Genomic DNA, 57,415 nt, shown 5'->3' with positions numbered 1-57,415 from the left:
TTCACTCCGGCGCAGGTGGCCGCGTTCGAGGACATGATGGTGCAGCAGAACGACCCGGGGGCCACCACGACGATCCACGGTCTGGGATACCCGTACCTCGACGGCAAGCTCGCCGACTCCGCCCTCTTCGACAGCACCTCCGCAACGGGGCTGTGGCTGGCGGGCGACTACGCCGGGATCTGGCCGGCCGCGCGCATCCCGTGTGTCAACGACGTGGACACGGCCCAGGGCACCACCGCGCGGCAGCTCGTCAGACTGCTGACGCTCCTGGCGGACGACAAACTCGTCGGGCCGACGAGCAGCCAGGGCATGAAGGCACTCATGGCCCGGGCGGGCACGTTCTTCGCGTCCACCAGCCCACCGATCTGGCCCCCCGGCGGACAGTTCGTCGCCACCCACGGCAAGGTCGGCATCGGCTCGTTGAAGACCGGCCAGACCGTGCTGTCCGAGGGGATCCTCGTCAGCGACACCGTGCGGGGCAGGAGCTTCGCCGTCGTGTACCAGAACGTGATCCAGGACGGCCTGACACAACGCCAGGCACTCGTACCGGTGGCGACACTGATCGAAGCCGCCCTGAACGCCTTCTGACACCGGCACCGGGGCACGCCCAGGCCCGGCGCCCGACCAGCTCGATCAGGGAGCTGCCATGCCCGACATCGAGATCGACACCTCGCGGCTGACCGTACCGCGGTTCACCGTCCCGGAGGCCGGCGCCGCCGTGCTGGACGGCTCCACCGCGCCGCCGCCGACGGTCACCCTGCCGGTCGGTGAGGGCTTCCACCTGCAGCAGGGCGGGCTACCGCCCGCCGACCTGGTGTTCGCGGTGCGGGCCGACGCGACCGTGGACTTCGATCCGGCCCTGGACACCTTCCTGAGCGGGCGCGGCACACGACGGCTGACCGTCCTCGGCCTGCCCGTCACGCTGGACAGCACCGCGCTCGGCCACGCCCTGGTCCTGGACCCCGGCGGCGCGGTGCTGGCCGCCGGGGCGAGTCCGCTGGTGCTGCTCCCGGCCGCCGACTACCGCCTCCTGGTGCCCTCCGTCTCCGCCTCGCTCAGCTTCGGCGTCGCCCGCAACGGGGCCGTCGGCATCGACGCGGCCACCGCGCGCTTCGCCACCGCGACCGGCCCCTCCCTCGCCGTCCAGGGCTTCACCGTCACCGTCGACGGCCGGGACCTCGCGCACGACCTCTACCCGACGCACTCCGGCACCGGCCTGCCCAACGACGCCCCGCACCGGCTGCAGCTGATCCCGGGAACGGGCTACGGTTTCCAGGCCGGTCCGTCCGGGCCGGTCAGCGGCTTCCGGTACGACGTGGGGCCCGACGGTGCCATCACGCTGAGCGGCGGCGCCGCCCGGCTCGACGCGCGGACGAACGGCTTCGCGTCCGTGGTCGGCGCCACCCTCACGGTCCACGGGTACGACGTCACCGTCGACGGCCGTGCACTCTCCCACGACCTGCTGTCCCTCCAGCCGCAACTGCTCCTCCCGCGCGATGTCACCCACCGCCTGCGGGTGATCCCCGCCGACGGCTACGGCTTCCAGGCCGGAACCTCCCTGACGGGGTGCCGCTACGACCTCCGGCTCGACGGCACCGTCGACTACCCGGCGGACTGCGACGGCTTCCAGGCCGGTCGTGGCACCGACAGCCTGGTCGTCCTCGGCTACCCGCTGGTCGTCGACGCCGAGCAGGCGGACAGCGACCTGGTCGACCTCGCCCCCGTCGGGGTCCGCGCCCAGTCCCCGCGCCGCCTCTTCGCCGTGGTCGCACCGGCCCCCGGCTACCTGCCGCGCACCGCGAACGGCCCGTTCACCACGCCGTTCACCGTCGGCCAGGACGGCACGGTCAGCTTCCCCACCACGCCGACCGACCCGGCCCCGGCCGGCTTCTACGCCACGCCACCGGACCCCGCCCCGCCCGGCCAGGAGGTCACCCTCGAGGTCGCGGTCCTGCCCGACGACCCGGCCGCGGGCAGCCCGCAGGCCACGGTCACCTTCACCGAGGCGGGCGTCGTGCTCGGCGCCGCCCGGCCGGACGCCACCGGGGTCGCGAGCCTGGGCACCACGGCCCTGTCGATCGGTGACCACCAGGTCACCGCGGTCTTCCCGGGCGACGACCGCCTCGCGCCGAGCACCACCGTCCTGCACCACCGGATCGAGGCCGCCGCGGGCACCCCCGACCCCCTGACCGCCGCGAGCGCCCTGCTCGCGACCGCCGACCAGCAGGCCTCCCAGGGCCTGACGGAGGCGGCCGTCACCTCCGCCGCCGCCGCGGTGGACACCCTGGACGCCTTCGTTCCCCCGACGGACCAGGCCGGCCCCCGCCTCGCCCTGTACGCCCGCGCGCTGACCGGCCTCGCGGACCGGCTGGTCGCCGCGGGCCGCCCCGTCGAGGCGGAGCAGCCCGCCGAGGACGCCGTCCAGGCCCTGGACCGGCTGGCCGTGCTCGCCCCGGCCCTGGTCGACCCGACGGTCAACGCCCACGCCCGGCAGCTGGCGGCCACCCTCACCCAGGACCAGACCGATCCGGGCGGCCCACCGGTCCCGGACCGGCCGCTGCCCGCCCCGCTCGACTGGTCCGCGCTGCCCCTCCTGGCCCAGATGGCCGACCCGCACCTGGTGGACGGCGCCGCCAAGCTGGCCCAGGCCCTCCTGAACGCGGCCGGCACCACCCCCGCGCTGACCGTGGACGGCAACGTCGGGCCGCTGACCCGGGCCGCCCTGGAGAGCTTCCAGAAGGGCCGCAGGCTCCCGGTGACGGGCACGACGGACACCCGGACCTGGTACGAGCTGGCGCTGGTCGGACAGCTGCCGCTGCTGGAGGCCGGGCCCCGGACGCCGGAGATGGCCGGCCCACCGGTAGCGGTGGTGCAGGACCTGCTCAACCAGGCCGGGGCGACGCCGCAGCTCACCGTCGACGGCCGCTTCACGGCGGACACCGACGCCGCCGTCCTGGCCTTCCAGACCCGGCGGGGCCTGCCGGCGACCAACCCGGGCAAGGTCTCGCCCGCGGTGTGGGCCGCGCTGGCCGCCGTGCCGATCGCCGGGGCCGCCACCGCCACGATGCGGCTGACCTTCGCCTGCGATCCGGCCGCGCAGGGGCAGACGCCCCGGATCCGGTTCGTCTCCCGCGAGGACCTCGCCATGACCTGCCCGCTGGGCGCCGACCCGCCGCCCGCCACGGACGGCCTGGCGGGCTTCTGGTTCGAGCTGCGGGGCGACCAGGACCAGGTGCTCTACCGCCGCAGCCGTCACCAGCCGGTCCCCGTCCTGGCCGAGGTGCCCGGTGACGGTGACGACGGCTCGCTGCGGTCACCCGCCGTGGACAGCCCCCAGGGCGGTTTCGAACTGCTGGCCCCGGTCCTGCCCGGGGCACGGAAGCTGGTGGTGTTCAGCAGCCCGCTGCGTGCCGACGCCCTCGACCAGCCCGCCACTGAGGTCCTCACCGTCCCGCTGACCGGAGGCCGGTCATGAGTTCCCACGACTACGTCGTGGGCCACCCGGACGGGGTGGCCTCGGGCTGGACCGTCGCGATCGTGTCCGAGGGGTACACCCGGGCCGAGTTGGACGCCGGCCTCTTCGACAAGGACGCGGCCGCGGTCGCTGTCCGGCTGCTGAACACCCCGCCGTTCAGCCACCGGGACCTGCGCCGGCAACTGGTGGTCGTGAAGGCCCCGATCGCCTCCGCCAACACCGGGAACACGATCGTCCCGAAGGACCCGGTGCCCGCGGTGTCGCCGTTCGGCACCGCGTTCGGCGCGATGTTCAACCGCAGCCGCGGCAGCGACGGACACGTGATCGAGCGGGCGGTCCACGGGGACAACACGGCGGTGAAGGCCTTCGTGCGCTCCCGGCCCGGCCTCGCCGCGGTGACGCACTTCCTGGTCATCGTGAACAACAGCCTGACCGACGGCGGCCTGATGTCCGAGGGGGTGGGCTGGTTCACCAAAGTCGGTTCCCTGTGGCCCGCGATCGCCGTCCACGAGCTCGCCCACGAGGCGTTCGACCTGGCGGACGAGTACCAGTACCAGAACGACGAGGACTCCGACCCGCTCACGACCTTCCGACCCCGGCCGGCCGATCTCGACGTCCCCAACGCCACCACGGCGACCGCCATCCCCGAGATCAAGTGGAGCGAGTTCATCACCCTGCCGCAGAACCTCGTCCCGACGACGGTGACCGGCGGGCCCTGCGTCCGCCGCCACCCGGCCATCGTGACGCCGGCCGGCACCGTCGGCGCCTACGAGGGAACGGCCCACTTCGACTGTGGAATATTCCGCCCGTCGCTGACGTGCCTGATGCGCCGGTCGACGGCCCCGTTCTGCGGGGTGTGCGAGAACACCGGCCGCGCCGTGCTCGGGCACTACGTGCTGAAGCAGGGCGGCGGCATCAGCACGACGGCAGGACTGTGGACGCACGTGCAGACCTTCCCCGACGACCCAGGCACGGGCGTGCTGTCCTACCACGTCGGCGCCGGCACCTACGCGGTGACGTTCACGAACATGTACCTGCTGTCCGACCGCCGCCCCGACGGTTCACCGCCGATCGACGTCCTCAACCCCTCGCAGGGCGCCGGGTCCATCGGCCCCGGCTGGACGTGGCTGTCGCCGTTCCAACTCAACGGCGTCCCGCACTTCCTCGGTCACCAGGGCGACACGGGGCGCCAGGCCGTCTTCCGGCTCAAGCTGCCCGGCAACTTCCTCCAGAAAGCGGTCGAGACGCCGCCGGGCCAGGCCTCGCACACCCACGTCGTCACACTGGACATCGGCGGCGCCCCGCACTACCTCGGCTACAACAGCTTCACCGGTGACGCCCAGCTGTTCCGGCTCGTCGCCGCCGACGCCGCGCCATCCCCGGTGGTGACGATGCAGTGGGGCGCCGGCCACAACGTGGTGACGGCGGTCCCGCTGGACGGCATTCCGCTCGTCCTGACCTACCGGATCGACACCGGGGAAGTGGCCCTGCGCGCGATCACCCCGTCCGGGTTCACCATGGCGTTCAGCCGCGGACCGAACTTCTGGACCAGGGACATCACCCACGCGGCGGCCTTCGTCCTCGCCGGCCGCTGCTACGTCCTGCGCTACTCGGCGCTCACCGGCCGGGCCTCGATCCACTACGTGCACCGCCAGGGGGACGGGATCGACCCCGTCTGCGCGGTCCTCCCGGCACCGGGGCCGGGCGGCCACTCGATCCAGGGGGTCGGGATGCCGATGATGGGGCCGTTCCCGATCGCCGGGCTGACGCGCGACTACGACAACCTGTACTTCTACAGCACGCAGAACCGGACACTCCGCGCCGTCGTGCTCACCCCCGGGTGACCGGCCACGGCCGGCCCGCACGATCCACGCCGCCCCACGGCCCCCGCCGGCCGCCCTCAGAACGGCGTGCGCCCGTGGATCTCCACCCGGGACACCCCGACCGTCCGCGTCCCCGCCCGCGCCGGGGCGGGCGGCAGACCGGTCTGTCGATCCCAGCGCCGTACCGACCCGTCGAAGCCGCCGGTGACGATCTCGGTGCCGTCCGGACTGAGCGCCAGTGCCCACACGCTCCCCACGTGCCCCACGAACGGCGCCGCGAGCCCGTTTCCGGAGAGCCGGTCCCAGCGGCGCACGGTGCCGTCGCTGCCCGCCGAGACGATCTCGGCGCCGTCCCGGGTCAGCGCCACCCCGTGGACCGGCTTGCCGTGCCCGGTCATCGGCGCGCCCACCGGGGCACCGGTGAGGCGCTCGAAGCGCCGTACCGACCCGTCGAAGCCGCCGGTCACCACCTCGGCGCCGTCCGGCGTCACCGCCAGGGCGAGGACGGTCCCCGAGCCGGCGTCCAGCGGGGCGCCCAGCGGGGCGCTGGAGGACCGGTCCCAGCGGCGGACCGTGCCGTCCTCGCCCGCGGTGACGATCTCCTGGTCATCCGCCACCAGCACCAGCGCCCGGACCGCGCCCCGGTGGCCGGTCAGCGGCGGACCCGCCGAGGTGCCCTGGGCCAGGTTCCAGCGGCCCACCACCCCGGTCTGGGTGGCCGTGACGGCCTCCGCCCCGTCGGCGGTCAGGGCCAGCGCGCGGACCCAGTCGGCGAGCGGGTCGCCGACGACCTCGAACGGCTCCGCGGCCGGCGTGTTGTCCGCCCGGCGGGTGCGGCGGACGGTGCCGTCGCTGCCGGTGGTGACGAACTCCCGGCCGTCCGGCGTGACGGCGGCCGCCCAGATGGTGCGGTCGTGCACCGGGAGCCAGTCGGAGAGCGGTGTGCCACTGGCCCGGTCCCAGTGCCGCAACCGGCCGGCCGTGTCCGCGGCGAGGACTTCCGCGCCGTCCGGGGTGCAGCCCACCACTGTGAACGACTGGGACTCGGAGGCCAGGAAGCCGGCCGGCAGCGGCGCGGTCACGAGGCGCCCCCGCCGGGCGCCGACGCCGCGTCGAAGGCGAGCCCGCTGGACAGCTCGCCCAGGCCCGGCCTGACCCTGCGCCCGGTCCAGTGCAGGACGGATCCGTCCGGGCCGCGGGCCGCGACCGGGGCCCGGGAGACGGTCAGCCCGGAGCGCGGGACCTCCTCGTCCCGGACGTACCAGGGCTTCCGTTCCGGTTCCAGGAGCCGGCCGACGGCGGCGACCTGGGGCCGTGGCCGGCCGTCCGCGGTGAAGCGCGGCACCTGGCCGCGCCGGAAGCGGATCGCCGTCGAGCCCTCGCGCAGCGGGACGGGCAGCAGCGGGATCCAGTGCGGGGGCACCGAGGTGATCAGCCGGTAGGCGAGCGTGCCGGCGCCGGGGTCCGGCGGCGGCGGATCCTCGTCCGGGGTCTCGTCGCCGCGCGGCCGGGCCCGTCCGGTGGCGCCGCGCACGGTCCGTTCGACCGCCCAGCCGACGTTGGCGAGCTCGTCCCGGGCGAACACGACCTCCTCGACCGCGGCGCCCTCCACCGGGTCGGCGACGGTCGCGAGCAGGGGCAGCAACGGCGGTCCGGGCCGGCCGGTGGTGAGGTCGGCGGGACGGAACACCGACCAGCCGCCGTCCTCGGCGGCGCCGACGGGCACGGACTCGCCGAAGGTGTCGGCCACGGTGAAGCCGGTGACCTGGTGCACCCGGCCGACCGGCAGGTCGATCGGGACGATCCAGTGGTCGCTGCCGTAGACGTTGGCGTACTCGACCACCAGCAGGCGGGCGAGGTCGGGCGGTCCGGCGTCGACGGCGGGCAGGTTGACGGTGGTGTCCTCGAACTCCCACCAGCGGTCGGCGGGCATCCCGGGGTAGGTGGCCCTGGTCGGCAGGGTCGTCACGGTGACCGGCGGGTCGGTCGACGCCGGGGCGGCGAGCGACTGGCCGGGGCGGGTGTCGAGGTCGAGGTGGTAGGGCTCGATCCGGCCGCCCGGGTACTCGGGCGCGGTGAGGACGAGCTGTGTGCCGCCCAGCTGCGCGCCCACGCCGAAGCGGTGCTCCAGGCGCTCGGCGACCCAGCTGGACGGCGCCGGCGCGGTGTGCTCGGCGGTGAACCAGCTCCGCCAGCGGGCGGCGGCGGCGTCGAAGGCGGCGCTCTGGTCGGCGGTCAGCCCGTCGGGGTGCCAGCCGGCGGCCAGGCCCTCGGCCAGGGCGCCGCCGTGCGGGGCCCGGACGGCGAGGGCGGCGGCCAGCGCCCGCCCGGCCGGGTCCGGATCGCGCACTCCCTCGACGGCGGGCGGGGTGCCGAGCGGGAAGCGCGCCACGGCGGCCCGGGCGGTCCGCGCGCGGACGTCGGCGGGCAGCTTGCCGAGGCCGTCCAGGAACCGCAGGCCGGCCCTGGCCGCGTCACGCAGCGTCAGCTCCGGTGCGGTCCCGCCGGCCTCCACCAGGTACTCCAGCGGCACGCCGTCGTCGAGCGGCTGCGGCGTGCCGTCGTCACCGGGCCGGAAGCGGTTGACCACGGCGCCGGTGACCTCCAGACGGGCGCTCACCGGCGAGCCGTCGTCCTCCCCGGCGAACTCGGCCAGCTGCCACTGCCGGGCCAGCAGGAAGAGCGGGTCGGCCACGCCCGCTTCCAGTGCCTGGTCCAGCTGCCCGCCGGACCCGGCGGCCCGCACCACCGGCTCCAGCCGGTGGTAGTGGGCGAAGGTCAGCTTGTCCACCACGGCTAGGACTCCTCCTTGAACAGCTTGTCGAAGACCCCCAGTCGGACGGCCTCGGCCATCAGGTCCTTGAACAGGACGCCGGGTGCGGTACCGAGGGCGGTGTCCGGCAGGTAGGCGGCCGGCAGGTACCGGCCCAGCCAGGCGAGCGCTTGCAGGTCGACCAGCCGCAGCTTGGCGAGGTCCAGCGCCTCGCCGAGGACCGCGGCCAGGGTGGCCACGGTCCACGGGGCGCCGGGGACCGGCGGCACCGCGAGCAGCAGCGACTGCGGCGGGCGGGCCCCGGGCGCGTCGAAGTGGAAGGCGGCGGCCGCGGTCCTGGTGCGGCCGGGGACGACCTCGCTCCACTCGTCGACCACCGCGACCGCCAGCTTCGCGCTCGCGTCGAGGTCCGCGGGCGCGTGCAGGACGAGGCCGGTCGCCGGGGGAGCGCCGGCGTCCCGACCGGGGGCGGCCACCCAGTGGTCGCCCGGGCCGAACGGGGTCTGGCCGACTTTCAGGGCCACTGCGGCGCCGGTGCCGGTGGCGCCGGCGTGCAGCAGCAGGTCGGCGAGCCGCCCGGCGCCGGGGCGGACCGCGCCCATCCGCTCCAGCCAGTCCCGTGGTGCCTGCTCGTCGTCGCCGCGGACCAGCCCGGCGCCGAGCGAGTCGCCGAGCTCCCGCGGGTCGGGGGCGGCGATCAGGTCGACGGCCCGGAAGCCGGGGCCGAACACGGCCTCCAGCGCGGCGGCCGGGCCCGGCGCGCCCGGGGCGGGTGACAGGGCGGCGTCGGCGCGGGCCAGCCGGGCGCTCGCCTCCCGCCGGGCGGCGGCGAGGACGGTGGCGGGCTCGTCGCCGGGAAGGCGCAGCGGGACGACGCCGTACTGGGCCATGGCGTCGAGGTCGCCGACGGTCTGGGCGGTGCGCAGGCCGTCCCTGGCGAGCACGGCCCGGTTGCGCAGGTCGCCCTCGGCGGGCGGCGGCACGGCCGCGGTGGCGGTGCGCAGATGGGCCGGGGTGCCGGGGACGGCCCCGGCGAGGACGGCGGCCACCGCCTTGGCCAGGGCCTCGGCCTCGGGCAGGGCCACCACGTCGTGGTCCCACTCCGGGGCCCGGTCGTCGAGCGGGACGGGTACCGCGTCGGCCGGGACGCCGGCCGGGCGGACCAGTGCGGCGGCGAGCACCGCCCGCAGCACGCCGGCGCCGGCCAGCGCGGCGACGTCGAGCGCGCAGTGGTCGGTCAGCGGCCAGGGGTGTTCGGCGACGGTCGCCGACGCCGGATCCTGGCCGAGGCGCTGCCAGGCGGCCCGCAGCCTGATCCGGTCGGGCGGGGCGAGCAGCCTGCTCGCCCAGGCGTCGAACCGGGGCTCCGCCTGGGCCCTGGCCCTGGCGGTCTGCGCGGCCGTGTCCCAGCCGGCGGCCCGGGCCGTGCCGTCCGGTACGACGACCATCAGCCGGTGCGTCACCGGCGTGCCCTGACGGGGGAGGTCGAGGACCTCCGGCCGGGGCGGGGGCTGCCCGCCCGCGGCCAGGGTGGCCAGGGTGGCCGCCGCCCGCTCGGGGTTGCGGCCGGTCAGCTGGTGCACGCTCTCGGCGAGCAGCAGGTCGGCGAGGGCGTCGACGTCGTCGTGCAGCGCGGTCAGGGCGGCGGTGACGGCGGGCACTTCGGCGGCCGGATCGAGCGGGGGCGTCACCTTCGCGCGAAGGGCCGTCAGGACCTGGTCGGTGGTCTGTTCGGCGATCCTGCGGCCGTCGACCACGTCGTGGGCGGTGACCACCTCCGGGGTGTCGGCGCTCCCGGTGCCGGGGACGGGCTGCAGCGGGGCGAGGGCGCGCAGCGGGGCGATGACCCGGTCGAGTTCGAGCGGCCGCAGGTCGTCCGTCCTGGCCTCGTGCAGCCTGCGCTCCAGGCGGTAGCCGAGCAGGGCGCCGAGCGGCTGGCCCTGGCGGACGCCGTCCAGGATCGTCATGGCGGTGCGCATCCGCCGGGAGGAGAGGTCGACGGCGAAGGCGCCGGGGTCGCCCGCGTGGGAGAGGTATCCGCTGCGCAGCACGGCGGCGGTGGTCGCCTGGGGTACCGAGGGGGCGAGGACGTATCCGGAGCTGCGGGGGTGGCCCGCCTCGCGCGGTGAGAGGTCCTCCACCCAGCCGTAGGCGCCGAGTTGGAGCCCGGCCGGGCGGGCGGTGGGCGCGCGCATGGCGGCCAGGCGGGCGGTGGCGAGGGAGGTGATCCAGGCGTCAAGGCGGTGCGATACGAGGTCCAGGCACTCGCCGAGCAGCCCTTCGACCAGGGTGAACGGGTCCCGGCCGGCGCGCCCCCAGTCGCGGACCCGCCTGGCCAGGTACTGGAGAGCGGCGTCCATCTCGGCGAGCGTGCGGCTCCACGGCCTCTCCTGCCCGGTCGGCGCGAAGACACCGTTGCCGCGCGCGGCGGAGGCGACGGACGGGCCGAGGAGGGCGCGGTCGGCCCGCAGCACCTGTTCGATCGGCAGCGCGGGGGCGGTGCCCGTCCCGGGAATGGTGAGGGCGAACAGGGTGGGGATGCTGAACGGGCGCAGCGCCACTCCGGCCGCGCTGGTGACAGCGGGGGCGGACTGCGGGGCCAGGCCGAGTTCGGCGAAGGCGAACCGGGGCCTGTCGACGAGCTGGTGCTGGTGGCCCAGGGCGGCGGCCGCGTGGGCGTACTCCAGGTTGGCGGACTGCTGCAACAGGGCCTCCAGCAGGGTTCTGGCCTGCTGCGGGCCGGCCACCACCAGCACCGACTGGAAGCGGTCGACCGTGTTCTCCAGGAACGTCGCCAGTTCCTCGACCGGGTCGCTTCCCGGGGGCAGGGCGAGTAGGCGCGCCTGCGGGATCCACAGCCGGGTGGCCTGCGCCTCGTTCTGGTTCTGGGTGATCTTCGGCTGGTAGTCGAGGCCGAGCGCGTGGTCGAGCGCCCGGGAGAGCAGCTTCTCCATGGGCACGGCACTCACCTCCAGCGCGCTCAGCAGCAGGCGGTGCAGATCGGCGTTCACCGCCCCGCGGACGGCGCGCACGGTGGTGGCGGCGGACACCGGCGCCATCCCCAGGGCGCGCAGCACGTCGCGCTCCGGCTTGGGCACCCCCTGGTCCCCGAGCGGCTCCCCGGGCTGGTCCGGCCCGCCGACCCTGGGCAGGCCGGGGACGCCGGCCTCCCAGAAGGGGCGCATGGTGGCGAGCGTGCGGTGCAGGCCGGTGAGCCCGGCAGGTTCGGTGTCCGCGGCCGGGTGCCACTGGGCCGTCGCGGTGACCGGCAGGACCCCGTACGGCTGACGGCCCAGGCGCAGCACCGGTAGCGGGCCGCGGGCGCGCACCCGGTCGACGTGGTGGGCGCGCAGCCAGTCCCGGTCGACCGGCGCCTGCTCGCCGCCTTCGCCGGCCAGCAGCTGCTCGACGAAGAAGTCCCCGGTGGCGCTCCACACGGCGAGCTGGAGCGAGCGGGCATCGGCCTGCTCGGTGTCGGCGGCGCCCGGCAGCCCGGCCAGTGCGGCCGGCGGCACGCCGAGTGCGGCGGCCAGGACGGCGGAGTTGGCGAGCGGGTCGGCCGTGGCCCGATGCCCGGCGGCCTCGGCCAGCATGGCCTCGACGTCGGGGGCGTCGGCCGGGGTGGCCCGGAGGGCGGCGGTGTTGTTGGTCGGGGTGCCCTGGGCGACGAACGCCGCGTCACCGTGGTCGGCACGGGCGGAGAGCACCGCGGCAAGCCGGTCGGCGCCGGCCTGCGGGTCCATCGAGGTGGTGACGCCCAGGACCAGCACCCGGCTGAGCAGCGGCCGACGGTGCGGGTCGTACTCGGGGTGGTCGGACAGTTTGACGGTGATCGCCAGTCCGTTCCGACGGGCGGTCTCGAAGTCCACCAGCCAGCGCAGTCCCGGGTCCAGCGGCATCCCGTCCGCGGGTGCCGGGGCCGCTGCGGGCGTGCCGTCGTCGCCCGGCACGGCGTCCGGGTCCGGCCCGACCTGGACGGTGTCCGGGACCACCTCACCGGGGGCGCTGCCGACCAGCACGTCCCCCTGGAAGGCGAGTGCCACGAACCGGTCGGGCAGGGTGGACGCGGCGGCCGGGCGGACCCAGCCGCGGCCGCGCTGGGGTACCGCCCGCAGGGTCGGCACCGGGCCCTCGGGGCCGTCGGGCAGCGGCTGCGGCGGGCGGTCGTCGACCTGCGGCGCCAGCACCCGTGCGACGAACCGGGCCCGGGCCGCGCCGAGCGTGCCCACCAGCTGGTCCCAGGCGGCGAGCCGGATCCTGGCGCCGTTCTGCCGGTCGTCGTCGGCCCGCCCGGCGCGCCACACCGCCGTCCAGTACCGCAGGCCCTGCTGCCGTTCACCGTCGGTCAGTTCGGGGTCGTGGGACTCGATGTGGACGTCGTCGGGGAAGATCCGCACCCGCAGGGTGTCGGGCGCCCCGCCGTCCGGGCCCAGCCGGGTCTCCAGGCGCACCGGGGTGAGCAGCAGGGGGACGGCCGGGTCGAGGCGGGCGAGCAGCTCGTCGTCGGTGGCCCCGCCGACGAAGTCCCGCACCGCGGCGTCGAGCGCGGCGCGGGCGGCGGTCAGGGCGTCGAGCGCCGCCCGGCGCTGTGCGGGGGTCGAATCCGCGGGCAGGGCGGCCCGGGCGGCGTCGGCGTCGGCCACGGCCTGGCGCAGGGCGCCGAGATCGCTCATCCGGGTACTCCCGTGGGGGGTGTCGGCGGTGTGGGGGGCGTCAGCAGCGCGGCGGCGGGCAGTACCACCCGGACGGGCTGGCGGAAGGTCTGCCGGGCGGTTCCGGCGGCGTCGGCGCCCCAGACCAGGTCGCCCAGGGCGACGGCCGGCCGGCGGGCGCCGGGCGCGTAGTCGGCGGCGTCGAGGTCCTCCGGCCGGTCGAACAGGTAGCTCCAGCTGAGGTTGTTCCAGTCGCCCGCGTCGGTGGGCGGGTCCGGCGTGGGCGGTGGCTGGTAGGACTGCCCGAAGGCCAGAGGGACGTCCTCCAGGCCGAAGCGCGGCTCGCTGGGCTGCTCGGCGATGACGAAGCACCAGGGTGAGGCCAGCAGGTCGTCCTTGGAGATGTCGAACCCCAGGAAGGTCGTGTCGGGGTCCACCGCGCCGCGGAAGACCGGGCGCCGGGCCCGGGTGTCGTCGGGCTCGCCCCGGACGAACGGCGCCGCGTACACGATCGCGCCCGGGTAGCGCCGCAGCAGGGCGCTGCGCAGTACCAGCACGGCCCGTTCGGGCTGCCCGGGCCGGTGCCCGCCGATCGGCAGGGCCGGGTCCCAGGTGGGGATCGCCGGGATGTCCGCCCCGGCGCCCCAGAAGGTGGCGAAGTAGGTGCCGCGCTGGTCGGTGGGGTACTCGCGCCAGCGCAGCTCGCGGCCGAACTCGTGGTTGAGGCCGATCAGGTAGGCCTCGACGAAGGCGGGGTTGGTGACGGCCAGGGTGGCCGTGTCGGGCGCGAGGTCGGCGAGCCCGGCCAGCAGCCACTCGGTGGACTGCGCGGCCAGCGGCCGCCACATCGGGTCGGGGAAGGTCGGCGCCCAGGTGATCGGGGCGTCGCCGGTCCCGTCGGCCTGCGCCGGGCGGGTGATCCGCGCGCCGACCACGGCCGCGACGGTCTGCGCGGGCTGGAGGGCGGCGGCCACCTGCTGGTGGGCGTCGGCCACCGCGAGCGGCGGCGGGGGCGGCAGCGCCGGCGCGTCGGCGGCGCGGACGATCCGCTGGTGGGCGGTGACGACCGCGGCCTGGACGTCCCCGGGGCCGAGGGCGAGGACGGCGGGCGCGGCGAGCCCGTCCGCATGGTCCACCAGGTAGCCGACGTCGACGATCCGGTCGAGCGGCAGGCCGGCGGCGGGCTGCCAGCCGGCGAGGACGTCCTTGAGCTTGTCCGGGGTCCAGGGCGGGATGTCGGGCGGCGGGCCGGCGTCGACCGCGCACTGGACGCTGCCCGCGCAGCGCGCCTGCCAGATCCCGCCGTTGCCGAGGATCGCCCCGTTCCCGGCGCCGTGCCCGTCCCAGGTGCCCGGGGCGCTTCCGTGCCAGCTGCCGTGCCGGGCGGTGGGGGCGGCGGAGGCGGTGGAGCGCCAGGTGCCGCTGAAGGTGGCGTCCGACAGGATCTCGTAGGCGCTCCAGGTACCGGTGCAGACGCCCTGCCAGGTGCCGTTGTCCTGGTCGCAGGACCAGGTGCCGGTGCAGACCGCCCGCCAGGTGCCCGGCACGCTCTCCGGGTCGTCGACGGTCATGTCGAAGGCCCAGGTAGCGGCGAAGGTGCCGGCCCACTGGCCGTTGGTCAGGCCCGGGGCGCTCCAGCTGCCGGCGCAGTCGCCGCTCCAGGGTCCTCCGTTGTCATCCTCGTCGGTGTCCCAGGGGCCCTTCCACAGGCCCGTGTACGTCCCGTCGACGGCGGCGGGCCCGGTCAGCGGGGACAGTCCGCCGGGTGCGGTACGGCCGGACGGGAAGGTCAGCTCGCCCGTGGGCGCCAGCGTGGAGCCGTGGAAGAAGGCCGCCGGGACGGCGACCTCGGGCAGGGCGCGCAGTCGCACGGTCGAGCCGAGCAGCGGTTCGGCGACGGCGGGAGCCCGGGCCAACTGGTCGCTCGTCACATCGCGGGCGGCGGCCCGGGCCAGGGCCTGCGCCGCCAGGTCGTCCCAGGCCTGCGGCCCTCGGCCGGTCAGGCCCAGCACGTCGAGCACGCCCGGCAGCCGCTCCGCCGAGACCAGCCCCTCCGGCGGGAGGGCGAAGGCCACCGCGCCGTCCGGCTCGAACCGGGGGGCCGCCAGGCCGACCGGGGACAGTGCGACGGTGCTGATCACCGTGGCGAACGGCAGCGCCGGTTCCGCGCCGCCGGGGCCCGCCGCCCGGGCGACCCGCCGGCTGAGCAGGCCCAGCGGCCGGGTCGCCCGGCGGAAGGCCGCGGACGCCAGCGCGGCGGGCAGGGCGCTGTCCCGGATCCGGCTCTCCAGGGTCGCGTCGCCGAACAGCGTCCGGCTGCGCAGCGGGGCGGTGAGGTGGAGGAACGCGTCGGCGGAGAGCGCGGCGACGTGCCGCAGGTGCAGCCGGACGCCGACCAGCCGGGCCAGGCCGGCCAGGTCGAGGAAGCGGTTGGCCTCCCGCGCGTCCGCCAACTGGCTCCAGGCGGAGGCCATCAGGGCCTCCTGCTCGCCCTGTACGGCGCGGGTGCCGAGCCCTGCGGCGACCCGCCACCTTGGGTCCAGATTCAGCGCGTCGAACCAGCCGGTGGCGGTCGGCTCGACGCTGCCCCGCAGGGCGTGGAAGCCGCCGTACAGGGGCGGCAGGATGCTCGGGTCCTCGGTGCCGTCGTCGTGCGCGGCGCTGTCGAGCGCGGTGGCGAGGTCCTGCCGCCAGGCGGTGCTCGCGGCATCGACCGGCCACCCGGTACGCGGCGGTACGTCCGGGCTCTGCAGGGCGCTCTCGGCCTGCTGGACGAGTGCGCCGGGCGAGCCGGACAGCAGCCCCGGCCGGCTCACGTCCAGCGGCCGCAGGCCCGCGGTCGGCGGCAGCGGTCGGGCGCGCAGCCGGGTGGCCAGCGTCTCGAAGTCCCCGGCGTCGCCGGTGGCGAAGGACCAGGAGAAGTAGACCGGCAGGGTGGCCGGGGCGCCGCGGGTCCAGGCCGGGGCGAGGTCGCCGCCGCTGCTGCCCGTCCCGGCCCGGCGGCCGGCCTCGAAGGCGGGCACCAGGCAGGCGACGTAGTCGGTGTGCGGCTGGAGCCGGCGCGGCGCCAGCAGCCGGGACACGGAGCGGCGCGGGTCGCTCGCGTCGCCGCTGACCAGCTGGGTGTGCGCCCACAGGTGCAGGAAGGCCGGGTCGGGCAGTTCGGTCGCGGTGTCGGTGGAGCCCAGCTGGAGCACCGGCAGCGGCAGGCCCGGCTGCCGCACCGGGCGCAGGCCGGCGCGCACGCAGACCAGCGCGAGCCACGGGCGAAGCACCCCGCCCGGTCCGGCGGTGAGCGGGGTGAACATCCAGGGCAGGTCGGTGCGGTCGAACTCGACCAGCGGGAAGCGGGTGGTCTCGGCGTCCGGCGTCCCGGGGCGCGGGTAGAGCCGGACGATCTGGCGCGGGTCGAACGCCGTGACGTCCCCGGGCCCGTACACCTCCATCGTGAGGGTGCTCGGTGCGCCGCCGTTGACCGCGACGGTCGGCTGCAGCTGCCCTCGGACGGGAGCGGTGCGGGCCAGGTCGTCGGGGTCGCCGAGGGAGGCGGCGGCGCCGGCCCGCTCCCAGGCGGCGAAGGTGTAGCTGTTCACTTGCGTCACCTCAAGGCCTCTCGTCACGGGTGCAGCTCGTAGGCGGCGACCACCTGGAAGGCGGTGCCCGGCTTGGACACCCCGCGCAGTGACACCAGCGCCTCGGTGAAGGTGGCGCTTCGGGCCGCGCCCGCGGCCTCGGCGAGGGTGGCCCGGTCCGCGATCGCGTACCGGGGCGCGTTGAGCGCCGGGGCCAGGCCCGGCGCCGTGTACCGGGTGCGCTCGGCGTACAGCGCGCTGAGCGCCACCGCGCCGTGGCCGAGGGCCGCCGTCAGCGCGGGTTCCTCGATCCGCCAGCCGTTGGGGGTGACGGCCGGGTCCCCGCCCACCACGATGGTCTGATAGACCATGTCCACCGACCGTCGCGGGGCGGCGCCGGTGCCGGCGGGCGGAGCCAGCTCCGCGCCGGAGCAGAGCGGTTCGAAGGCCGGCTGGGTGAGCTTCTCGTCGTCGGTGAGGTCGAAGAAGTCCGCCCGGGCGAACTGCTCGGTGACCGGTACCGACGTCCCGCTGCCGGAGGCGAAGGCCACGGCCACGGTGAAGGTCGGCGGCGGGGCGGGCAGGCGCCCCGGGCCGAAGCGGGTGATCGGGACCCCCAGCGGGACGACGCGCTGGCTCAGCCGCAGCAGTCCCACCGGGTGCAGCAGCGCGGCACCCTGGGCGTCCGGCTGCACGGTGGGCAGCGCGCCCGCGTCCGGCGGTGGCACCGGAGCCCAGCTGCGCGGGTCGGTGACGGCCTGGAGCAGCCGCCCGGCGACGTCCGGGGGCGGCGGCGCCGTGGCGGTGCCGGTGCAGCCCCAGTGCTCGTCGAAGGGGAAGCTCACGTCGAACAGGAACAGCGAGACGCTCGCCCGGCCGGCGACGTGCCAGCACGGGGTCGGCCCCTCGACCAGCACCTTGAGGTCGACCGAGCAGAGGCTGGCGCCGGCGAAGCGCAGGTGGAACGAGCCGTACAGGTCGAGGACCAGGCCGAAGCTCGGCTCCCAGCGCACCAGCGCGTCGAAGCCGAGCCGCCCGGACACCCCGGTGTCCTCGGTGCCGATGACGGCCGTCAGGGACGCGCCCGCCTGCACGGTGGCCGGGGTGACGGCGAAGTACCCGGTGAACACGATCTTGACGAAGGCGCTGTCGGCGATGGCGATCGACAGCCGCCTGGGCACCGGGAAGCCGGGCGGGGCGGTGAAGCGCGGGTGGAAGCCCCCGGCGGACAGGATGAAGGTGGCGTCGTCGCCGGACTTCACCCGCAGCGCGAGTCCGCCCTCGATCGGGGCGAGCAGCAGCCGCGAGCCGCCCAGATCGGCCGTCAGCTCCACCAGGCCGTGGGCGGCGTCGACGATGCCCACGATCGCGGCCCGCAGGTCGATCACCGGCGCCTGCGGCGCGGGCAGTGCCACCCGCAGCCGCCCGAGCAGGGCGATCACCGCGCTCGGCAGTTCCAGCACCAGCCCGATGTCGGCCGTCAGGAACGACACCGGCCGCCCCCAGCCCAGCCGGAACATCGGCCCCACCACGATGCTGCCCGGGCGCGGGCGGAACACCGAGTCCAGGGTGGTGAGGATCTGCGGGGCGGCGGCCACCGGGTCGGCGGGGAAGAGCACCCGGTCCAGCTGCCCGCCCTGCACGGCGGCCGCGAGCCCGTCCCGGTCGATCGCGTAGCCGACGCCCACGATGCCGCCGACCGCGTTCAGGGTGAACGCCAGCCCCAGCTCGATCGGCGGGTCGAACCCGGCGCTGAGCACCGCGAGCAGCGCGAACGGCGAGGTGTGCAGCACGCCGAAGGCCTTGACGTCCACCACGCCGAGGCCCAGGGCCAGCGCTCCTGCGTACCGGTCGCCGTCGTGCCTGAGGTACCCGGCGCCCTTGGCCGGGCCGAGCGCCAGCCGCACGCCGAGGCCGTCGGCCGCCACCGGCGTCACGGTGACGGCGCCGTCGGCCACCGCGACCTCGGCGCCCACGCCCTCCACGGTCGCCTCGGCCAGGCCCGCCACGGACGCACCGAAGGAGAGCGTCAGCCGGACCGCGTCTGCCCGGGGCGCGAGGTAGAGGGAGGGGGCCTTCAACAGCGGCGGGACGCTCTTCAGCGGCAGCGCGACACCGCTGCGCCCGCCGCCGTCGAAGCTGACGCCGCCGGCGTCGGCCCGAGCGGTGACGTCGCCCTCGAAGAGCGGGCCGCCGGCGGGCAGGAGCAGGGCGAGCAGCGCGTCGCCGGGCGGCGAGAGGCTCAGCCCGCCGATCCTGACGACCAGTCCCGCCCCGGTCGCGTCGGCAGGGGCGGTGAGGGTGAGGGTGATCCCGTCGCGCACCTCGACGCCGGGGGCGATCCGGAAAGCGCCGACGCTGAGCGCGAACACGAGGTCGGCGGGCAGGGCCGGGGCCAGCAGTCCGACCTGGGAGGCGTCGACCCTGAGGGCGCCGGGGACGTCGAGGTGCCATGTCGGGGCCGTCTGCCCGATCGCCTGGGCGAGGACCGTGACCAGGGCCGGGAGGAGCCGGCCGCCCTGGTCGGCGCCGAGTGCGGTCAGCCGCCCGAGAAGGGCTCCGGGGGTCAGTTCCCCGAGTGCGGTCCTGAGGGCCTGCCGTCGCTGCTCGTCGGAGCCGAGGCCGGCCAGGGTGCCGAAAACGCCCGTCAGGGCCTGCCGCAGCCCGGTGGCCAGCTCGGCCACGGAGTCGGTCACGGGCGGTACCCCCTCGGGCGGCGTCGGCAGCGCGGGTCTCGTTGCCCGCCGGGTCGTTCACGGCGCTCCGCTGCCGGGCGCGGTGGCGCCGGGCCCCGGGAACGCATCGCCCACCGCATCGCCCGCGCCGCCGACATGCCGATCCGACACACCGTCGGATCACCCCGTCGGCGGATCCACCCCCGCCGTTCGGCCCACTCGGCGGGGCGTGGCGGCGGTGGATGCACTGGGGCATCCGGGCAACCGGCGTACGAACGGTGGGGACCGCCCCCGGCCGGTGCCGGGGCGCGGTGTGACCCGTCCGGCGCAGCGTGGCGCGCGGGGAGGGCGGGAGGCTGCGATCTTCGGAGGGACCCGGCGGTGCCCGACTGCCGGGTCCCGTTGTTCCGAGACCGTGGAGGCCCGGATGTGGCAGGCTCCCCCCGCCCCCGTCAGCCGTGAGTGGCTTCCCGTCCTGGACATGCCGGCGCCCGCCGCGCAGAACCGCTGGACGGTGCTGCTGCGCCTGCTGCTGCTGATCCCTCAGTTCGTGGTGCTGTGGGTGCTGTCCCTGGTGGCTTTCGTGGTCACCGTGATCGGCTGGTTCGGTGCGCTGGTCCTCGGGCGGCTGCCCGGCTTCGTCGCCGACTACCTCACCGCGTTCGTCCCGTACGAGGCGAGGGTCACCGCGTATCTGATGCTCACCGTGGACCGTTACCCGCCGTTCCGGTTCAGCGCCCCCGAGTACCCGGTGCAGGTCGAGCTGCGGCCCGGTGAACTGAACCGGCTGGCCGTACTCTTCCGGATCATCCTGGTCATCCCCGCCTCGATCGTGCAGGGCCTGCTGCACGCGGGCTGGTGGATGGTCTCGTTCATCAGCTGGCTGGTGGTGCTGATCCTCGGCCGGATGCCGCAGCCGCTGTACGAGGCCACGACCGCGATCCTGCGCTACCAACTGCGGTACACCGCCTACCTGGTGATGCTCACCTCCGCCTACCCCAAGCGGCTGTTCGGCGAGGAGCCGAACAGCGAGCCCGAGCGGGTGTCGGCCACCCGTCCGCTGGTGCTGAGCGGCGGCGGGCGCGGGCTGGTGGTCCTCTTTCTGATCCTCGGCCTGGTCTCCTGGGTGACCAGCTCGGTCACCACCTCGGTGAACACCGACGACAACGACGAGGACAACGGCGTCAACCCGACCCAGCACGTCATCGCCCCGCTCGTGCCCGGCCCGCACTGACGGCGGGCGGCCGGGCGGCCGGGGGTCAGGGCCGGTGGACCGGGGCGGCCTCCTGCGCGGCCTGCTTGACGGCGGCGATCAGCTGGTGGCGGCGGGCGCGCAGCTCCTCGGGGCGGACGGCGACGGAGACGCTGCCGATCACGGCGCCGTCCGTACCGAGCACGGGGGCCGCCAGGCAGGCCAGACCGGTCCGGGCCTCCTCGACGTCCAGGGCGACGCCGGTGCGGCGGATCCGCCGCAGCTCCTCGTCGAGCCGTTCGACGGAGGCGATCGTGTGCGGGGTGAAGCGGCGCAGGCCGGGCTGCTCCAGGTAGCGGCGGCGGGCGGCCGGGCCGGCGGCGGCCAGGGCGATCTTGCCGTGGGCGTAGGCGTGGGAGCGCGGGTCGACGCCGACGGTGAGGTCGGGCCGCTGGTCGCCGTTGGCGGCGAGGGTGCGCACGTCGGCGATCACCAGGCCGTCGCCCTGGTAGGCGACGTAGTTCGCCGAGGCGCGGGTGGCGTGCCGCATCCGGGCCAGCACGCCGTCGATGCCGTCGGTGAGGCCCATCTGCCGCTGGAACGCGCGGTGGAGGGCGGAGACCTGGTAGCCGAGGGTGTAGCCGCCGTCGGTGCGCACCAGGTAGCCGCGCTCGGTGAGCGGGGCGAGGAGGGTGTAGGCCGTCGACAGGGCGCAGCCGAGGCTGCGGGCGAGGGCCTTGGCCGGGACGGGCGAGGGTGACCCGGCGACGAGTTCCAGCACCTCCAGGGTGCGGTCGGCGGCGCGCGGCCCGGTCTGCCCGGCCATGACGGGGTGCTCCTCCTGCTGATGCGGCGTGACCCGTCCAGTCTGCCGGGGGCCGGACCGGGGGAGGCCACCGGCCCCCGGTCCGGCCCCGCTCGGCGTCCGGGTCGGGCCGCGCCTGGCTGGGACGTGCCCTGCTGGGCTCAGGCCTCGCGCGGGGTGATCTCGCCCATGAGGTCCCAGCCCTCGCGGTCGGGGAGGTCGACGCTGATGATCCGGGGCTTGGCGGCGACCGCGCCGGACAGCGTCTCAATGGCCTGCCGGAAGTGCGCCGACTCGACGTGCGCCCGCCCGGCCTCGCCGTCCCGGAACCCCTCCACGAGCACGTACTCGTTCGGGTCGTCCACGCTGCGGGACCAGTCGAAGAACAGGTTCCCCGGCTCGGCGCGGGTGGCCTCGGTGAACTCGGCGACGATGTCGAGCCACTGCGCGCTGTGCTCGGGGCGGACGGGGAACTTCACGGTGATGAAGATCATGGCGCTCTCTCGGGTCGGGGAGACGGTCGAACCCCCACCCTGCCCGACCACCGCCCGGCCGGGGGAACGCACGGCACCGCGATTCCACCCATGCCGGAAACCGTCCCTGCCGGGAGCCCCGTGGCGCCGCTACGGCAGGAGGCGGTCGGGGGAGGGGAGGCGCGTGATCGGCTCGTCGGCCCAGGAGTAGACCTCCAGGTAGGACAGCCGGCCCTCGGTGACGAAGACCATGACGCCGCCGATCGGGGTGCCGTCGGCGTCGACCACGGTGGCCTCGGCGGCGGGAGTGTCGGTGACGGGTGCGGCGGGTGCGGCGGTCGGGTCGGCCAGGGCCAGGTCCAGGCTGGGGCAGGGGCACTTGCAGCCGCCGGTGACCCGCAGGTGGGGGATCTGGGCGCGCAGGGCGCGGAAGGCGGGGGTGTCCGCCGCGAGCAGCGACTCCAGGAGGGCGACCGCCTCGGCGGGGAGGTGGTCGTCGGGCTTGCGGTCGTCGGGCTTGCGGTCGTCGGGCTTGCGGTCGTCCATGGGGAGGAGCCGATCATCCGTCCGGAGGGGACGTCAACCGGGTTGGGCGGGCACCGGCGCCGGCCGGTGCCCGCCCGGCGGGACAGGTGCGGCGCGCCTGGCGGTCAGGCCAGGACGGCCGGCTTGAGCACCTCCTCGCACCACTGGCGGAAGCTCGTCGGGCTCGCGCTCTGCGGGGTCCGCTCGACCCCGGCGTCGAGTCCGTCGTCCTTGGCCCGCATCATGGCGAGGTAGCCGTCCGCCAGCGCCTCGCTGTAGCCCTGTCCGGCGAGCGAGGCGCGGAAGTCGTCCAGCGACTGGCGCTCGTAGCGGACCGGGCGGCCGAGGACCTCGGACATGACGCGCGCCATGTCGTTCGCGGAGAGGTCCTCGGGGCCCAGCACCGGGACTTCGCCGGTCCCCGTCCAGGAGCGGTCGAGCAGCAGGTCGGCGGCGGCCGCGGCGATGTCCCGGGTGGCCGCCAGCGGCGCCGGTCGGTCGGCGGCGACGGTGGAGGTGTACACGCCGCGGTCCCGGATCGAGGCGGACTGCCACAGCAGGTTGTCCATGAAGGAGGGGTTGGCGAGCGCCCGGTAGGCCGCGCCGGTGCCCGCGAGGAGGTCGTCCATGGCCAGGGAGGCCGTCACGTGCCCGGCGCGGTCGGCGACCGGGGTGCCGCGGCCGAGTGCGGAGACGCCGACGACGTGCGGGACGCCGTGGGCGGTGAGGGCCTCGGCGGCGGCCCGGGTGAACCCGGAGTAGACGGCGTCCAGGCTCGGCGCCTGGCGCGTGGGCGGGACGACCCAGAAGACGGCGTGCGCGCCGGTGAAGGCCCGGTCGACGACCTCGGGGTCGTCGTGGGAGCCGGCGACGACGTCGACGCGGGCCCGGACGGCCTCCGGGAGCCTCGCCGGGTCGCGCACGACCACGCGCAGTTCCTCGGCGGCGGCGCGCGGTCCGGTGAGCAGGAGGTCGAGGAGCCGGCCGCCGATCTGGCCGGTGGGAGTGGTGATGACGATCATGTGTCGAGTCTCGGGCCGGCCAACTGCGGCGTCCAATACCCTTCCTGGGCATTGATACTTTTCAGGCATGGATCTCGACCTGCGCAAGCTCCGCTACTTCGCGGCGGTCGCCGAGCACCGGCACTTCGGCCGGGCGGCGGAGCAGCTCTTCATCACCCAACCCGTCCTCAGCCGTCAGATCCGGGCCATCGAGCAGGAGCTGGGGTGCACCCTGCTGGTCCGGACCACGCGCAGCGTGGAGCTGACCCCGGCCGGCCGACAGCTCCAGGAGGAGGCGCGGGGGATCCTCGCGGCCGTCGCCGCGGCGGTGCAGCGCGTGCACGACGCCGACCGGGGCACCCGGCGGTTGGTCGTCGCCTTCTCGCCCGGCCTGCACGTGTCGGAGGCGATCCGCGCGTTCGCGCTGCGACACCCGGACGTCGAGACCGACCTCGTCCCGGCGCGCTGGTGGGAGCAGGACGCGCCGCTGCGCGACGGCCGCTGCCAAGTGGCCTATCTGCGAAGGCCGTTCGACGACACGGGGCTGCGCACCATCCCGATCGGCCACGAGCCCCGGGTCGCCTGCCTGCCCGCGACGCACCCGCTGGCCGCCCGCGCCGAACTCACCACCGCCGACCTCGTCGGCGAGCGGATGCTCGACGCACCGGTCCGGCGGACGGCCTCCCTGGAGGAGAAGTTCGAGCTGATCGCCTCCGGGCACGGCATCGCCCTGCTGCCGCTGAGCGTGGCGCGCTCCTACGCCCGGCCCGACCTCGTCCACCGGACCGTCACCGACGTCCCCGGGGTCGAGACCTGCCTGGCCGTCCCGGCCGACCTGGCGGACCTGGCCGACCGGCGGGGCAAGCCGCTGCGCGACTTCCTGGAGATCGCCGCCGCCACGCTGCGGCCCGCCTGACCGCGCCGCGCACAGGCTGGCCGGGGGCGCTCCGGCGGGAAACCCTGCGACGCCGAGCTGCGGAGACGGCTACGCTGCCCCGGTGATCGAGGACGGAGCAACGGACCGGGGCAGTGTGACCACGGTGCGGCGGATCGGGGACACCATCCGCCGTCCGATCGGCCCGTGGACGCCCGCCGTGCACGCGCTGCTGGCCCACCTGGAGGCGGCGGGCTTCACCCGGGCCCCACGGCCGATCGCCGTCGAGGGCGGCGAGGAGGTGCTCTCGCTGCTGCACGGCGAACCCGCCTTCGCGCCCTGGCCGGCCGTCCTGCGCTCCACCACGGGCGTCCGCGCCCTCGGGCGCTGGCTGCGCGAGTACCACGACGCCGTCCGGGACTTCCGCCCGCCCGCCGGGGCGAGCTGGCAGGGCGCGGAGCAGGAGTGGCGGCCCGGCCTGGTCATCCGGCACGGCGACCTGGGCCCGTGGAACGCCGTGTGGAACGGCGACCAGCTGGCCGGCTTCATCGACTGGGACTTCGCCGCGCCCGGCCACGCCGTCGACGACCTCGCCCAACTCGCCTGGTACGCCGTGCCGTTGCGCTCCGTCGAGCAGCAGCGCCGGGCCGCCGTCAGCGGGCCCGGGGTGCTGCGGGAGCGCCTGGACGCGCTGTGCACCGCCTACGGCGAGCGGCCGGAGGCGGTGCTCGACGCCCTGGACGCGCTCCAGGCCCGGGAGGCGGCCCGGATCGAGCGGCTCGGCGGGCGCGGCGAGCAGCCGTGGGCGGCCTTCCTCGCCCGCGGCGACGCGGCCGAGATCACGGCCGAGCGCCGCTGGCTCCGCGCCGAGCGCGCGACCCTGCTCGACGGCTGAGCCGGCTGTGCCGGCTGAGCCGGCCGGTGCGGCCGGTTCGGCCGGGTGCATCCAGTCGGCCGGAGTGCGTCCAGGGCTCGGGGCTCAGACCAGGCCCAGCACCAGCTTGCCGGTGTTCTCCCCGCGGAAGAGCATCCCGAGGGTCTCCGGGAAGTCCGCGACCGTGCCCTCGACCAGGTGCTCCTTCACCTTGATCCGGCCCTCGCCGATCCAGCCCGCGATCTCGGCCGCCGCCTCCGCGTACCGGCGGGCGTAGTCGAACACCACGAAGCCCTCCATCCGGGCCCGCCGCACCAGCAGCGACAGGTAGTTGGACGGGCCCTGCACCGAGTCCTCGTTGTTGTACTGGCTGATCGCGCCGCAGACCACCACCCGGGCGTGCATCGCCAGCCTGGTCAGCGCGGCGTCCAGGACCGGGCCGCCGACGTTGTCGAAGTAGACGTCGATGCCGTCCGGGGCGTGGGTGCGCAGCGCCTTGCGGACGTCCTCGGCGCGGTAGTCGACGGCCGCGTCGAAGCCGAGTTCCTCGGTCAGCAGTGCGCACTTCTCCGGCCCGCCGGCGATCCCGACCACCCGGCAGCCCTTCACCTTGGCGATCTGCCCGACCATGGTGCCGACCGCCCCGGCCGCGCCGGAGACCACCACGGTCTCGCCCTCCTTGAGCGCGCCGACCTCCAGCAGCCCGAAGTAGGCCGTCATCCCGGGCATCCCGAGCGCCCCGAGGTAGGTGGGCAGCGGGGCGAGCGCGGGATCGACCTTGACCACGCCCTTGCCGTCCGACACCGCGTAGTCCTGGACCCCGAAGGAGCCCACCACGTGGTCGCCGACCCGGAACTTCGGGTGGTTGGACGCGACCACCTCGGCCACCGCCCCGGCCCGCATCACCTCGCCCAGACCCACCGGCGGCAGGTAGGACGGCCGGTCGTCCAGCCACCCGCGCATCGCCGGGTCCAGCGACACGTACCGCGTCCGCCCCAGGAACTCCCCGTCCCCGGGCACCCCCACGGGCTCCTCCCCGTACGCCCAGTCCTCCGGCCGGACCTCCCCGACCGGTCGACGGGCAAGGCGGATCTGACGGTTGACGTCGGTCATGACGACTCCTGGTGGCGTACTCGCATGCTGGAAGGACAGATGCCGAGTCTAAGCAAGCGCTTAATCATATGACTAGTGAGTGTCCGGATTCAGTGGGTCGGGCGTGGTGAAGCGCGGAGGAGGGGGTCGAGGCACCGATAGTCTTTCCGCCGGGCAGCCCCCGAGCGCGGAGACCGGCGCCGGAGAGGAGAACAGCCAGTGAGCACAGCGCAGATCGGTCCTGGCGACTACAGCCAGGTACCGAATCCGGAGCAGGCTCTGAAGTACGCGATTCAGCACATTGCGGGTGAACGCGTCGAGCTCATCGACGGTGTCATCACCCCCGTTTCGCCGTCCTGGGCGCATGAGCGCGCCACCGCTCTGATCGGCAAGCAGCTCGGCCGCCGCATGGACGAGCTGGGCCTGTTGGCGGGCTCGGGCGATCTCGATCTGCCGGGCACGCAGGACTTCTACCTGCCGGACATGGCCGTTCTGCCGGAGGAGCTCTTCGAGTCGGAGGGAGCCCTGCTGCCGGACCAGACGCTCCTGGTGGTCGAGGTGACCTCGCCGTCGAACGCCGACACCGACCGGACCGTGAAGCGCCGTCGCTACGCGCAGTTCGGCGCTCCGCTCTACCTGCTGGTGGACCGCCAGGAGGGGGCCTGCACGTTGTTCTCCCAGCCGGGCGAGCTCGGCTACACCCGGGTGGAGGGCCCGCACCCGTTCGGCGTGCCGGTACGGCTCCCCGAGCCCTTCGAGGTGGACCTCGACACCACCAGGTTCTGAACCGCCGTCCGAGCTCAGTGCTCGACCGGCAGGCCGGTGAGGGCGAAGCAGGCGCCGCCGCCGTGGTGGGGGTCGGTCTCGCGGGCGACGAGGTCGGCGCCGTGGGCGCGGGCGATCTGGCGGGCCATGGCGAGGCCGAGGCCGGAGCCGGGGAGGCTGCGGGCGGTGTCGGAGCGGTAGAAGCGGTCGAAGACGTACGGGAGGTCCTCGGTGGCGATGCCCGGGCCGTGGTCGCGGACGGACACCTCCAGGGTGTCGCCGCCGTCGCCGGCCAGTGCCACCCGGACCTCCACCGGCCCGCGCCCGGCGCCGAACTTGGCGGCGTTGTCGAGCAGGTTCCCCAGCAGCCGCACCAGCCGGGCGGGGACGCCCGGCACGACCGCCTCGGCGGCGCCCGGTCCGACGGCGAGGGTGAACTCCTGGCCCGGCCAGTGCCCGCGCGCCGAGGTGACGGCGTGCTCGACCAGGGGCAGCAGGCGGAACCGCTCGACCAGGGCCTGGGGCTCCTCGTCCCGGGCGAGTTCCACCAGGTCGTTGACCATGCCGGTGACCTCGCGCAGCTGCCGCCCCAGGGCGGTGGCGGCCCGTTCGCGCTGGGCGTCGGTGAGCCGGTCGCCGCGGGCCAGCAGTTCGGCGTTGGTGCGCAGCGCCGTCAGCGGGGTGCGCAGTTCGTGCGAGGCGTCGGAGACCAGGCGGCGCTGGGCGGTGACCGAGCGTTCCAGCGCGTCGAGCATGGTGTCGAAGCTCTCGCCGAGCCGGCTGACCTCGTCGCGGCGGCGGCCGGTGGCCGCGTGGGAGGTGATCCGGTGGTGGGGGTCGCCGGTGGCGGTGATCCGTTCGACCGTGGCGGTGAGCCGGGTCACCGGGCGCAGGCCGGTCCGGGAGACCCACCAGCCGAGGAACCCGGCCGCCAGCACCCCGGCGGCGCCGAGCCCGGCGAACGCGGCCGCGGACTGCCGTACGGCGCGGTCCACCCCGTCCGAGCGCAGCACGACCTGGAGGGCGGTGCCGCCGCGGAAGGGCGTGACCAGCATCCGGGCCGGGAACCCGGCGACGGTGGCGGTGCTGAAATAGGCGGCGCGCTGCCCGGCGGCGACCTCGCGTACGGCCGGGGTGACCGGGAACAGGTACGGGGCGACGGCCGTCCGGGGGTCGCGGGCCGGGTCGGCCGGGACGATCTGGGTGCAGGCCGGGGCGGCCAGGTAGCGGCACTGCCCGGAGAGCACGCCGGGCGGTTCGTTGCCCTGCTGCTGGAGGGCGACGGTGGCGGCCTGGGTGAGTTCCAGCTCCAGTTGGTGGGTCAGCTCGTAGCGGATCACCGCGAAGGCGGCCCAGCTGAGGCCGAGGGCGACGGTGGCGACGGCCAGGGCGGTCGCCACGGCGAGCCGGACGCGGAGCGTCACGAGTCTGCGGCCAGTCGGTAGCCGACGCCGTGCACGGTGTGCACCAGACGCGGTTCGCCACCCGCCTCCAGCTTGCGGCGCAGGTAACCGACGTACACGGCGAGGGAGTTGGACTCGGGGCCGAAGTCCTGCCCCCAGACCCGCTCCAGCAGGGTCTCCCGGGTGAGCACCTGCCCGGAGTGGCGCAGCAGCAGTTCCAGCAGGGTCGCCTCGGTGCGGCTGAACTCCAGCCGGCGGGAGCCGCGGTGCCCGGTGCGGGTCCGCGGGTCCAGGACGAGGTCGGTGTAGCGCAGTTCGGCGTCGGCCTCGGCGCCGGGCGCGTCGAAGGCGGCGCGGCGCAGCAGTGCGCGCAGCCGGGCGGTGAGTTCGGCCAGCGCGAAGGGCTTGACGAGGTAGTCGTCGGCGCCGGCGTCCAGCCCGTCGACGCGGTCGTCGATGTTGTCCCGCGCGGTCAGCACCAGGACCGGGGTGCGGTCGTGCAGGGCCCGCAGCTGACGGCAGACGGCGAGGCCGTCGAGGACCGGCATCATCACGTCGAGCACGACCGCGTCGGGCTCGTGGGAGGCGATCTTCGCCAGGGCGTCGTGGCCGTCGACGGCGGTGACCACCTCGTAGCCCTCGACGGTCAGGCCGTCGGCCACGGCCTCCCGCACCTCCTGGTCATCGTCCGCCACCAGAATCCGCACCGCCGACCCTCCGCTCCTCGTACCCCGTTGACCTGCTCCGACGGCCCGTTCCGTGCGCGCGGGCCGTGCCGTGCTCGCGGGCCGTTCCGGGCGCGCGGCCCGTTCCGGGCATACCGAAAGATAGCGGGCGAAGGCCCGCATTCTCCTAAAGCCCTCTTAGGCCGGCCCGCCACGGTGGTGAGCCATGGACACACCACTCTCGGTCGTGATCGGTGCCGGCGGCACCGGCGGCCACATCTACCCGGGCCTGGCCTTGGCGGAGGCCCTGCGGAGGGCCGACCCCGACGCCGTGATCTCCTTCGTGGGCACCACCCGGGGCCTGGAGACCCGGCTGATCCCCGAGGCGGGCTACCGGCTGCACACCGTCGACATGATCCCCTTCGACCCCTCGCTCGGTGCCCGACGCTTCCTGCTGCCGGCGGACCTGGTCCGCGCCGCCAAGCAGGCGCAGCGCGCGGTCGAGGACCAGGGGGCGCAGATCGTGGTGGGGATGGGCGGGTACGCCTCCGCGCCGGCTGTGCTGGCCGCCCGGATGGCCGGACTGCCCAGCCTGATCCACGAGTCGAACGCCGTGCCGGGGCGGGCCAACGCCTTCGCCGCGCGACTCACCCCGCAGATCGCGCTCGCCTTCGACGAGACCAGGGAGCACCTGCCGAAGGCCCGCCGGCAGCGGGCGGTCACCGTCGGCATGCCGCTCACCGGTGCGGTGGCCCGGCTGGACCGGCAGGCCGAGCGCGCGCGGGCCCGCCACCGGCTGGGCGTTCCGCCCGGCGCGCGGCTGGTGCTGTTCAACGGCGGCAGCCTCGGAGCGCGCCGGCTGACCGAGGCCGCGCTCGGCCTGGCCGAACGCTGGCGCGGCCGGACGGACGTCCGGCTGCTGATCAAGACCGGCCCGCAGGCCCTGGACGACACCCGGCAGCGGCTCGCCGCCGTCGGCGGGGACGCCGTCGCCGAGGCGGTGCCGTACCTGGACCGGATGGACCTCGCCTACGGCGCCAGCGACGTCGTGGTCTGCCGGGCCGGGGCGGCGACCGTGGCCGAGCTCGCCACCGTCCGGGTGCCCGCCGTCCTGGTGCCGTACCCGCACGCGCCCGGCGACCACCAGTTCCACAACGCCAAGGTGCTCGCCGACGCGGGGGCGGCGCGGATCCTGCGCGACGAGTCCACCGACGCGGACTCCCTGGCCGCCGTGCTCGACCCGCTGCTGGCCGACCCGTCCCGGCTGGTCGCCATGGGCGCCGCCGCGCCCGGGGGGACCCACGCCCAGGCCGCCGACCTGCTGGCCGACTGGGTCCGCCGCCTGGCCGGCCGTTCCCACGGCCCGGCCGTGACGCCGAACCCGGTACCGATCCCGATTCCGACCCCGATCCGCGCCATCGAAACGGAGCTCGCCGAATGACCGCCGCCATCACCAGTGCCACCACCACCAGCGCCACCACCGCCTGGGCCGACCGCACCGTCCTGGTCACCGGCGCCGAGGGCTTCATCGGCTCGACCCTGGTCGACCTGCTGGTCGCCCGCGGCGCCCGGGTCCGCGCCCTGGTCCACTACAAGCCCTACGCCGAACGCGGCTACCTCGCCGCCCACCTGGGCAGCGACCGGGTCGAGATGCTGGCCGGCGACGTCCGCGACGCGGGCCGGGTCTCGGACGCCGTGGCGGGCTGCGACACGGTGTTCCACCTGGCGGCGCTGATCGGGATCCCGTACAGCTACGACTCCCCGGGCGCGTACGTGCACACCAACGTCGTCGGCACCCAGAACGTGCTGGAGGCGGCGCGGCGGCACGGCGTGCGGCGTGTCCTGCACACCTCGACCAGCGAGGTCTACGGAACGGCGCTGCGCGCGCCGATCGGTGAGGACCACCCCCTGCAGCCCCAGTCCCCGTACTCCGCCTCGAAGATTGGGGCCGACATGATGGCGCTGAGCTTCCACCACGCCTTCGAACTGCCGGTCACCGTGGTGCGGCCGTTCAACACCTACGGCCCGCGCCAGTCCGCCCGCGCCGTGATCCCCGCGATCCTCGCCCAACTCCACTCCGGGGTGCGTGAGTTGCGGATGGGCTCGCTGACCCCGACCCGGGACTTCACCTATGTCACGGACACCGCCGAGGGCTTTCTCGCCCTCGCCTACTGCGACCGCGCGGTCGGCGAGGCGGTGAACCTCGGGACCGGGCACGAGGTTTCGATCGGCGACCTGGCGGGTGCGCTGATCGCGGCCTCCGGCCGTACCGACGTCGAGATCACGGTCGACCCGGCCCGGCTGCGCCCGGCGGGTAGCGAGGTGCACCGGCTGCTGTCCGACAACTCCCGCGCCCGTGGCTGGTCGGGCTGGCGGCCGGAGGTCCCGCTGGAGGAGGGGCTGGCCAAGACCTCGGCCTGGGTGGCCGAGCACCTCCACCTGTTCGACCCGAAGCGCTACGCGGTCTGAGCGGCGCCCAGCACCGTCCAGCACCGACCGGCACGGTCCAGCACGGCCCAGCACGGCCCAGCACGGCCCGAGCGGCGCGCCCCCGGTGGGGGACGCGCCGCTCGGGCGTTCGCTCAAGTGGCGGATCAGAACTGGGTGCTGACGGTCACGCCGCTGAAATCGGTGGTGGCGTACAGGCTGATGTACCGGTAGCCGGCCGCCGGGTTGGTGACGGTGAGGCTCTGGGTGGTGCCCGGGTTGGTGGAGGCGGCGGTGTGGGCGCTGGGGGAGGCCCAGGTGTCGGCGTTGTAGTAGAGGGCCGCCGTGCCGGTGCCGCCGGAGGTGGAGACCTTGAGGGTGCTGGTGCCGGCCGGGAGGTAGACGTAGAAGTAGTCCAGGTTCCCGGCGGTGCGGGCCTGGTTCGGCCGGGAGCAGTTCTGGCCGAGGGCGTCGGTGCGCGGGTCGGTGCAGGTCGGCAGGGTGGTGGTGCCGCCGGTGGTGACGGTGACCGAGGTCGGGGTGCTGGCGGACTTGCCGGCGCTGTCGGTGACGGTCAGGTTGACGGTGTAGGTGCCGGCGGCCGCGTAGGTGTGGACCGGGTTGCGGTCCTCGGAGCTGCTGCCGTCACCGAAGGTCCAGTGCCAGGAGGCCAGTGAGGCAGGGGAGTTGTTCTCCACGGACTTGTCGGTGAGGGTGACGGTGGCGCCGTCGACGGACTGGCCGAAGAGGGCGGTCGGGCCGTCCGCGTAGCAGGCGCCGGCGGCGCAGGCGTTCAGCCAGGTGTCGAAGTCGGCGTCGTAGGAGGTGCCGAGGCCGTTGTAGACGGCGTAGCCGCCCTGGTAGTCGCCGGTGCGGAAGTGGCCGAGCATGTTCTGGACGTCGGCGGGGTGCTTCTCGACCATGTACCGGACGGCCAGGTAGCCCCACGGGTAGGTGCGCACCGTGTCCGAGTTGTCGTAGGTGTTCTGGAGGACGGTGCTCAGCTTGTACCGGTGCGTGGCGGCCTCGGCCATCGCCTGGGTGTCGGTGGTGCCGCGGTAGGCGTAGGACTCGTACTCGGCGACGCCCTCGATCCACCAGATGTCCGGGACGGAGATCTCGGTGCCGAAGTTGCCCTTCATGTCGTAGATGTTGTCGAGGTAGTGGGTGTACTCGTGGTTGAGGTTCCACACGTTGGCCGGGAAGCCGTCGAGGTAGGACTTCTTGTACATCACCGACACGGGCTTGTTGTCGGGGTCGGTGACGTCCATGACGGTCTGGCCGCCGTTGTCGGTGGAGTTGTTGTAGATCGCCCAGGAGTACGTCTGGTAGTCGTCCCGGTTGGCGAAGACGGCGAGGGTGATGGTCTTGCCGTACTGGCCGGGTATCGGGCCGTTGTCCTTGACCAGGTTGTGGAAGAAGGTGTCCTCGCCGCGCAGGCTCGCGCAGACGGTGGCCAGCTCGGCGGCGGTGAGGTCCTCGGTGCGGATGGTGCGGTTGTCGCAGACGAGGGTGTTGGGCAGCACGGCGGCGGTGAGCTTGCCGGGCAGGTCGCAGGTGCCGTAGTAGGAGCACTGCGCGTTGTCGTACCGGTTGGCGTTGTACGCGGTGTACACGTACAGCTTGCCGACCGCGCCGGATATGGGGGTGCTGTCGAGCACCCGCTTGATCAGCGGCTTGGCGACGGCCTCGACGGCCGGGCCGTCACCGGCGGTGCGGGCCAGGTCGTTGCCCGCGTTGACGGCGAGGAAGGCGTTGGGGGTGGTGAGCAGGTCCTTGTGGTTCTGGGCGAAGCTCGCCAGCGTGGTGACCACGCCCGGGTCGGCGGTGACGGCGCTGACGTAGTCCGGGTTCCAGTTGGCCCGCCACAGCGGCGCCCACAGCACCGAGTTGACGGCGTTGACCATCTTCGGGAAGGCGTTGTAGCCGTTGCCGTAGGCGTTCAGGACCTGCTGGTAGACGTTCAGGTAGTGGGCCTGGATGTTGGCGCTGTCGGTCAGGACCAGCACCTCGCTGAGCACGGTGCCGTTGGCGTCGCTGACGTCCGTCCGGTGTGCGGTCGCGAAGAAGGCGTCCAGGCCGGCCTGGACGGCGGCGGTGAGCGTGGCGTCGTACGGACCGACGGTGCTCGCGTTGTTGGACTGGACGTAGTAGCCGGCGCGTAGGAAGAGCACCAGCTGCAGCAGGTTGCCGGAGTTGTCGCCGGTGTACTTGCCCGCCTGGGCCCGGAAGGCGTTGGCGACGGCGAGCATCTGGGACTGCTTGAAGACGTTGGCCGCGTCGGTGCCGGTGACGTTGAACAGCGTCTTTACGCAGTCCGTGGTCGAGGCCTGGACGAAGGCGACCAGGTCGGCGCCGCTGCGGCCGCCGAAGTCCGAGGCCGCGCAGCCGGCCGCGGCGGGCGCCGGGGTGGTCAGCGCGTGCTGGGCCGTGGCGGCGGCCTTCGGGTGCTGGGCGTTCTGGGCATTCTGGGCGGCCTGGACGGTCCGGCCGGCCTGGGCGTTCTGGACGGCCGTTCCGGTCGGCTGGAGCGCCTGGCCGAGCAGCTCAGGCGGGAGCGGGGCGGTGGTGCGACCCAGGTCCTCGGAGGAGGACGGGGCGGCGATCTCGGCGCCGAACGGTGTCGGCGCGGCCGGGGCCCGGCCGTCGGCCGCCGGGGCCGCAACGGCGGCCGAGGCGGTGGCGGTGGCCGACGCCGGGGACGCGGCGAGGGCCGGGGTCGGGAGCAGGGTGGCGGGCCCGGCGAGGGCGGCCGCCACCAGGAGCGGAAGGGATTGGCGCAGACGCACTGCGGTGTCCTTGTCCTGAGGTGGGGGAGGTGACGCGGCGTCGGCCACGAGGCGGAGGGGAAGTTGACGTGTGACCTGTCACCGGAATCAGGGTCAGAACAATGTCACAGGTTATATGTCATCGCAAGGGTCCGTGCAGGGCCCCGCGGACCGCCCCCGTGGGCTGCTCCACCGGCTCCTGCGCTTCGCATCCGAAGCTCGGGTGCACGAATCAAAGTGACATGTCACACCCTATTGATTGTGGTGCGGCAACCGTGGCACGGTGCCAGGCGACGGCCTCCGCAGCAGCTGCCCGAGGCCCACCCCCACACCCCCCAGCAAGGAGTGACGATGCGTCACCGACTCCGGCTACCCCGTTCGCTCGCGGTGCTCGCCGCCGCGACCACCGCCGTCACCGGCCTCGCCGCCGCCCCGAGCCTCGCCGCCCCCACGGTGCAGGCCGGTGCCCAGGCGAGCCCGGCCGCCGGTCAGGCCCCCGGCCAGGCCGCCCCTTCCGCGCACCCCGGCGGGACGGCCCCCACCGGCACCGCCTTCGGCCTCGACACCCACGCCCAGACCCAGGCCGGCCGCCTCGCCCCCGCCCAACTCCCGCCGCGCTCCCCGCAGTCGGCCGCACCCAAGGCCCCGGCCCCCAGGCTCGCCAAGGCCCCGGCCGCCACCTCCTGCACCCCCGCCGATTTCAGCGGCCGGAGCGGCTCCGCCCTGGCGGCCTTCATCCAGGGCTCGTCCGTCGACTGCATCAGCTCGCTCTTCCGCCTCACCGGCGGTGACGCCCACGGGGTGTTCCAGCAGAGCCAGATGCTCGCGGCCGCCAACGGGCTCAAGAGCGCCGCCGCCTCGTACACCGGCGACAACTCCACCGGGATCTACCAGCTGGTCTACTTCCTCCAGGCCGGCTACTACGTGCAGTACTACCGCCCGGGCGACGTCGGCAGCTACGACGCGACGCTCACCGCCGCCGTCCAGGCCGCGCTGGACACCCTGGTGGCGAGCCCGCACTTCCTGGACGTCAACGACGGCAACGGCCAGGTCGCGGGCCAGGCGATGATCCTCAGCGACAGCGCCAACCTCCAGGCCCACTACCTCGGCACCTACCAGCGGGTGCTGAACGCGTACACCAGCTCGTGGGACGCGTCCTGGTACATGGTGAACTTCGCGAACAGCGTGTACACCCCGCTCTTCCGCGGCCACCAGAACGCCGACTTCGTCGCGGCCGCCACCGCCGACCCGAGCATCATCCGCACCCTGGACGGCTTCGCCCTCAACCACCGGAGCATGCTCGGCGGTACCAACTCCTTCCTGGTCTCCAACGCCGGCCTGGAGGCGGCCCGGTTCATCGAGCACCCCGCCCTGGTCTCCACCGTCCGCCCGCTGATCAAGGGCCTGATGGACGTCTCCTCGATCACCGGCCCCACCGCGTCGCTCTGGGTCGGCGTCGCCGGGATGGCGGCCTTCTACGACAAGGCGAACTGCTCGTACTACGGCGTCTGCAACCTGCCGGACCAGCTCAAGGCCGCCGCCCTGCCGGTCAGCCACACCTGCGACGCCACCCACACCATCCTGGCGCAGAGCCTCACCGCCGCCGACCTGGCCGCCGTCTGCGCCAGCCTGCAGAACCAGGACCCGTTCTTCCACAAGCTGGTCAAGGACAGCGGCCCGATCGCCGGCCAGTACGAGAACTCGCTGCAGCTGGTGGTCTTCGCCTCCCCGCAGGACTACCAGACCTACGCGGGCGGCATCTACGGCGTCAGCACCAACAACGGCGGCATCACCCTGATCGGCGACCCGACCGCCCCCGGGAACCAGCCGCTCTCGCTGACCTACCAGAACGGCGACGACGGCTTCACCGCGGGCGTCTGGAACCTCAACCACGAGTACACCCACGCCCTCGACGGCCGCCTCGACATGAAGGGCGACTTCAACCAGCAGATATCCGTGCCGGACGTCTGGTGGATCGAGGGCGTCGCCGAGTACGTGTCCTACAGCTACCGGAACGTCACCGACACCGGGGCGATGGCCGAGGCGCCCAAGCACACCTACGCGCTCAGCACGCTGTTCCAGAACACCTACGACAACAGCGACACCACCCGCACCTACCCGTGGGGCTACCTGGCCGTCCGCTTCATGGCCGAGAAGCACCCGGACGTCATCCAGAACATGCTGGGCCACTTCCGCACCGGGGACTACACCGGCGGCTACGCGACCTACAACTCGATCGGCACCGCCTACGACGCCGAGTTCAACACCTGGCTGGACGCCTGCGCCGCCGGCGCCTGCGAGGTCGGCGGCGCCCCGACCGCCGCGTTCAGCGCCGCCCCGACCGGCCTGGCCGTCCAGTTCACCGACCAGTCGACCGAGCCCGGCGGCTCCATCGCCTCCTGGGCCTGGAACTTCGGTGACGGCGCCACCTCCACCAGCCGGAACCCCGCCCACAGCTACACCGCGGCCGGCAGCTACAACGTCAGCCTCACGGTGACCGACGGCAAGGGGAGGACCAACACCGTCACCCAGTCCGTCACGGTCGGCAGCCTCAGTGGCTGCACCGCCGCCGACGCCCGAGTGCTGGACAGGAACTGCTCCCGCACCAACCAGTCCGCCACCGCCGGCAACCTGGCGTACTACTACATCTACCTGCCGGCCGGCACCACCACCCTGAAGGTGTCCAGCTCCGGCGGCACCGGCACCGCCTACCTGCTCTACAACCCCGACACCTGGGCCACCCCGAACGCCTACACCACCGGCTCGACCACCAACGGCACCACCAGCCAGAGCCTGACCGTCACCAACACCACGGCCGGCTACCGCTACATCAGCCTCTACGCCCAGACCGACTTCAGCGGCGTGACCATCACCACCCAGTACTGACCCGCACGCCGCACGCCGCACGGTGGCCCGGAGCACCCGCTCCGGGCCACCGTCCGTCGTCCGACGTCATCCGGCGTCATCCGGCGTCATCCCGCAGGCGGGGTCCAGCCGAGGGCGGGGCCGAGGTGGGTGGCGAGGTCGGTGAGGATCTGGGTGTAGTCCTCGGGCTCGAAGTCGAACGGGAGCGCGAAGGCGACCTCGTCCACCTCCCGGAAGCCGGCGTGGGCGTGCAGGCGTTCGGCGAGCTCGGCCGAGCTGCCGACCAGGTCGGGGGCGAAGAGCAGCCGGTTCGGGCCCTGCGGGGTGAGGGTGCGCGGGGTGCGGGAGAGCGCGTAGGCCCGGTACCTGGCGCGCTGTTCGGGGGTGGCGCCGTCGGTGGGGATGACCACCAGGCCCTGGGACACCCGGGCGTGCTCGCCGTCGGGGTGGTGGGCCCGGAAGGCGCGGATCTGCTCGGCCTGGATGGCGGCGAAGTCCGGTGCGGCGTCGCCGGCTTCGGGCTTGACCACGCTGCTGGTCAGCAGGTTGAGCCCCTGTTCGCCCGCCCAGCGGGCCGAGCGCAGGCTGCCGGCGCCGTACCAGAGCCGGTCGGCGAGCCCGGGGGAGTGCGGCTGGACCTTGCGCGAGTACACCTCGATGCCCTCGGTGCCGGCGAAGTCGGAGGCGTCCTCGCCGCGGACCAGGGCGAGGAAGCGTTCGGCGCGGGCCGGGGAGAAGTCCTCGTGGTCCCCGGTGTCGGGGTAGAGCGCGCCGCGCACGTGCTCGTAGTGGACGGGCGGGCCGACGCTGAACCCGGGGTTGAGCCGTCCTCCGGAGAGCAGGTCGACGGTGGCGAGGTCCTCGGCGAGCCGCAGCGGGTTCTCCCAGCCGAGCGGGGTGACGGCGGTGCCCAGCTGGATGCGGCTGGTCCGCTGGGTGGCGGCGGCGAGGACGGCGACCGGGGAGGAGATCCCGAACTGGAGGTGGCGGTGGCGCAGCCAGGCGCTGTCGAAGCCGAGCTGCTCGCCGAGGGTGATCAGGTCGAGGGTGGACTCGTGGCCCCGGCGCGGGTCCGCCTCGTCGAAGAGGCCGATGGTGAGGAAGCCGAGTTTCCGCAGCGGGCGGGAGGAGGGCGGCATGGTGGCGGCTCCGCGGGGGGTCTGGCGGCCCCGGAGGGCCGGACGGGGGTGCCCGTCGACCGTACGCAGACCGCGCGCGGTGCCACAAGATCGGCGCGGGATCCGGACAAGGGGCCGTAACGCGGCGCAACAGGGCGCAACGGGCGCCCCCGTTCCCGGGTGGGCGCCCGTCCCGGCCGCGCGCCGGGTCAGCAGCTGCGCAGCTCCGGGCTCTGGTTGCGGATCTGGTTGTGCAGCGAGGTGAACTCGCGGTACGCCGCGCTGTCCTCGGAGCCGGGCCGGAAGGCGCCGACGCGGTGGCAGTTGACGAAGGCGAGCTTCACGCCGAAGTGCTCCTCCAGGCTGCCGCGGATGGCGTTGCTGGCCAGGGCACGCAGCAGCTGGGCCCGCTGCTCGTCGCTGGGGGTGGTGTTGTCGGTGGTGAACTCGGCTTCGCCGTCCGAGAGTTCGGTGCTGAGCCCGGCGACGACCTGGTAGGCGTACGGGAGCGAGGTGCGGACGGTGTCGAGGAAGTCGGCCTGGTCGACGTGGCCGGCGCGGGCCTGGTCGAGCAGGGCGGGGGAGACGTCGAGCGACATGGGGGTCCTCTTTCGCGGGGGCGCGCTCGGGACGCGCACGGGGGAAATGGTTAACGAAGATGAAAACCATGTGCGCTAAGGACTGTCCTGGACGCCCCGACGCCCTGTCAAGTACCGCCCCCCGAAGGGCTGACGTCCGGCGCCCCCGGCGCCGGCCGCACCTTGATGACGAACACCGCGATGACGACGGCCAGCGCTGCGAAGACCAGGCCCAGCTGGAAGGCGCTGGTGATGCCGTGCACCAGGACGTTCGAGGAGTACGGCGCCGGGAGCTTGCCGGTCGCCCTGAACTGGAGGGCCTGCTGCGGGGTGGCCTGCCGCAGGAACGCCCCGACCTGCTGCCGGGCCTCGTTGCGGCTGGCGGTGCCGTACACCGTCACCAGGATCGAGAGGCCGAGCGAACCGCCCACCTGCTGCATGGCGTTGAGGCTGCCGGTGGCCGCCCCGGTCTCGTGCGGTGCCACGTGCGAGACGACGGTGAGCATCACCGGGACGAAGATCGAGCCCATCCCGAAGCCGAACAGCAGCGTCGGTCCGAGGATCCCGCCGACGTAGGTGCTGTGGAGGTCGATCCGGGTCGCCCAGAACACCCCGCTGAGGACCAGGACCGACCCGGCGACCAGGAACGGCTTCGGGCCCCACCGGATCTGGCTGCGCGCCGCGAACTGGGCGGCGCCGACGATGGCCACGCTGATCGGCAGGAACGCGAACCCGGCCCGCAGCGGGCTGAACCCGAGGATCTCCTGCACGAACAGGGTGATGAAGAAGAAGATGCTGAACATCGTCGCGGCCACGCACAGCATCAGCCCGTACGCGCCGGAGCGGTTGCGGTCGCGGAGCAGGTGCAGCGGGGTGATCGGCTGCGGGACCCGCCGCTCGTTGACGACGAACGCCGACAGCAGCACCACGGCGAGGCCGAAGGAGGTGAGCGTGACGGCGTCCGTCCAGCCGTGGTCGGAGGCCCGGATGAAGCCGTACACCAGGGACACCATGCCCGCCGTGGCGGTGAACGCGCCGGTCAGGTCGAAGCGCCCGGGGTGGCGTTCGGACTCGTTGATGTACAGCGGCGCCAGCAGGGCGATCGCGATGCCGATCGGCACGTTGACGAACAGCACCCACCGCCAGGACAGCCAGGAGGTCAGCATGCCGCCGAGCAGCAGCCCCACGGCCCCGCCCGCACCGGCCACGGCGGAGTAGACGCCGAAGGCCCGGTTGCGCTCCGGGCCCTCCTTGAAGTTGGTGGCGATCAGCGCCAGCGCCGTCGGCGAGGCGATCGCCCCGCCCACGCCCTGCAACGCCCGGGCCGCCAGCAGCCAGGACGAGGACTGGGCGACCCCGCCGAGCAGCGAGGCGAAGCTGAACAGCAGCACGCCGGCGATGAACACCCGCCGGCGCCCGAGGATGTCGCCCGCGCGGCCGCCGAGCAGCAGCAGGCCGCCGAAGGTCAGCGTGTAGGCGTTGATCACCCAGGACAGGTTGGTCGTGGAGAAGCTCAGGGCCTGCTGGATGTGCGGCAGGGCGATGTTCACGATCGTGATGTCGAGGACCACCATCAGCTGGGTGGCCGCGATGACGGTGAGGGCAATCCCTGGGTGCTGGCCCCGACGTGCGGTCGCGGGCGGAGCCGTGGCCAGGGCACGCGAGGTCGCCATGGCAGGTTCCCCAATGGCTCGGGGGCGAACGCGGGGGCAGGGGGGACGGATTCGTTCGCCACTACCGACGGTAGCGCCGGGCGATAGGGAACACAACCGTTCATTACCGACAACCATCAGTTTTCGGACGGCGCAAGCGCAGATGGGGCCTGCGGCTGTCACCCGTCGCCGGCACGGGTCATCCCCGTGGGCCACGGACCGCGGACGGAGAACCCGGTGGCCCCTGTTCCCGCCGCCGCAGATGCGGTGCACTGGTGGTACCACGACGACCGCCGACGGTGTCGGACGGGCGGGAGGCAGGTATGGACCGCAACGGGCCGGCGATCGAGCTGGCCGCGCTGAGCAAGTTCTACGGACGCGAGGTGGGTGTCGACGGACTCGACCTCGCCGTGGAGCGCGGTGAGGTGTTCGGGTTCCTCGGCCCGAACGGGGCCGGGAAGACCACCACCATCCGGTGTCTGGTGGGTCTGCTCCGGCCCAGTTCCGGGCGGGTGTCCGTGCTCGGGCTGGATCCGGTCGGAGACCACCGCGAGCTGGCGCCACGGCTGGGCTACCTGCCGGGGGAGCTTCGGCTGTACCCCGAGCTGACCGGAGCGCAGACGCTCCGGATGCTCGGGGACCTCCAGGGCGCTCCGACGTCCCGCCGGGGCACCCTGTGCGAGCGCCTCGGGCTGACGACGGGCGACCTGGCACGGCCGGTGCGGGGGTACTCGCGCGGGATGAAGCAGAAGCTGGGCCTGGTCCAGGCCTTCCAGCACGACCCGGAGGTGCTGGTACTGGACGAGCCGACCGAGGGCCTGGACCCGCTGGTGCAGGAGGTCTTCTTCGAACTGCTCACGGAGGCGGCGGCCGCCGGTCGCACGGTGCTCCTCTCCAGCCATGTGCTGCCGGAGGTGCAGCGGGCCTGCGGCCGGGTCGCACTCGTCCGGGAAGGGCGGCTGGTCGCGGTACGGAGGGTGTCGGAGCTGCGCGAGGAGCGCGCGCGACGGGTCCGGCTGGTGCTGGGCGACGGGCCGGTCCCCCGGGAGCTGCCCGGGATGGAACGGTGGTCGCCGCAGTGGCGCGGCGCCGAGGTGCAGCTGCTGATCTCCCCGGCGGAGTTGGTCGGTGAACTCGGAAGGCTGCTGGCCGAGTTGCCGGTGACGGACCTGTCGGTGGAGGAGGCCGGACTGGACGAGGCGTTCCTCGACCTCTACCGGCAGGGCGCCGACGCGCAGGAGGTACGGCCGTGAGAGCCCGGTTCCCCCTGTTCTGGCTGGCCCTCCACCGGCGGCGCCGGATGCTGGCGTTCCTGGCCGTGGGCATGGTCGTGTTCGAGCTCCTGATCGTGGTGGTCGTCCGGGCGGTGCCGCCCGTGCAGCTCTTCGGTGGCGCGGGCGGAGGAGTGCCGAAGGCGTTGAAGGCGTTCTCGGGCTCGGCCGGGGGCGTGTCCATCGCGAGCTATCCCGGCATGCTGGGGGCCGGCCTGGTGCATCCCTTCTGGATCGCCATGCAGCTGACGGCCATCGGCTCGCTGGCCGCTGCGGCCGTCGCGGCCGACATCGAGTCCGGCACCGTGGAACTGCTGATGGCCCGTCCGATCTCGCGGTTGCGGCTGCTGGGCGAGCGGGTGGCGGCCGTGTTGGTGGTCTCGTTGGCCCTCAACGGGGTCGCCACGCTCACGATCGGCGCCGGGGTGGCCCTTTCCCCCGCGCTCCACCACGCGGTCCCGCTGCGGGGTGTGCTCGCCGCCGGCGTCCTGGGGTGCGCGTTCTCGCTCTGCCTGGCCGGTCCGGCCGTGGCCGTCTCGGCCGCGGTGCGGCACCGGGCCCAGGTCGTCGGGGCCACCATCGCCCTGGGAGCCGTGGGGTTCGCCGTCAACTTCATCGCCCTGGCCTGGCAGCCGGCCGCCGCGCTGCGCTACCTGAGCCCGTTCCACTACTACACCCCGGGGGACGCGCTCGCCCGAGGCGGTTTCGCCTGGGGGTCGTTCGCCGTGCTCGCGGCCGTCGGGCTCGCGGGCCTCGGCGCCGCCGTCCCGCTGCTGCTGCGCCGGGACCTCGCGCCCTGACGACGTGCGTACGGCCGTGAGCGGTTTGACCGGGCGGGGGCGTTCCGGCTGGGACCTGCACGTCTCAAGTCGGTCTCTGCGGAAGCGGGATGAGCCGCCGGGGCGTGTGATCGCGGTGCGAAGTCGGCAGGGTGGTGGGTGTGGGCTCGAACGGCCCACCCCCGGATGTGGGTCGGCAGGGGATGATCGAGGCTCGGGGCATGGGATCGATCATTGTGCTCTTCGAGCTGGAATCCGACGGGGCCATCGGCGCGGAGGGTGTCGAACCCACCGTGTTCGCGGTGCACGCCGCCGGGGCCGATCCCGAGGTTCCGGAGGACCCGCAGCCGTACACCCTGTGCGGGCTGGAGACCGGACCGTTGGAGCACGCGCACTACCGGCCGACCCGGCCCGGGGACCCGTGGTACCCGCCCGTGCTCGCCGAGCGGCGGTGCCAGGAGTGCGAGCGGGCCCTGCGCACGCTGTGATCGCGGGGCGCCCGCAGCGGTTCGGGCTTTCTCAGGCGGCCAGGCCTGCCAGCACCTCGGCGCCCGGGAGCCGGGCCAGGGCCCAACCGGGGAGGATGAGTTTGCCCCGGCGTCGGCCGCTGCCGATCAGGACGGAGGGGGCCGCGGCCACCGCCTCGTCGATGAGCAGCGGCCAGGTGCCGGGCAGGCCGACGGGGGTGATGCCGCCGTACTCCATGCCGGTCAGGTCGACCGCGGTGTCCATCGGCGCGAACGATGCCTTCCGCGCCCCCAGGTGGGTACGGACGGCCTTGTTCACGTCCACCCGGGTGGTGGCGAGGGCGAGGCAGGCGGCCAGGGTGACCTCCCCGCCGCGCTTGGCCGCGACCACCACGCAGTTCGCGGAGAGCTCCGGCGGTGCTTCGTAGAACTCGCAGAACACCGCGGTGTCCGCCTTCTCGGGGTCGGTGTCCACGTACAGCACGGACTCGGCTGCCTCCCGTGCGTCCCAGTTCTTCAGGGCATCGGCCACGGGGGCGGCGAGGTCGTCGCGGACCTCCAGTGCCGGGAGGACGGCCGTGAAGTTCCCGAAGGGAGGGCGCACTGGATCGCTCATGGGGGGACTCTAGCGCGGACCGGCAGCCGGCTGTTTCCCGGCGGCGGGGTTGGGCAGGCGAGGGGCATGGACGTGGACGAGGTGATGAGCCCGGCCCCGTCCTGGGCGGCGGGTTCCCGGGCCCGGCCGTCCGCGAGTGCGTCATGGCACGGCCCACCGAGCAGTCCAGTGCGGAGTACCGCGGGGGAGCAGGAGTGCGTCGGCCCGTCGGCGGCGGCGTGGAGTGAGGAGTGCGGCATGAAGCGTGACCGGGAAGAACCCGCGCCACCGTCCTCCGACCTGACCAGGCGGCTGGTGCTGTACGGCACCGAGGGGGCGGTGCAGCGCTCCCGGGATTTCAGCCGCCGGACCCTGGTGGGTTGGCAGTGGCTGCCCGCCCCGGATGCCGAGCGGCTGGCCGTGGCGGAGGACGTCCTGCTGATGGTCTCGGAGCTGGTCTCCAACGCGTGTCTGCACGCGCCCGGCGGCCCCCGGGAACTGCGGCTGAGGTGGAACGGTGAGCGGCTGCGGGTGGAGGTCTCGGACGCGAGCCCGGACCCGCCGCAGCTGCGCCCGCTCGCCGACCCGGGGCGTCCCGGTGGCCATGGCCTCCGGGTGGTGGACCGGTTGGCGCGGGACTGGGGCTGCCGGCCCGAGGGCGCGGGGAAGCTGGTGTGGCTGGAGGTCGCGGCCCCGATGGACGGCAGCGCCGCGATCGACCGTAGGGCCTTCGGGAGCTGATCCGTACCCCGGGGTGAGGGGTCAGGCCGAGGGGTCAGGCCCGCCCGGGGCCGGCGTACGGCTTGGGCGGCGGTGCCGGATCAGGCGCGGGGATCGGGCCGGGATCCGGGAACGGGGGGACGGGCGGCGGCACCGGGTCGGGGCCCGGGCCCGGCTTCGGTGCGGGGTTGGGGTGGGGGAACGGCTCGGTGTCCGGATCAGGGGGAGTCGGGACGGTCATCTGGGCGGGCATGGCGGTGACTCCTCTCGTGGCGGAGGCGGTGGCCCGCGTGTACCCAGGGAAAGCGCAATAAACCACCCAGAACATGAATCGCCGACGAAGGGAGCCGACGCCCGGGTGGAGTATGGCCGGCGGGGCATCGGGGCGCCCCGTCGGTGGCATCCTGACGGGATGTGCCAACGGGGTGCCGAGACCAGGCGTGAACCACGGGTGCCGAGACCAGGGAGGATGCCGTGCTCCTGAACCGACCGTCGCCGCCCGCCGCCCCGGGTGGTTGAGGTGCCCCGTCGCGGCCGGGCCGCACCGCGCGTCCGTACCTGGTGGCAGTTGCTGCGGACGGTGGTCCGGAGCGTGTGGGAACAGGGCCGTACGGTCGAGCTGCTCCAGCGCTCGATGGCCTTCGCCGCGCTGTTTTTCGTGACCCTCGTCCCGCTGCTGATCGTCATCGCCGCCGCCTTCCCGGCGCGGGGCACCGGGATCGCCGAGTGGATCACCGACGGGCTGGGCCTGTCCGGCCGGGGCGCCGCCGCCGTCCATCAGCTCTTCGTCCCCCGCGGCCAGGTGCTCAGCACCACCACGGGCTTCGGCCTCGCCGCGCTGGCCGTCTTCGGGGTCTCCCTGATGGCCTCGATCCAGGGGGTCTACGAACGCATCTGGGAGCTCGACCGCGGGCCGTGGCACGCCGTCTGGCGCCAGACCCTCGGACTGGCCGCGCTGACCGGGTACATCGTGCTCGCCGCCATGAGTGGTCTGCCGTGGCGCCACTCGGCCGTCCAGCCCTCCGTCCGCATCGCCGCGACGACGGTCGGCGGCGTCGTGCTGTTCTGGTGGCTCCAGCGCCTGCTGCTCGCCGGACGCGTCCCGGCCAGGGACCTGCTGCCGGGAGCCGTCGCCACGATGGTGGCACTGGCCGGGCTCCGGCTGTTCTCCCGGCTGGTCTTCGCACCCCTGCTGGTGTCCAACGCCGTCTCCTACGGGACGGTGGGCACCGTGCTGATCGTCCAGTCCTGGCTGATCGGCGTCGGCTACACCGTGTACGCCGGCGCGCTGGCCGGACGCGTCCTGGTCCAGGCCCGTCGCACACCGTGACCCACGCTCGGCAGGGCCCTACCTCCGGTTCGCGGCCTGCTTGACGGTCCTGATCGCGGGTGCCGTCTCGACGTGGCCGACCGCCGGGAGTGCGGCCACCCGGGTGGTCAGGTAGCGGTACAGCGCGCGCTGGTCCGCGCAGACCACGGTGGCGTACAGGTTGGTCGGCCCGGTCGTGGCGCAGGCGAAGGCGACCTCCGGGTGCCCGGCCAGTGCCCGGCCGGCCTCCTCCAGGTACGGGGGAGCGACCGAGATCCACAGCAGGGTCCGGGTGCCGACACCGAGCAGGTGCGGGTCGCAGTCGATGTCCAGGTAGAGCACCCCGCGTTCGCGCAGCTCCGTCATCCGGCGCCGGACGGTCGTCGGCGACCAGCCGGTGGCGGTGGCCAGTTCCTCGAACCCGGCGCGGCCGTCCGTCTCGAGGGCGGCGAACAGCCGGCGGTCGCCGTCGTCCAGCCGCAGCGGTCCGGGCCGGTGGACCGCCGGGGCCGCCGCGGGCGGCGCGGGCGGGCGCAGGGCCGCGACGGTGGCCCCGTCCAGCGGGCCGAGCTTGGCGATCAGGCTGTCCGGGCCGCCGTAGAAGGAGTGCAGCACCGAGTGCGCGCTCACCCCCTCGACCCGCGGGGTGCGGGGGAGCCGGGCCAGCAGCAGGGCCTCGCTGTCGGCCTCGGTCTCGGCGCGGACGGTGCAGGTGATCTCGGTGCCGCCGGAGGTGAGGCTGACCCAGGAGGTGTCGGGGCGGCGGGCCAGCGCCTCGGCGACCGCGACCGCGGCGGAGGGCGCGCAGCGCACCCGCAGCAGCCACAGTTCGGCGCCCAGCGCGAGCGGGTCGACCCCGCCGAGCACCCGCACCGCGCCGGTCGAGCGGAGCCTGGCGTACCGGCGGGCGACGGTGCGGTCCGACACCCCGAGGGCGGTGGCGATGGTGCTGAACGGGGCCCGGCCGTCGATCTGCAGGGCGTGGACGAGGCGGCGGTCCAGCTCGTCGTAGTCGGATTCCACCGTGCCGAGGGTAGCCGGTGTCGGATTCCGGCACCATCCCGCCGGTCACTGGGCCAACGGTCGCTGGTGGAGCGAGCGTTGAGCCCGTCAACGGAACCCGGCCGGTCGAGGGACGACGGGCCGGACGGAACCACCCGACGGACCCGAGGAGAAACACCATGGACACCGACGTACTGGTCGTCGGAGCCGGCCCGACCGGCCTGACGGCGGCCAACGAGCTGCTGCTGGCGGGCGTGTCGACCGTAGTCGCCGACCGCCTGCCCGCTCGCAGCGCCCTGTCCCGGGCGGGCGGCGTGCAGACCCGCACCCTGGAGCTGCTGGACCAGCGCGGCCTGCTGGAACCGCTGCTGGCCGGCGGGGACCATCCCGTCGGCGGGAGCCACTTCGCGGGCATCCCGCTGCCGGCCGCCCCGGCCGCCGATCCCGGGTCGGCCGATGATCCCGGGCCGGGTGCCTTCCGCCCGCGCCGGCCCTGGCGCTCCGTCCCCCAGGTCGTGCTGGAGGCCTTCCTGGAGGAGCATCTTGCCGCGCAGGGCCTCACCGTCCGGCGCGACCACGAGCTGGTCGACCTCGCCCAGGACGAGGAGGCCGTCACCGCGACCTTCGCCGGGGGCCAGGTGGTCCGGGCCCGCCACCTGGTCGCCGCCGACGGCGGCCACAGCACCGTACGCTCCCTGCTCAAGGCCGAATTCCCGGGCCGGGCAGGCACCTTGACCACGATCGCCGCGGACGTCCGGCTGAGCGGCGCCGACGACCTGCCCACCCACCACCGCAGCCCGGACGGCCACTGGACGGGGATCTTCCCGCTCGGCACCGACGGCCGGGGCCGCCCGCTGCGCCGACTCGCCATGGGCGGGCCGGGCCGCTCGCTGCCCAGGGACGTCCCGATCACCGAGGAGGAGATCCGCGAGGGGCTGCGGGCCGTGTTCGGCGAGCGGGTGCAGCTGCTCGAACTGTGCCACGCCCGCCGCATCACCAACGCGGCCCGGCAGGTCGCCCGGTACCGGCACGGGCGGGTGTTCCTGGCCGGCGACGCGGCCCACGTCCACCTCCCGCTCGGCGCCCAGGGCATGAACGGGGGGATGCAGGACGCCTTCAACCTCGGCTGGAAGCTCGGCGCCGCCGTCCGGGGGTGGGCGCCGGAGGGCCTGCTCGACAGCTACCACACCGAACGCCACCTGGCCGGGACCACCGTGCTGCGCAACGTCCAGGCCCAGGGCCTGCTGATGGACTGGGCGGGCAGCCGCGATCCGGACGTGCTGGCCACCCGGGACCTCTTCACCGAGCTGATCGCCCTGCCGGAGGTCCGCCGCCGGCTGAGCGAGGTGATGTCCGGGACGGCCACCCGCTACCCGATGCCGGACACCGGCCCCCACCCGCTGCTCGGCGGGCCGGCGCCGGACGCGGACCTCGGCCCGGCGCGGCTGCACCAACTCCTGCGGTCCGGCCGGGGCGTGCTGCTGGACCCGCAGGGCGTCCTCGCCGAGGCCGTCGCCCCCTGGTCCGACCGGGTGGACCGGTTCGACGGGGGAGCCCCCGTGGAGCCGATGCTGATCCGTCCGGACGGCCATGTCTGCTGGGTGGGCACCCCGGAGACCCTCCGGCCGTCCCTCACCCGCTGGTTCGGCACTCCGCGCTCGCTTGCCTGACGCACCGTCAATTCCGTTGCGCCCCCGTACCGCTCCCGGTGCGGGGGCGATCCGGTTCACCGGGGCGGCGCCGGGTAGCCGCGGGCGCGGACCAGGTCGTGCACGAGCTCGGTGAAGGCCCCGGCGGCGGCGCTCCGGTAGGCCTCGGCGCGGCGCAGCAGGGCGACGGTGCGGGTGGGGAGGGGCGGTTCGAGCGGGACGCGGGCGAGCCGCGGGTGGTCGTGGGTGACGGCGTCCGGGAGCACGGTGGCGAGCGGGGTGCGCTGGACGACCTCGGTGAGGGCCTGGACGGAGTTGGCCTCGACGGCGATCCGCGGGCTGACGCCGTGCCGGGCGAGGTAGTCGTCGATGTGGCCGCGGGTGGCGAAGTCGCCGCTGAGCAGGGCCAATCGGCGATCGGCGAGCTCTCGTACCGGGAGCGGGCCGTCGAGGCCGGTGTCGGTGGCGGCTCCGGCGCCGGTGCCGGACCCGGTGACCAGGGTGAGGTGCTCGGTGAACAGGGCGGTCGCGGTGACGCCGGGCAGGTGGGGCCCGTGGAAGGCGATGCCGAGGTCGAACTCGTCGGTGAGCAGGCCGGTTTCGATGCGGTCCTGGCTGGTCTCCCGGACGGTCAGGGCGATGCCGGGGTGCCGGGCGTGCAGCTCGGCGGCGAGTGGGCCGACGAGGTAGGCGGTGAAGGTCGGGGTGACGGCCAGCCGCAGCCGCCCGCACGAGAGGTCCTGGACGTCGTGGACGGCGCGTTCGGCGGCGGCGAGGTCCCGCAGCGCGCCGCGGGCGTGGTGGGCGTACGCCCGGCCGGCGTCGGTGAGGCGCACGGTGCGGCCGGTGCGGTCGAGCAGCTGGGCGCCCAGGGTCCGTTCGAGCTGCTTGACCTGCTGGGACAGCGTCGGCTGGGAGATGTGCAGCTCCTCGGCGGCGCGGGTGAAGTTGCCGTGGTCGGCCACGGCGAGCAGATAGCGCAGATGACGCAGTTCCAGGGCCATGAACCGAACTATAGACGCGATCGATGGAAAGCATCGGTAGCAGGTCTTGGACGCTATAGCCCCAGGTCGTGCACTGTGGATCTCGCCAGGCCGCACCGGCCCGGCGCCACGAGAGGGAGTGACCACATGCGTGACTTCGCCGAGGGCATCGCGTACTTCCAGCGGGACGTGTTCCCCGCCAAGGAGGAGCTCTTCGCCCGGCTCGCCGCCGACCACAGCCCGCACACGCTGTTCATCGGCTGCTCCGACGCCCGCGTCGTGCCGGAGCTGATCACCGGCTCGGACCCGGGTGAGCTGTTCGTGATCCGCACCGCGGGCAACCTGGTGCCCGCCTACACCCCCGGGGCCGACGGCGTCACCGCGAGCATCGAGTACGCCGTCGCCGCCCTGGGAGTGCGGGACGTCGTGGTCTGCGGGCACTCCGGGTGCGGGGCGATGACCGCCCTCGCCCACGACCACGACCTCAGCGCGGCCCCGGCCGTCGCCGACTGGCTGCGGCTCGCCGACGCCTCGGTGGCGCGCACGGCCACCACCGGGGACGTTCCGGCCCTGGTGCGGCAGAACGTGCTCGCCCAACTGGCGAACCTGGCCACCCACCCGTCCGTCGCCCGCGCTCTGGCCGTGCGGGCGCTCACCCTGCGCGGCTGGGTCTTCGACATCGCCACCGGCGGCGTCGAGGACCTCACCGCCACCGCCGGCCACGCCACCGCCGGCCACGCCACCGCCGGCCACGCCACCGCCGGCCACGCCGCCGCCGGCCACGCCGCCGTAGCGGCCTGACCGCCACCCCAGCCCCCTCCCCGGATCGCCGCTTGCCGCGCGACCGGTAAGCCCGTCAACCACGAGAAGGAACCCCCCATGGTGCACGCCCAGTTCGACCCCACCGCCCGCCAGCTGCTGGCCGCCGCCGCCGTCGAGGCCAAGACCCGCAAGGACCTCACCTGGCAGCAGATCGCCGACGTCTCCGGCCTGTCGGTCGCCTTCACCACCGCCGCCGTCCTCGGCCAGCACGCCCTGCCCAAGGAGTCCGCCGAGGCCGTCGCCGAACTGCTGGGCCTGGACGCGGACGCGGCTCTGCTGCTCCGGACCATCCCCACCCGCGGCTCGATCCCCGGCGGCATCCCCACCGACCCGACCATCTACCGCTTCTACGAGATGCTCCAGGTCTACGGCACCACTCTCAAGGCCCTCGTCCACGAGCAGTTCGGCGACGGCATCATCTCCGCGATCAACTTCAAGCTCGATGTGCGGAAGGTTGCCGACCCCGAGGGCGGCGAGCGCGCCGTCATCACCATGGACGGCAAGTACCTGCCGACCAAGCCGTTCTGACCCAGCCCCTTCGTCCGGTGCGGCGGGGCGGTGCCACCGCCGCCCCGCCGCACCGACCCCACTCAGGAGGACACCGTGGACTTCGTCCAGCGCACCATCGACCTCGCCCGCCGCAACGTCGAGGAGGGCGGCCGCCCGTTCGCGACCGTCATCGTCAAGGACGGCCGGATCCTGGCGGAGAGCGCCAACCAGGTCGCCCAGACCGACGACCCCACCGCGCATGCGGAGATCCTCGCCATCCGCGAGGCCTGCACCAGGCTCGGCACCGAGCACCTGACCGGCACCACCATCTACGTCCTGGCCCACCCCTGCCCGATGTGCCTGGGCTCGCTGTACTACTGCTCGCCGGACGAGGTGGTCTTCCTCACCACCCGCGAAGCCTACGAGCCGCACTACGTCGACGACCGCAAGTACTTCGAACTCGACACCTTCTACGGTGAGTTCGCCAAGCCCTGGGGCCAGCGCCGACTGCCGATGCGGCACGCGCCGAGCGCGGACGCGGTCGAGGTGTACCGCCTCTGGCAGCAGCGCAACGGCGGCGAGCGCCGGGTCGCGGGCGCCCCCACGGGCCCGACCGCTCCGACCGCGTCGACTGCTTCGACCGCTCCGACGGAGGGTTGAGGCCGGGATGACCGAAGAGATCGGGGTGATCGGGGTGATCGAGAAGGTGGCCTGGATCCGGCTCGAGGACGGCGGCCTCCTCGCCGCCCGGAGCCACGGCCGTGAGCTGTTCTACCTGCCGGGCGGCAAGCCCGAGCCCGGTGAGACCCACCCCGAGGCCCTCGCCCGCGAGATCGCCGAGGAACTCGGCGTCACCCTGGACCGGGCGACCGTCCGGCCGCTGCTGACGGTCGAAGCCCCCGCCCACGGCAAACCCGCCGGCACCCTGGTCCGCACCAGCTGCTACACCGCCGATCACACGGGCACCCCCGCCCCCTGCGGCGAGATCGCCGAGCTCGCCCACCTCACCCACGGTGACCACCCCCGCGCCAGCGCCACCACCCGCACGGTCCTCGACCACCTTGCCGCCAGCGGACGGCTCCTGCGCTGGTGACCGCTGCGGTCCGCTACGGTCCGCCGCGGTGCGGGCTCAGGGTGAGGTGAGCCCGGGCAGGGGGCCGAACTCGGTGCAGTGCTCGCAGTCGCAGGTGGTCAGGGAGTTGGCCTGGCAGTGGGCGGTGGCGAAGTAGCGCCCGGCACACGGACCGGGGGCGACCGGGGCGCCGTCCTCGGGCAGGGTGCGGCGACAGGCGCCGCAGCTGACCGCGACCGCCACGCCCGCCCGGCGCAGGTCCCGCGCGGCGGGGGCGGCGACCTCGAAGGGGACCTCCGCCAGGAGGACGGCCGTTCCGGCGTCCAGGGCCCGACCGCTGTGGAACAGGCTCAGCCCCGTCACCGTGCGGACCGCCCTGAGCCGCACCGCGCCCCGGGGTGAGGGGCCGGCGAGCCGTACGGTGAACTGCGGGTCCTCCACAACTCCCCCTTCGCCGAGCGGTGTTCACGCCCTCGGCAGGTCAGTCAACTCCCCGCCCGGCCACCGTGCCAGCGGATTTCCGTGCGCGTCGATCCGGGAGTCGAGCCCCTCCACGCCGTCGTCGTGGGCGGGCCTGGCAAGCTGGGCGTGGACGGGGCGCCGACCGGGTGTCCGTCGGGGAGGGGGTACTGGTGGTGGGTGGTTCGGTGGGCCGACGGGTGCCTCCGCTGGATCCGGAGGTGCGGGCGGCGGTGGAGGCCGCCGGGGCGCGGGCGCGGGAGGTGCTCACCCCGGAGGGCCTGGTGGCCTGGCAGGAGCGGGACGCTCGGGTCCGGCCCCGGCCGACGCTCGACCGGCTGAGCGACGGCGGCCGGTTCGAGGTGACGGAGCTGCAGGTGCCGCGGGCCGACGGCGACGGCGCGCTCACCCTGGTCAGCGCGCGGCCCGCCGGGGTCCGCGAGCCGCTGCCGCTGCTCTACTACCTGCACGGCGGCGGGATGGTGACGGGCAACGCGTGGTCCGTGCTGCCCCGGGTGCTGCGCTCCTGGGCCCTGCCCCTGCGGCTGGCCGTGGTCTCCGTCGAGTACCCGCTGGCGCCGCGCACCCGCTTTCCCGGGGCCGTCGAGGACTGCTACGCCGGGCTCGGCTGGGTGGCCGAGCACGCGGACGAACTGGCCGTGGACGCCGGGCGCCTGGTCATCGGCGGCAAGAGCGCCGGTGGCGGGCTCGCCGCCGCCCTCGCCCACCTGGTCCGCGACCGTGGCGGACCGACGCCGATCGGCCAACTGCTGCTCAGCCCGATGCTCGACGACCGCGGCGACACCTTCTCCAGCCACCAGATGGTCGGTCACGACACCTGGGACCGCGCCTCCAACGCCACCGCCTGGCAGGCTGTGCTCGGCGACCGCCACGGCGCCGCCGACCTCTCCCCGTACGCCGCCCCGGCCCGCGCCACCGACCTCACCGGGCTGCCCGCCGCGTACCTGGACGTGGGCTCCGCCGAGACCTTCCGGGACGAGGCGGTCGCCTACGCCGACGCGATCTGGCGGGCGGGCGGCGAGGCCGAACTCCACGTCTGGCCCGGCGCCTGCCACGGCTTCGACACCCTCGCCCCGCACGCGGCCCTCGCCCGGGACGCCCAGGAGGCCCGCACCCGGTGGCTGCGGCGCGTGCTCCAGCGATGACGTGACGGTGCCGTGGCGACAGTGCCGCGGCACCGCCGCGCCGGGCTAACCCCCGGGGCCAGGCGGCCGAAGCCGAAATCGGCTCGACCGGGGCGGCCGCCCGGCGGGATGCTACCGGGATGGAGTTCCTCTGCTACCACCGCGACCGGCCCGGATCCCTGCCGCTGCGCGACGAACTGCTCGAAGCGCACTGGTCCTACATGGACGGGTTCGCGCAGGAGATGATCGCCCGGGGGCCGACGCTCACCGACGACGGGGCCCTGCCCACCGGCAGCGTGCACATCCTCGACCTGCCCGATCCCGCCGCCGCCCGGGCGTTCGCCTTCGGGGAGCCGGGCTACCAGGCCGGGGTCTACCGGGACGTCCTGCTGCGGCGGTGGCGCAACCTGCTGGGGCGCACCATGTGGGACTTCCCCGGCGGCCGGACCGAGGGCACCCGCTACCTCGTGCTCGGCCTCGGCGGCGGGCAGCCCGTCGACCTCGCGGTCCCGGCCGACCGGGAGGAGCTCATCGCCTACGGGCCGCTGCTCTCCGATGACGGGACGGCCTGGCTGGGCACGGCGGCCCTGCTCCGGGCGCCGGATCCGGACGCGGCACGGGCGGTGCTGACCGCGGACGGCTACGCCGACGTCGAGGTGCACCGCTGGCAGTTCGGCGGCCGCCCGTCCTGACGGCCCGTTCCCGTACGGCCGGCCCGCTCCCGTCCTGACCGGGAGCGGGCCGGCCGCCGCCGCGCCGGGCCGGCCACCGCCGCGCCGGCCTGACCGCCGCCGCGCCGGGCTAACCCCCGGTGTCCGTACGTTCCTCCGGCCGGCCGGGCTCGGCCCAGCGGGTGTGGTAGCTGCCCGGCCGGTCGGTGCGGCGGTAGGTGTGGGCGCCGAAGAAGTCGCGCTGGCCCTGGATCAGCGCGGCGGGCAGCCGCTCGCTGCGCAGGGTGTCGTAGTAGGCGAGCGCGGCGGAGAACGCCGGCACCGGGATGCCGTGCTGGGCGGCCCCGGCGACGACCGTGCGCCAGGCGGCCTGGGCGTCGGCGACCTCGGTGGCGAACTGCGGTTCCGCGAGCAGGCTGACCAGGTCGGGGCTGGCGGCGTGGGCGGCGCGGATCCGGTCGAGGAAGGCGGCCCGGATGATGCAGCCGCCGCGCCAGATCTTCGCCACCGCGCCGAGGTCGATGTCCCAGCCGTACTCGGCCGCCGCGTCGCGGATCATCGTCCAGCCCTGGTCGTAGGCGATGACCTTGGACGCGTAGAGGGCCTGCTCGACGTCCCGGGTGAAGCGCTCGGCCTCGTGCGGGTGCATCGGGTGCACGGTGCCGCCGGGCAGCGGCCGGTAGGCCTCGCGCAGCGCCGTCCGGGAGGAGGCGACCCGGGCGAAGGTGGCCTGGGCGATGGCGGTGACCGGGGAGCCGAGGTCGAGCGCGGTCTGCACGGTCCAGCGCCCGGTGCCCTTCTGCTCGGCGGCGTCCTGGACGACGTCGACGAAGGGCTTGCCGGTGTCGGCGTCGGTGTGGGCGAGGACCTCGGCGGTGATCTCGATCAGGTAGGAGTCGAGCCGGCCCTGGTTCCAGCGCTCGAAGATGCCGGCGATCTCGGCGGGGGAGTACCCGCCGACGTCCCGCAGCAGGTGGTAGGCCTCGGCGATGAGCTGCATGTCGGCGTACTCGATGCCGTTGTGGACCATCTTCACGAAGTGGCCGGCCCCGTCGGTGCCGATGTGGGTGCAGCACGGCTCGCCGTCCACCTGGGCGCTGATCCGCTCCAGCATGGGGCCGAGCACGGTGTACGACTCGGCGGAGCCGCCGGGCATGACCGAGGGGCCGAGCAGGGCGCCCTCCTCCCCGCCGGAGACGCCGCTGCCGACGAAGTGGATGCCCTGCTCGCGCAGCGCCCGCTCCCGGCGGCGGGTGTCCGCGAAGTGCGCGTTGCCGCCGTCGACGATCATGTCGCCGGGCTCCAGCAGCGGCGCGAACTCCTCGATGACCTCGTCGGTGGGCCCGCCGGCCTTCACCATGATCAGTAGGCGGCGCGGACGTTCCAGCGCGGCCACGAAGTCCTGCGGCGACTCGGCGGGGACGAAGGTGCCCTCGTGGCCGAACTCCTTGACCAGGGCCCTGGTCCGGGCCGGGGTGCGGTTGTGCACCGCGACCGTGTAGCCGTTGCGGGCGAAGTTCCGCGCCAGGTTGCGGCCCATGACCGCCAGGCCCGTCACGCCGATCTGTGCCGAACCGATCGCGGATGCGTCCATGAGCTGTGCTTCCTTCCTCGGGGCCGGCCGACGGAGGAGTGCGCGCCGACCGCGTGCCGCGCACGCGAAGGACCGCCGGGGGCGGTCGGAGTCCAGGATCACCGCCGGACGGTGCCGCCCGCCCGGGGGGTTGGGCCGTTCAGGTGCCCGGAGGCGCCCACTGACCCTGCCGAACCGACCCTACCCCCGGATCAAGTCCCATGGCAGGGCAAGGCCTTGGTGGGCGGCGGGTAAAATCCCGGGCCGCCCGGCGCGGCGGACCGGTGCTGTTCACGTTCCGGCCGCCACCGGTACACCGGGGCCTCCCACCCTGGGGGCCGCACCGCCGCAGTCACCTCCCCTCCCCCTTCCACAGGAGACCTCCGTGACCCGTCGTTACGTCCGACTGGCCGCCACCCTCGGCGCCGCCGGTGTGCTGGCCGGATCCACCGTCGCCCAGGCCGCCGCCGCCGAGGAGGGCCGCGGCGCCCACCGGGCCCAGCACGTCCTGCTGGTGTCGGTGGACGGTCTGCACCAGTCGGACCTCGCCCGCTTCGTGGCCGCGCACCCGCAGTCGGCGCTGGCCCGGCTGGTCCGCGGCGGCGTCGAGTACACCCACGCCGCCACCACCGACCCGTCCGACTCCTTCCCCGGCATGGTCGCCCAGCTGACCGGCGGCGGCCCCGGCACCACCGGTGTCTACTACGACGACAGCTACGACGCCGCGCTGCTCCCGGCCGGCACCACCGACTGCGCGCACGCCAAGCCGGGCGCCGAGGTCGACCTCACCGAGGACCTGGACCGGAACAAGGACGCGCTCGACGCCGGCCAGGGCCTGGCGGGCCTGCCCGGCTCCATCCTGCGGATGACCGGCGACCCGCGGACCCTGATCGACCCGGCCAAGCTGCCGGTCGACCCGCGGACCTGCCGGCCCGTCCAGCCGCACTCCTACCTCCAGGTGAACACCGTCTTCGAGGTGGCCCGCCAGGCCGGCCTGCGCACCGCGTGGTCGGACAAGCACGCCGCCTACGACATCCTCAACGGCCCCTCCGGCGAAGGCATCCAGGACCTCTTCACCCCCGAGGTCAACAGCAACGCCACCGGCTACAAGGGCGACTGGACCAAGGACAACCAGGCCACCGAGCAGTACGACTCGTACAAGGTGCAGGCCGTCCTCAACGAGATCGACGGCTACGACCACAGCCGTGCGCAGCGGGTCGGCACCCCGGCCGTCTTCGGCCTGAACTTCCAGTCCGTCTCCACCGCGCAGAAGCTGGCCAGCTCCGACGGCCTCCGGGGCGGCTACGTCGGCAAGGGCGTGCCCGGCCCGCTGGTGGAGAAGAACCTGGCGTACGTCGACCAGCAGATCGGCGCGCTGACCGCCGAACTGCGCAGGCAGCACCTGGACCGCTCCACCACCGTCATCCTCTCCGCCAAGCACGGCCAGTCCCCGACCGACCCGGCCGCGCTCAACCGGATCGACGACGGCCCGCTGCTCACAGGCCTCGACGCCGCCTGGAAGGCCACCCACCCGGGCGCGGGCGCCCTGGTCGCCCACGCGGTCGACGACGACGGCGTGCTGCTCTGGCTCAACGACCGCTCCGCGGCCGCCACCTCCTTCGCCAAGGCCTACCTGCTGGCGCAGCACGGCAACGGCGTCGACATCGACGGCAAGGCCCGCCCGTTCACCGGCAGCGGCGTCGAGAAGGTCTACGCCGGGGCGGAGGCCGCCGACCACTTCGGCGTCGCCCCGGGCGACCCGCGGGTGCCGGACGTCTTCGGTGTCGCGCAGTACGGCGTCGTCTACACCGGCGGCAGCAAGATCGCCGAGCACGGCGGCGACCACGCCGACGACCTGGACGTCCCGCTCGTCGTCTCCGGCGCCGCCACCCCGGGCGGCGTCCGCCGGGAGGAGAAGGTCGAGACCAAGCAGATCGCCCCGACCATCCTCGACCTGCTCGGCCTCCGGCCGCACGCCCTCCAGGCCGTGCGCGCGGAGCACACCCGGGTGCTGCCCGTCCGCTGACCTCGGTGAACCGCCTGGCGGCCTGCCCCGGCCGCCCCGGGGAACTGCGGATAATCACCTGATCCCTGGTGTTCCGTCAGGTATCGTCGCGGGGGGGGGGGGGGGGGGGGGGGGGGGGGGGGGGGGGGGGGGGGGGGGGGGGGGGGGGGGGGGGGGGGGGGGGGGGGGGGGGGGGGGGGGGGGGGGGGGGGCGCGGGGGGGGGGCGGGCGGGCCCCCCCCCCCCCCGCGGGGGGGGGCCCCCCCCCGGGCCGCCCGGGGGGGGGCCGGGCCCCCCGCGCCCGGGGGCAGCGGGCGGAGGTCAGCGGTCGGGGCTCTGCGGGCGGAGGTCAGCGGGC

44 protein-coding genes (1 of these 44 cut by a window edge) are annotated in these 57,415 nt (G+C 74.6%); 23 read left to right on the top strand and 21 right to left on the bottom strand.

Features of this window, described 5'->3' with window-relative positions; all coding sequences use genetic code 11:
• The 3 genes in view from ACIQWA_RS34765 to ACIQWA_RS34755 are tightly spaced (at most 58 nt apart) and all read left to right on the top strand, a layout consistent with a single transcriptional unit that may run on beyond the window.
• On the top strand, positions 1-588 hold the 3' portion of the coding sequence (locus ACIQWA_RS34765; RefSeq protein ID WP_402489510.1) for a hypothetical protein. Its footprint begins 474 nt before the window's first position; the window shows 588 of its 1,062 coding nt (coding positions 475-1,062); its start codon lies off the left edge, out of view; its stop codon occupies positions 586-588.
• 58 nt (positions 589-646) lie between these two features.
• Complete coding sequence (locus tag ACIQWA_RS34760; protein WP_402489507.1) at positions 647-3,475, top strand: peptidoglycan-binding protein; 2,829 nt, start codon at positions 647-649, stop codon at positions 3,473-3,475.
• Complete coding sequence (locus tag ACIQWA_RS34755; RefSeq protein ID WP_402489505.1) at positions 3,472-5,319, top strand: M64 family metallopeptidase; 1,848 nt, start codon at positions 3,472-3,474, stop codon at positions 5,317-5,319. The genes ACIQWA_RS34760 and ACIQWA_RS34755 overlap by 4 nt, the downstream gene beginning before the upstream one ends.
• 56 nt (positions 5,320-5,375) lie before the next feature.
• Here ACIQWA_RS34755 and ACIQWA_RS34750 read toward each other — a convergent pair whose 3' ends face one another.
• The 5 genes from ACIQWA_RS34750 to ACIQWA_RS34730 are packed head-to-tail and all read right to left on the bottom strand — an operon-like array spanning position 5,376 to position 18,991.
• Positions 5,376-6,380: a WD40 repeat domain-containing protein gene (locus tag ACIQWA_RS34750; protein WP_402489502.1), complete on the bottom strand. Its 1,005-nt coding sequence runs from the start codon at positions 6,378-6,380 to the stop codon at positions 5,376-5,378.
• Positions 6,377-8,092: a hypothetical protein gene (locus ACIQWA_RS34745; RefSeq protein WP_402489499.1), complete on the bottom strand. Its 1,716-nt coding sequence runs from the start codon at positions 8,090-8,092 to the stop codon at positions 6,377-6,379. Before ACIQWA_RS34745 ends, ACIQWA_RS34750 begins: the two co-directional genes overlap by 4 nt.
• Positions 8,093-8,094: 2 nt before the next feature.
• Entirely contained in the window at positions 8,095-12,744 is a 4,650-nt protein-coding gene (locus ACIQWA_RS34740; protein ID WP_402489497.1) for a hypothetical protein, read from the bottom strand.
• A complete protein-coding gene (locus ACIQWA_RS34735) occupies positions 12,741-16,316 on the bottom strand; it encodes a hypothetical protein (RefSeq protein WP_402489495.1) in 3,576 nt (1,191 codons plus the stop codon). The genes ACIQWA_RS34740 and ACIQWA_RS34735 overlap by 4 nt, the downstream gene beginning before the upstream one ends.
• 23 nt (positions 16,317-16,339) lie before the next feature.
• Complete coding sequence (locus ACIQWA_RS34730) at positions 16,340-18,991, bottom strand: DUF6603 domain-containing protein (RefSeq protein WP_402489492.1); 2,652 nt, start codon at positions 18,989-18,991, stop codon at positions 16,340-16,342.
• 460 nt (positions 18,992-19,451) lie between these two features.
• On the opposite strand from ACIQWA_RS34730, the gene ACIQWA_RS34725 reads away from it, so the two are divergent.
• Positions 19,452-20,204 (top strand): DUF4389 domain-containing protein, encoded by a 753-nt coding sequence (locus ACIQWA_RS34725; protein ID WP_402489489.1) that lies wholly within the window; start codon positions 19,452-19,454, stop codon positions 20,202-20,204.
• A 25-nt stretch (positions 20,205-20,229) separates the two neighbouring features.
• On the opposite strand, the gene ACIQWA_RS34720 is transcribed toward ACIQWA_RS34725, so the two are convergent.
• From ACIQWA_RS34720 to ACIQWA_RS34705, 4 genes are all read right to left on the bottom strand, one after another.
• Complete coding sequence (locus tag ACIQWA_RS34720) at positions 20,230-20,988, bottom strand: IclR family transcriptional regulator (protein WP_402489486.1); 759 nt, start codon at positions 20,986-20,988, stop codon at positions 20,230-20,232.
• A 140-nt stretch (positions 20,989-21,128) separates the two neighbouring features.
• Complete coding sequence (locus ACIQWA_RS34715; RefSeq protein WP_402489483.1) at positions 21,129-21,461, bottom strand: putative quinol monooxygenase; 333 nt, start codon at positions 21,459-21,461, stop codon at positions 21,129-21,131.
• Between the two features lie 129 nt (positions 21,462-21,590).
• Positions 21,591-21,986, bottom strand: coding sequence for a hypothetical protein (locus ACIQWA_RS34710; RefSeq protein WP_402489480.1), 396 nt, complete (start codon positions 21,984-21,986; stop codon positions 21,591-21,593).
• Positions 21,987-22,090: 104 nt separating this feature from the next.
• On the bottom strand, positions 22,091-22,987 hold the full coding sequence (locus ACIQWA_RS34705) for an NAD(P)H-binding protein (protein ID WP_402489477.1): 897 nt from the start codon (positions 22,985-22,987) through the stop codon (positions 22,091-22,093).
• A 67-nt stretch (positions 22,988-23,054) separates the two neighbouring features.
• Between ACIQWA_RS34705 and ACIQWA_RS34700 the strand changes: the two genes are divergently transcribed.
• A complete protein-coding gene (locus ACIQWA_RS34700; RefSeq protein ID WP_402489474.1) occupies positions 23,055-23,882 on the top strand; it encodes a LysR family transcriptional regulator in 828 nt (275 codons plus the stop codon).
• A gap of 82 nt (positions 23,883-23,964) precedes the next feature.
• A complete protein-coding gene (locus ACIQWA_RS34695) occupies positions 23,965-24,735 on the top strand; it encodes a phosphotransferase (protein ID WP_402489471.1) in 771 nt (256 codons plus the stop codon).
• Positions 24,736-24,819: 84 nt separating this feature from the next.
• Here the strand turns inward: ACIQWA_RS34695 and ACIQWA_RS34690 are convergent, their stop codons facing one another.
• Positions 24,820-25,827 (bottom strand): NADP-dependent oxidoreductase, encoded by a 1,008-nt coding sequence (locus ACIQWA_RS34690; RefSeq protein WP_402489468.1) that lies wholly within the window; start codon positions 25,825-25,827, stop codon positions 24,820-24,822.
• 198 nt (positions 25,828-26,025) lie between these two features.
• On the opposite strand from ACIQWA_RS34690, the gene ACIQWA_RS34685 reads away from it, so the two are divergent.
• A complete protein-coding gene (locus tag ACIQWA_RS34685; protein WP_402489465.1) occupies positions 26,026-26,592 on the top strand; it encodes a Uma2 family endonuclease in 567 nt (188 codons plus the stop codon).
• A gap of 14 nt (positions 26,593-26,606) precedes the next feature.
• On the opposite strand, the gene ACIQWA_RS34680 is transcribed toward ACIQWA_RS34685, so the two are convergent.
• Both ACIQWA_RS34680 and ACIQWA_RS34675 read right to left on the bottom strand, forming a co-directional pair.
• Positions 26,607-27,995 (bottom strand): ATP-binding protein, encoded by a 1,389-nt coding sequence (locus tag ACIQWA_RS34680; RefSeq protein ID WP_402489462.1) that lies wholly within the window; start codon positions 27,993-27,995, stop codon positions 26,607-26,609.
• Complete coding sequence (locus ACIQWA_RS34675) at positions 27,992-28,681, bottom strand: response regulator transcription factor (protein WP_402489460.1); 690 nt, start codon at positions 28,679-28,681, stop codon at positions 27,992-27,994. The genes ACIQWA_RS34680 and ACIQWA_RS34675 overlap by 4 nt, the downstream gene beginning before the upstream one ends.
• A 184-nt stretch (positions 28,682-28,865) precedes the next feature.
• Here ACIQWA_RS34675 and ACIQWA_RS34670 point away from each other — a divergent pair, with 184 nt between their 5' ends.
• On the top strand, positions 28,866-30,080 hold the full coding sequence (locus ACIQWA_RS34670) for a UDP-N-acetylglucosamine--N-acetylmuramyl-(pentapeptide) pyrophosphoryl-undecaprenol N-acetylglucosamine transferase (protein ID WP_402489457.1): 1,215 nt from the start codon (positions 28,866-28,868) through the stop codon (positions 30,078-30,080).
• On the top strand, positions 30,077-31,108 hold the full coding sequence (locus ACIQWA_RS34665; RefSeq protein WP_402489454.1) for a GDP-mannose 4,6-dehydratase: 1,032 nt from the start codon (positions 30,077-30,079) through the stop codon (positions 31,106-31,108). The genes ACIQWA_RS34670 and ACIQWA_RS34665 overlap by 4 nt, the downstream gene beginning before the upstream one ends.
• A gap of 125 nt (positions 31,109-31,233) precedes the next feature.
• Here the strand turns inward: ACIQWA_RS34665 and ACIQWA_RS34660 are convergent, their stop codons facing one another.
• Positions 31,234-33,855, bottom strand: coding sequence for a collagenase (locus tag ACIQWA_RS34660; RefSeq protein WP_402489451.1), 2,622 nt, complete (start codon positions 33,853-33,855; stop codon positions 31,234-31,236).
• 330 nt (positions 33,856-34,185) lie between these two features.
• Between ACIQWA_RS34660 and ACIQWA_RS34655 the strand changes: the two genes are divergently transcribed.
• Positions 34,186-36,720, top strand: coding sequence for a collagenase (locus tag ACIQWA_RS34655; protein WP_402489449.1), 2,535 nt, complete (start codon positions 34,186-34,188; stop codon positions 36,718-36,720).
• A gap of 86 nt (positions 36,721-36,806) precedes the next feature.
• Here ACIQWA_RS34655 and ACIQWA_RS34650 read toward each other — a convergent pair whose 3' ends face one another.
• From ACIQWA_RS34650 to ACIQWA_RS34640, 3 genes are all read right to left on the bottom strand, one after another.
• Complete coding sequence (locus ACIQWA_RS34650) at positions 36,807-37,838, bottom strand: LLM class flavin-dependent oxidoreductase (protein ID WP_402489446.1); 1,032 nt, start codon at positions 37,836-37,838, stop codon at positions 36,807-36,809.
• A 188-nt stretch (positions 37,839-38,026) separates the two neighbouring features.
• Positions 38,027-38,416, bottom strand: a complete 390-nt coding sequence (locus ACIQWA_RS34645; RefSeq protein WP_402489443.1) for an SCO5389 family protein — start codon at positions 38,414-38,416, stop codon at positions 38,027-38,029.
• Positions 38,417-38,523: 107 nt separating this feature from the next.
• The gene (locus ACIQWA_RS34640) at positions 38,524-40,068 is read right to left on the bottom strand and encodes an MFS transporter (RefSeq protein WP_402489440.1); all 1,545 of its coding nucleotides are present in this window, start codon (positions 40,066-40,068) and stop codon (positions 38,524-38,526) included.
• Positions 40,069-40,370: 302 nt separating this feature from the next.
• Here ACIQWA_RS34640 and ACIQWA_RS34635 point away from each other — a divergent pair, with 302 nt between their 5' ends.
• The 3 genes from ACIQWA_RS34635 (at position 40,371) to ACIQWA_RS34625 (ending at position 42,585) form a co-directional block, all read left to right on the top strand.
• Complete coding sequence (locus ACIQWA_RS34635; RefSeq protein ID WP_402489437.1) at positions 40,371-41,300, top strand: ABC transporter ATP-binding protein; 930 nt, start codon at positions 40,371-40,373, stop codon at positions 41,298-41,300.
• Positions 41,297-42,118: an ABC transporter permease subunit gene (locus ACIQWA_RS34630; RefSeq protein ID WP_402489434.1), complete on the top strand. Its 822-nt coding sequence runs from the start codon at positions 41,297-41,299 to the stop codon at positions 42,116-42,118. The genes ACIQWA_RS34635 and ACIQWA_RS34630 overlap by 4 nt, the downstream gene beginning before the upstream one ends.
• Positions 42,119-42,318: 200 nt before the next feature.
• A complete protein-coding gene (locus ACIQWA_RS34625) occupies positions 42,319-42,585 on the top strand; it encodes a hypothetical protein (RefSeq protein WP_360231617.1) in 267 nt (88 codons plus the stop codon).
• 31 nt (positions 42,586-42,616) lie between these two features.
• Here the strand turns inward: ACIQWA_RS34625 and ACIQWA_RS34620 are convergent, their stop codons facing one another.
• Positions 42,617-43,180 carry a YbaK/EbsC family protein gene (locus ACIQWA_RS34620; RefSeq protein ID WP_402489431.1) on the bottom strand — a complete coding sequence of 188 codons (564 nt, stop codon included), beginning with the start codon at positions 43,178-43,180 and terminating at the stop codon, positions 42,617-42,619.
• Between the two features lie 237 nt (positions 43,181-43,417).
• Here ACIQWA_RS34620 and ACIQWA_RS34615 point away from each other — a divergent pair, with 237 nt between their 5' ends.
• A complete protein-coding gene (locus ACIQWA_RS34615; RefSeq protein ID WP_402489429.1) occupies positions 43,418-43,900 on the top strand; it encodes an ATP-binding protein in 483 nt (160 codons plus the stop codon).
• 499 nt (positions 43,901-44,399) lie between these two features.
• A complete protein-coding gene (locus ACIQWA_RS34610; RefSeq protein ID WP_360231605.1) occupies positions 44,400-45,209 on the top strand; it encodes a YhjD/YihY/BrkB family envelope integrity protein in 810 nt (269 codons plus the stop codon).
• 18 nt (positions 45,210-45,227) lie between these two features.
• Here ACIQWA_RS34610 and ACIQWA_RS34605 read toward each other — a convergent pair whose 3' ends face one another.
• A complete protein-coding gene (locus tag ACIQWA_RS34605) occupies positions 45,228-46,211 on the bottom strand; it encodes an Lrp/AsnC family transcriptional regulator (protein ID WP_402489426.1) in 984 nt (327 codons plus the stop codon).
• Between the two features lie 158 nt (positions 46,212-46,369).
• Between ACIQWA_RS34605 and ACIQWA_RS34600 the strand changes: the two genes are divergently transcribed.
• Entirely contained in the window at positions 46,370-47,860 is a 1,491-nt protein-coding gene (locus ACIQWA_RS34600; RefSeq protein ID WP_402489423.1) for an FAD-dependent monooxygenase, read from the top strand.
• Positions 47,861-47,916: 56 nt separating this feature from the next.
• Here ACIQWA_RS34600 and cynR read toward each other — a convergent pair whose 3' ends face one another.
• Positions 47,917-48,843, bottom strand: a complete 927-nt coding sequence (gene cynR, locus ACIQWA_RS34595; RefSeq protein ID WP_402489420.1) for a transcriptional regulator CynR — start codon at positions 48,841-48,843, stop codon at positions 47,917-47,919.
• A 126-nt stretch (positions 48,844-48,969) separates the two neighbouring features.
• Here cynR and ACIQWA_RS34590 point away from each other — a divergent pair, with 126 nt between their 5' ends.
• The 4 genes from ACIQWA_RS34590 to ACIQWA_RS34575 all read left to right on the top strand — a co-directional run bounded on the left by ACIQWA_RS34590 (position 48,970) and on the right by ACIQWA_RS34575 (position 51,226).
• Entirely contained in the window at positions 48,970-49,623 is a 654-nt protein-coding gene (locus ACIQWA_RS34590; protein ID WP_402489418.1) for a carbonic anhydrase, read from the top strand.
• Between the two features lie 78 nt (positions 49,624-49,701).
• Positions 49,702-50,172, top strand: a complete 471-nt coding sequence (gene cynS / locus ACIQWA_RS34585; RefSeq protein WP_360231590.1) for a cyanase — start codon at positions 49,702-49,704, stop codon at positions 50,170-50,172.
• A gap of 75 nt (positions 50,173-50,247) precedes the next feature.
• Complete coding sequence (locus ACIQWA_RS34580) at positions 50,248-50,793, top strand: nucleoside deaminase (protein WP_402489415.1); 546 nt, start codon at positions 50,248-50,250, stop codon at positions 50,791-50,793.
• Between the two features lie 7 nt (positions 50,794-50,800).
• Positions 50,801-51,226: an NUDIX domain-containing protein gene (locus ACIQWA_RS34575; RefSeq protein WP_402489412.1), complete on the top strand. Its 426-nt coding sequence runs from the start codon at positions 50,801-50,803 to the stop codon at positions 51,224-51,226.
• A gap of 36 nt (positions 51,227-51,262) precedes the next feature.
• Here ACIQWA_RS34575 and ACIQWA_RS34570 read toward each other — a convergent pair whose 3' ends face one another.
• The gene (locus ACIQWA_RS34570; RefSeq protein WP_402489409.1) at positions 51,263-51,646 is read right to left on the bottom strand and encodes a hypothetical protein; all 384 of its coding nucleotides are present in this window, start codon (positions 51,644-51,646) and stop codon (positions 51,263-51,265) included.
• A 218-nt stretch (positions 51,647-51,864) separates the two neighbouring features.
• Between ACIQWA_RS34570 and ACIQWA_RS34565 the strand changes: the two genes are divergently transcribed.
• Positions 51,865-52,830: an alpha/beta hydrolase gene (locus ACIQWA_RS34565; RefSeq protein ID WP_402489407.1), complete on the top strand. Its 966-nt coding sequence runs from the start codon at positions 51,865-51,867 to the stop codon at positions 52,828-52,830.
• A 119-nt stretch (positions 52,831-52,949) separates the two neighbouring features.
• Entirely contained in the window at positions 52,950-53,501 is a 552-nt protein-coding gene (locus ACIQWA_RS34560; RefSeq protein ID WP_402489404.1) for a YciI family protein, read from the top strand.
• 109 nt (positions 53,502-53,610) lie between these two features.
• Here the strand turns inward: ACIQWA_RS34560 and gndA are convergent, their stop codons facing one another.
• A complete protein-coding gene (gndA, locus tag ACIQWA_RS34555; RefSeq protein WP_402489402.1) occupies positions 53,611-55,074 on the bottom strand; it encodes an NADP-dependent phosphogluconate dehydrogenase in 1,464 nt (487 codons plus the stop codon).
• 364 nt (positions 55,075-55,438) lie between these two features.
• On the opposite strand from gndA, the gene ACIQWA_RS34550 reads away from it, so the two are divergent.
• Positions 55,439-57,079, top strand: coding sequence for an alkaline phosphatase family protein (locus ACIQWA_RS34550; RefSeq protein ID WP_402489400.1), 1,641 nt, complete (start codon positions 55,439-55,441; stop codon positions 57,077-57,079).
• Positions 57,080-57,415 lie beyond the last annotated feature (336 nt).

The organism is Kitasatospora sp. NPDC098652 (assembly GCF_044760155.1).
GTDB lineage: Bacteria > Actinomycetota > Actinomycetes > Streptomycetales > Streptomycetaceae > Kitasatospora.
Note: the sequence above shows the minus strand (reverse complement) of the source record. Positions and strands in the feature narration are given on the sequence as shown.

Excerpts from the sequence above, each read along its gene's own strand:
- ACIQWA_RS34760 (WP_402489507.1), top strand. The coding sequence starts at position 647 with ATGCCCGACATCGAGATCGACACCTCGCGGCTGACCGTACCGCGGTTC.
- ACIQWA_RS34755 (WP_402489505.1), top strand. The coding sequence starts at position 3,472 with ATGAGTTCCCACGACTACGTCGTGGGCCACCCGGACGGGGTGGCCTCG.
- ACIQWA_RS34740 (WP_402489497.1), bottom strand. The coding sequence starts at position 12,744 with ATGAGCGATCTCGGCGCCCTGCGCCAGGCCGTGGCCGACGCCGACGCC.
- ACIQWA_RS34725 (WP_402489489.1), top strand. The coding sequence starts at position 19,452 with ATGCCGGCGCCCGCCGCGCAGAACCGCTGGACGGTGCTGCTGCGCCTG.
- ACIQWA_RS34720 (WP_402489486.1), bottom strand. The coding sequence starts at position 20,988 with ATGGCCGGGCAGACCGGGCCGCGCGCCGCCGACCGCACCCTGGAGGTG.
- ACIQWA_RS34715 (WP_402489483.1), bottom strand. The coding sequence starts at position 21,461 with ATGATCTTCATCACCGTGAAGTTCCCCGTCCGCCCCGAGCACAGCGCG.
- ACIQWA_RS34710 (WP_402489480.1), bottom strand. The coding sequence starts at position 21,986 with ATGGACGACCGCAAGCCCGACGACCGCAAGCCCGACGACCGCAAGCCC.
- ACIQWA_RS34705 (WP_402489477.1), bottom strand. The coding sequence starts at position 22,987 with ATGATCGTCATCACCACTCCCACCGGCCAGATCGGCGGCCGGCTCCTC.
- ACIQWA_RS34700 (WP_402489474.1), top strand. The coding sequence starts at position 23,055 with ATGGATCTCGACCTGCGCAAGCTCCGCTACTTCGCGGCGGTCGCCGAG.
- ACIQWA_RS34690 (WP_402489468.1), bottom strand. The coding sequence starts at position 25,827 with ATGACCGACGTCAACCGTCAGATCCGCCTTGCCCGTCGACCGGTCGGG.
- ACIQWA_RS34670 (WP_402489457.1), top strand. The coding sequence starts at position 28,866 with ATGGACACACCACTCTCGGTCGTGATCGGTGCCGGCGGCACCGGCGGC.
- ACIQWA_RS34665 (WP_402489454.1), top strand. The coding sequence starts at position 30,077 with ATGACCGCCGCCATCACCAGTGCCACCACCACCAGCGCCACCACCGCC.
- ACIQWA_RS34655 (WP_402489449.1), top strand. The coding sequence starts at position 34,186 with ATGCGTCACCGACTCCGGCTACCCCGTTCGCTCGCGGTGCTCGCCGCC.
- ACIQWA_RS34650 (WP_402489446.1), bottom strand. The coding sequence starts at position 37,838 with ATGCCGCCCTCCTCCCGCCCGCTGCGGAAACTCGGCTTCCTCACCATC.
- ACIQWA_RS34645 (WP_402489443.1), bottom strand. The coding sequence starts at position 38,416 with ATGTCGCTCGACGTCTCCCCCGCCCTGCTCGACCAGGCCCGCGCCGGC.
- ACIQWA_RS34640 (WP_402489440.1), bottom strand. The coding sequence starts at position 40,068 with ATGGCGACCTCGCGTGCCCTGGCCACGGCTCCGCCCGCGACCGCACGT.
- ACIQWA_RS34635 (WP_402489437.1), top strand. The coding sequence starts at position 40,371 with ATGGACCGCAACGGGCCGGCGATCGAGCTGGCCGCGCTGAGCAAGTTC.
- ACIQWA_RS34625 (WP_360231617.1), top strand. The coding sequence starts at position 42,319 with ATGGGATCGATCATTGTGCTCTTCGAGCTGGAATCCGACGGGGCCATC.
- ACIQWA_RS34620 (WP_402489431.1), bottom strand. The coding sequence starts at position 43,180 with ATGAGCGATCCAGTGCGCCCTCCCTTCGGGAACTTCACGGCCGTCCTC.
- ACIQWA_RS34615 (WP_402489429.1), top strand. The coding sequence starts at position 43,418 with ATGAAGCGTGACCGGGAAGAACCCGCGCCACCGTCCTCCGACCTGACC.
- ACIQWA_RS34600 (WP_402489423.1), top strand. The coding sequence starts at position 46,370 with ATGGACACCGACGTACTGGTCGTCGGAGCCGGCCCGACCGGCCTGACG.
- cynR (WP_402489420.1), bottom strand. The coding sequence starts at position 48,843 with ATGGCCCTGGAACTGCGTCATCTGCGCTATCTGCTCGCCGTGGCCGAC.
- ACIQWA_RS34590 (WP_402489418.1), top strand. The coding sequence starts at position 48,970 with ATGCGTGACTTCGCCGAGGGCATCGCGTACTTCCAGCGGGACGTGTTC.
- cynS (WP_360231590.1), top strand. The coding sequence starts at position 49,702 with ATGGTGCACGCCCAGTTCGACCCCACCGCCCGCCAGCTGCTGGCCGCC.
- ACIQWA_RS34575 (WP_402489412.1), top strand. The coding sequence starts at position 50,801 with ATGACCGAAGAGATCGGGGTGATCGGGGTGATCGAGAAGGTGGCCTGG.
- ACIQWA_RS34560 (WP_402489404.1), top strand. The coding sequence starts at position 52,950 with ATGGAGTTCCTCTGCTACCACCGCGACCGGCCCGGATCCCTGCCGCTG.
- gndA (WP_402489402.1), bottom strand. The coding sequence starts at position 55,074 with ATGGACGCATCCGCGATCGGTTCGGCACAGATCGGCGTGACGGGCCTG.